This window comes from Burkholderia sp. Ap-955 (assembly GCF_011753045.1).
Taxonomy (GTDB): domain Bacteria; phylum Pseudomonadota; class Gammaproteobacteria; order Burkholderiales; family Burkholderiaceae; genus Burkholderia; species Burkholderia lata_D.
In genome coordinates, this window is record NZ_VWWH01000062.1 from 1 (window position 1) to 45555 (window position 45555).

The window sequence follows — 45555 nt, forward strand, 5'->3', positions numbered from 1 at the left end:
CCATAGCGAGTCGGTCCCACCCCTTCCCATCCCGAACAGGACCGTGAAACGACTCTACGCCGATGATAGTGCGGATTCCCGTGTGAAAGTAGGTAATCGTCAGGCTCCCTAAGCCAGAAACCCCCGCCCGACAAGGCGGGGGTTTTTGCATTTGGGTGGCGGAAATGCATGGGGGAGCGGAGTGGGCGGCCTGGCCATATCCAGGCGCCGCATGCGTCGATTCAGGCACCTGCCGTTCTCGAGCAACTCGCAGCGCAGCGCTACGGATCAATCCGATCGAGCTGGCCCCGCACTGGTAGCTGGCGCTGGCTGAAACCTATATTCAAACATCCATCCCCCTGCTGCTCACGACGACGGCCGCCAAGTTGAGTAACGACTTCATCTCGCGTACCTGACTACCTCTCGGGGCAGATTTGAGCGTCGCGGGCTTAGGCCCTGTGTGGCATCGCCAACTCCTCGATTGCCGATTATCGGGCGTCGTTCATCGGCGTATCGAGCTCATCCTCGGCCAAAAGTCACTGTTGCAATTTCGTGCCTATCGAGCATGTTTCACGGCCTCCGTCACCACACGAGCCGTCAGCATACCGGGCAACGGGTCGCCTCTATCGGACGTTTGGTGCGTACTCGCTGCGCGCGCTGAGTGACTGTTCCCCGTCGAGCGTGCGAAGTCGAATCGTGCCGTGAATGGCATTGTGTAGCCATCCAGGGCTGTTTGTGACTCAATTCGTTGCATCTTCGCTCAAGTCGACTTGAGCGAAGAAACGACGCGTGTAACCCACCGGATGGGAAGGAGCGCTGCGTAGCGCGAACCTGCGTCCGCGAGTTCGTCGACCCGATAGCATCAGAAATCCGCGCTGCTCCTTTTGACGAGCACGGGCTGCCCGTCTCGCAACACATAGATTTCTTCGATGAGCGAATAGGCCGTGCCGCCAAAGCAGTCTCGCCCTTCGCCGATTAACGCGAAGTGCTTGTCGCTGGCGTCGATGCCGGTCGATCGCACCGTGCATGCGGTACTCGGATCCCGGAGCGCGGAGCCATCGCCCGGCGGAAACCGGCGGGTCGTGTTCCGGCCTTGATCTCGGGTTAGCACGACCAACGCCAGGCAGCGATCGGTCGATGTCGAAGGCTGGATCTCGCACGCCAGCTTTGCGGCGTCGTCGCTTGGATGCGGAGCGGAGAACGCGCCGGCGTCGAATCCTACGCAGGTACTCGCGTTCAGCTGCACGAGGCGGCATCGTTGGGGCATGCGGGATGTCGTGCGTATGCCGAGGATTCGCTGCGGTAGGCGGGCAGTTGACCCGCGATGGTATCGCACCGGTCGTTGAAGTCGGCAAAGGCCGGTACCGCGCCTACGACTTCGCGCCGGCAGCCGTGGCCGGAGGACTCGATGACGTTGCTGGAAAACGCCCGAAAGCCTTGTCGTGTATATCGCCTGCAGGTCCGGCCTGACAACCCGCGAGATTGGAAGCGACATCCCCCAAAATATCGGGGATGGATCAATGAATCCGCCCGGCACGAAATTTGCGGAAATTTTTCGTTTACCCGCTTGGCAGAGTGCGTAAGAGGTCGTATGATGGCGGTCTTTCGTTTTCAGCGTAGATGCAGATCGACGTTGAGGGCGGAGTCTGACGAAGATGTGGCACTGATCAGTAGCACCCATGCTTGCCTTAGCCGGGCAAGGACGGGAGATCGGTGGTCAAGCAAGTGTCGGGGAGAGAGTGAAAATAATCTTCCGGATCCGCTTGACAGAAGTGCGATGCACCCCCATAATCGTCAGTTCTCTACGGAGGGGTGCCCGAGTGGCTAAAGGGGGCAGACTGTAAATCTGTTGGCTTACGCCTACGTTGGTTCGAATCCAACCTCCTCCACCAAGATTATCAGCGCAGTGAGCGGTAAGGAATCGTTTGTGGCCCGTGCGGGTGTAGCTCAATGGTAGAGCAGAAGCCTTCCAAGCTTACGACGAGGGTTCGATTCCCTTCACCCGCTCCAGACCGCGAAGTTGAAGCGTAAAGCGCCCATGTGGCTCAGTGGTAGAGCACTCCCTTGGTAAGGGAGAGGTCGGCAGTTCGATCCTGCCCATGGGCACCAGCAGTAAAAAGTCAGTGTCTTGTTTGCGCGCGGCGCAACCTGTGAAATTCCTTCTGGGAGTCGAAAATGGCCAAGGGTAAATTTGAGCGGACCAAGCCGCACGTGAACGTTGGTACGATTGGTCACGTTGACCACGGCAAGACGACGCTGACGGCAGCGATCACGACGGTTCTGACGAAGAAGTTCGGCGGCGAAGCGAAGGCATACGACCAGATCGACGCGGCACCGGAAGAAAAGGCACGCGGCATCACGATCAACACCGCGCACGTCGAGTACGAAACGGCTAACCGCCACTACGCACACGTCGACTGCCCGGGCCACGCTGACTATGTGAAGAACATGATCACGGGCGCAGCGCAGATGGACGGCGCGATCCTGGTTTGCTCGGCAGCAGACGGCCCGATGCCGCAAACGCGTGAGCACATCCTGCTGGCGCGTCAGGTTGGCGTTCCGTACATCATCGTGTTCCTGAACAAGTGCGACATGGTGGACGACGCTGAACTGCTCGAGCTGGTCGAGATGGAAGTTCGCGAACTCCTGTCGAAGTACGACTTCCCGGGCGACGACACGCCGATCGTGAAGGGTTCGGCGAAGCTGGCGCTGGAAGGCGACACGGGCGAGCTGGGCGAAGTGGCGATCATGAGCCTGGCCGACGCGCTGGACACGTACATCCCGACGCCGGAGCGTGCAGTTGACGGCGCGTTCCTGATGCCGGTGGAAGATGTGTTCTCGATCTCGGGCCGTGGTACGGTTGTGACGGGTCGCGTTGAGCGCGGCATCGTGAAGGTCGGCGAAGAAATCGAAATCGTCGGTATCAAGCCGACGGTGAAGACGACCTGCACGGGCGTTGAAATGTTCCGCAAGCTGCTGGACCAAGGTCAAGCAGGCGACAACGTTGGTATCCTGCTGCGCGGCACGAAGCGTGAAGACGTGGAGCGTGGCCAGGTTCTGGCGAAGCCGGGTTCGATCACGCCGCACACGCACTTCACGGCTGAAGTGTACGTGCTGAGCAAGGACGAAGGCGGCCGTCACACGCCGTTCTTCAACAACTACCGTCCGCAGTTCTACTTCCGTACGACGGACGTGACGGGCTCGATCGAGCTGCCGAAGGACAAGGAAATGGTGATGCCGGGCGACAACGTGTCGATCACGGTGAAGCTGATTGCACCGATCGCGATGGAAGAAGGTCTGCGCTTCGCAATCCGCGAAGGCGGCCGTACGGTCGGCGCCGGCGTCGTCGCCAAGATCATCGAGTAAGCCAGTTATTCGTTGATCGACAGTTTTGGGGCTGGCAACAGCCAGCCCCAACATGGTTTAGGGGTATAGCTCAACTGGCAGAGCGTCGGTCTCCAAAACCGAAGGTTGGGGGTTCGATTCCCTCTGCCCCTGCCAAAAAATAGCCACGTGTCCTACGTGGCATTTGTTTTAAGGTGTTATGGCGAATCCATCCGTCGAAACTGTAAATACCTCCGGCGATAAGCTGATGCTGGCCCTGGGCGTATTGTTGGTCTTGGCCGGATTCGTGGGCTTCTTCTGGCTGGCCAATCAGCAGTGGTATGTCCGCGGTGCCGCGTTGGCGGTAGGTATCATCGCCGGCGTGGCCGTCGGGCTGATGTCCGCACCTGGCAAGAGCCTCATCGCCTTTGCCAAGGATTCGTACAAGGAAGTCCGGAAGGTCGTTTGGCCCACCCGCAAGGAAGCAACGCAAACCACACTCGTCGTGTTCGGTTTCGTGCTCGTGATGGCGATTTTCCTCTGGTTGAGTGACAAATCGATCGAATGGGTGATTTTCTCGGCGATTCTGGGTTGGAAATGATATGAGCGATACTCCGGCATCCCCGAGCGGAAAGCGTTGGTACGTCGTGCACGCCTACTCCGGTATGGAGAAGAGCGTGCAACGCGCGCTTCAAGAGCGCATCGAACGTGCTGGCATGCAGGACAAATTCGGTCAGATCCTGGTTCCGACCGAAGAAGTGGTCGAAGTCAAAGGCGGCCACAAGGCTGTGACCGAGCGTCGTTTCTTCCCCGGCTACGTGCTGGTGGAAATGGAAATGACGGACGAAACGTGGCACCTCGTGAAGAACACCGCGAAGGTCACCGGTTTCGTCGGCGGTGCGCGTAACCGCCCGACCCCGATTTCCCCGAAGGAAGTCGAAAAGATCATGTCGCAGATGCAGGAAGGCGTTGAGAAGCCGCGCCCGAAGACCCTGTTCGAAGTCGGCGAGATGGTGCGTGTCAAGGAAGGCCCGTTCACGGACTTCAATGGCACCGTCGAAGAAGTCAACTACGAAAAATCTCGCGTGCGTGTGTCGGTCACCATTTTTGGCCGATCCACCCCGGTCGAACTCGAATTCGGCCAGGTCGAAAAAGTTTGATCCCGATTCGGTGGGCAGCCTCGGCTGCCCACCTTCGCGCTTACGGCCCGCGTCATGGTCGTTGAGGAGCGTCAGTAGCCAGCGGCGAAAGCGCGTTATTACTCACCGAACGCCTTCTCCGGCGTTCCAATGAGGTTCACAAATGGCAAAGAAGATTATCGGCTTTATCAAGCTGCAGATCCCTGCAGGTAAAGCCAACCCGTCGCCGCCGGTCGGTCCGGCACTGGGCCAGCGCGGCCTGAACATCATGGAGTTCTGCAAGGCGTTCAACGCGCAGACTCAAGGCATGGAGCCGGGTCTGCCGGTGCCGGTGGTCATCACGGCATTCGCTGACAAGAGCTTCACGTTCGTGATGAAGACGCCGCCGGCGACCGTCCTGATCAAGAAGGCGGCGAAGGTGGACAAGGGCTCGAGCAAGCCGCACACCGACAAGGTCGGTTCGATCACGCGCGCTCAAGCTGAAGAAATCGCGAAGACCAAGATGCCGGACCTTACGGCAGCTGATCTGGACGCAGCCGTTCGCACCATCGCTGGTAGCGCACGCTCGATGGGCATCACTGTGGAGGGCGTGTAAATGGCTAAGATCTCCAAGCGCCGTCAGGCATTTGCTGCCAAGGTTGATCGTCAGAAGCTGTACGCGATCGAAGACGCACTGAGCCTCGTGAAGGAATGCGCGAGCGCGAAGTTCGACGAGTCGATCGACGTCGCAGTCCAGCTCGGCATCGATGCGAAGAAGTCGGATCAAGTCGTTCGTGGTTCGGTCGTTCTGCCGGCAGGTACGGGCAAGTCGGTTCGCGTTGCTGTGTTCGCGCAAGGCGAGAAGGCTGAACAAGCACGTGCAGCAGGCGCGGAAATCGTCGGTATGGAAGACCTGGCAGAGCAGATCAAGGCTGGCCAGATGGACTTCGACATCGTGATCGCTTCGCCGGACACGATGCGTATCGTCGGTACGCTCGGTCAGATCCTCGGCCCGCGCGGCCTGATGCCGAACCCGAAGGTCGGTACGGTCACGCCGGACGTCGCAACCGCCGTCAAGAACGCGAAGGCTGGTCAGGTGCAATTCCGTGTCGACAAGGCCGGTATCATCCACGCGACCATCGGCCGTGCATCGTTCGAACCGACCGCACTGCGTTCGAACCTGTCGGCGCTGATCGAAGCGCTGCAGAAGGCAAAGCCGGCAACGAGCAAGGGCGTCTACCTGCGCAAGATCGCACTGTCGAGCACGATGGGCGTCGGCGTGCGTGTCGACCAGGCTACGCTGGCAGCACAGTAAGCAAGTATTCGGGCCGCTTCGTTCGCGAAGCGGCCTACATGGGCTTTGGGCGGTTGTTCGTGCGGTAGGGCGGGCAACCGGTTATCAAAGACCGTTGGTGGGGCGCAGCAGTCAGGTGATCCCTTAATTCAAGCCAACGCAGATGGCGAACCCGAAAAAGTTTTGCAGTGGTGAAGCCGCAGGCCGTGAAGCGATTCCCGGCGTGAGGTGGAAATACTCCTAACGAGGTCGGACGCCGTTGTTGAACGAGGTACGTGAGGTTTCGGCCATGCCGGCCGCGCCGAACGTATCGTTTCTGGAGGCTAACCGTGCCGCTTAATAGAGAAGACAAGCAAGCCGTCGTCGCTGAGGTTTCCGCGCAAGTCGCGAAGGCCCAGACCGTTGTGCTGGCTGAGTATCGTGGAATTGCGGTTGGCGATCTGACCAAGCTGCGCGCGAAAGCGCGTGAGCAACAGGTTTACCTGCGCGTGTTGAAGAACACGCTGGCGCGTCGCGCTGTTGAAGGTACCCCGTTTGCTCCGCTGGCAGAGCAGATGACTGGCCCGTTGATCTACGGCATCTCGGAAGATGCAATTGCTGCTGCTAAGGTCGTCAACGACTTCAGCAAGAGCAATGACAAGTTGGTCATCAAGGCTGGTTCGTTCGATGGCAAGGTGATGGACAAGGCTGGCGTGCAAGCGCTGGCAAGCATCCCGAGCCGCGAAGAACTGCTCTCGAAGCTGCTGTTCGTTATGCAATCGCCTGTTTCGGGCTTCGCGCGCGCTCTGGCCGCGCTGGCCGAGAAGAAGCAAGCGGAAGCTGCGTAATCGAGCGTGCATCAGCGTCATTGATCGCTGGCTGTATCCGAATTCAATTTAGGAGTATTTCAAATGGCAATCGCAAAAGAAGACATCCTGGCAGCAGTCGAAGGGATGACCGTTCTGGAACTGAACGAACTGGTCAAGGCATTCGAAGAGAAGTTTGGCGTGTCGGCAGCTGCAGTGGCAGTCGCTGGCCCGGCAGGCGGCGGCGCAGCTGCTGCAGCAGAAGAGAAGACCGAATTCACGGTCGTTCTGGCTGAAGCAGGCAGCAACAAGGTTGCAGTCATCAAGGCAGTTCGCGAACTGACGGGCCTGGGCCTGAAGGAAGCGAAGGACGTCGTTGACGGCGCACCGAAGGCTGTCAAGGAAGGCGTCGACAAGGCTGCTGCTGAAGAAGCCAAGAAGAAGCTGGAAGAAGCAGGCGCGAAGGTCGAAGTCAAGTAAGTTTCGACGCGCTGTGCGAAGGCTGGCGGTATTTTCACCGCCGGCCTTTTTGTGCTTTGTGGGGACGTTATTCTGGCACTCATTCGGGAGCCCGAATAATCGGCCCCAGAAGCCAAAGAAAACCGCCTGATCGTTGTCATTGATCACGAATGGCGGTTCTCTTTGTCTTCTGAAGCGACTGCAGAAGGCAAGTTTGGTCGGGTAGCGGGCAACACAGGCATCCGCTGCCGTCAGCCAGCGGTTGGTAGCGGCCAACCACCAAGCTTCTCGGCTCGTTCAAGCCGTCGGACGGCCATCGGGTCTCAGTCGGTGAACACTCGGGTTTGAAACGTCCAGGTATTCCGCCTCGATAGCACCCGCCGTGATTCGGAGATCGTATGCAATATTCCTTCACCGAGAAGAAGCGCATTCGCAAGAGTTTCGCGAAGCGCCCCATCGTTCACCAAGTTCCTTTCCTGCTGGCTACCCAGCTTGAATCATTCAGCACGTTTCTGCAAGCCGATGTGCCGGCCACGCAACGCAAGCCTGAAGGTTTGCAGGCCGCGTTCACATCGGTGTTTCCCATTGTTTCGCACAACGGTTTCGCACGTCTCGAGTTCGTGAGCTATGCGTTGTCCGCGCCGGCATTCAACATCAAGGAATGCCAGCAGCGCGGCCTGACGTACTGCTCCGCGCTGCGCGCGAAGGTCCGCCTTGTCATCCTCGACAAGGAATCGCCGAACAAGCCGGTCGTCAAGGAAGTGAAAGAGCAGGAAGTGTACATGGGCGAAATTCCGCTCATGACGCCGACGGGCTCGTTCGTCATCAACGGCACCGAGCGTGTCATCGTCTCGCAGCTGCACCGTTCGCCGGGCGTGTTCTTCGAACACGACAAGGGCAAGACGCACAGCTCGGGCAAGCTGCTGTTCTCGGCACGGATCATTCCGTACCGCGGCTCGTGGCTCGACTTCGAATTCGATCCGAAGGACATCCTGTACTTCCGCGTCGACCGTCGCCGCAAGATGCCGGTCACGATCCTGCTGAAGGCCATCGGCCTCACGCCGGAACAGATCCTCGCGAACTTCTTCGTGTTCGACAACTTCACGCTGATGGGCGAAGGCGCGCAACTCGAGTTCGTGCCCGAGCGCCTGCGTGGCGAAGTCGCGCGTTTCGACATCACGGATCGTGATGGCAAGGTCATCGTCCAGAAGGACAAGCGGATCAACGCGAAGCACATTCGCGACCTCGAAGCCGCGAAGACCAAGTTCATCTCGGTGCCGGAAGACTATCTGCTCGGCCGCGTGCTGGCGAAGAACGTCGTCGACGGCGATACCGGCGAAGTGATCGCGAGCGCGAACGACGAAGTCACGGAAAGCGTGCTCGAGAAGCTGCGCGAAGCGGGCATCAAGGACATCCAGACGCTCTACACGAACGACCTGGACCAGGGTCCGTACATCTCGTCGACGCTGCGTGTCGACGAAACGACGGATCGTACGGCCGCGCGCATCGCGATCTACCGCATGATGCGTCCGGGCGAGCCGCCGACCGAAGAAGCGGTCGAGGCGCTGTTCAACCGTCTGTTCTACAGCGAAGAAGCGTACGACCTGTCGAAGGTCGGCCGTATGAAGTTCAACCGCCGCGTCAGCCGTGACGAGATCACCGGCCCGATGACGCTGCAGGACGACGACATCCTCGCGACGATCAAGATCCTCGTCGAGCTGCGCAACGGCAAGGGCGAAGTGGACGACATCGACCACCTCGGCAACCGTCGTGTGCGTTGCGTCGGCGAACTGGCGGAAAACCAGTTCCGCGCGGGTCTCGTGCGTGTCGAGCGCGCGGTCAAGGAACGCCTCGGCCAGGCCGAAAGCGAAAACCTGATGCCGCACGACCTGATCAACTCGAAGCCGATTTCGTCGGCGATCCGCGAGTTCTTCGGTTCGTCGCAGCTGTCGCAGTTCATGGACCAGACCAACCCGCTGTCGGAAATCACGCACAAGCGCCGTGTTTCCGCACTGGGCCCGGGCGGTCTGACGCGCGAGCGCGCAGGCTTTGAAGTTCGCGACGTGCACCCGACCCACTATGGCCGCGTGTGCCCGATCGAAACGCCGGAAGGTCCGAACATCGGTCTGATCAACTCGCTCGCACTGTATGCGCACCTGAACGAGTACGGCTTCCTCGAGACGCCGTACCGCAAGGTCGTGGACAGCAAGGTGACCGACCAGATCGACTACCTGTCGGCGATCGAAGAAGGCCGCTACATGATCGCCCAGGCAAACGCCGCGATCGACGAGAACGGCCAGCTGATCGACGAACTCGTGTCGTCGCGTGAAGCCGGCGAAACGATGATGGTCACGCCGGACCGTATCCAGTACATGGACGTCGCGCCGTCGCAGATCGTGTCGGTGGCAGCTTCGCTGATTCCGTTCCTTGAGCACGATGACGCGAACCGTGCACTGATGGGTTCGAACATGCAGCGTCAGGCCGTGCCGTGTCTGCGTCCGGAAAAGCCGGTCGTCGGTACGGGCATCGAGCGCACCTGTGCGGTCGACTCGGGTACGACGGTTCAGGCGTTCCGCGGCGGCGTCGTCGACTATGTCGACGCTGGCCGTATCGTGATTCGCGTGAACGACGACGAAGCAGTCGCAGGTGAAGTCGGTGTCGACATCTACAACCTGATCAAGTACACGCGTTCGAACCAGAACACGAACATCAACCAGCGTCCGATCGTGAAGATGGGCGACAAGGTCTCGCGCGGCGACGTGCTGGCCGACGGCGCCTCGACGGACCTGGGTGAGCTCGCGCTCGGCCAGAACATGCTGATCGCGTTCATGCCGTGGAACGGCTACAACTTCGAGGATTCGATCCTGATCTCGGAGAAGGTCGTTGCGGACGATCGCTACACGTCGATCCACATCGAAGAGCTGAACGTCGTCGCACGCGACACGAAGCTCGGGCCGGAAGAAATCACGCGCGACATCTCGAACCTGGCGGAAGTCCAGCTCGGCCGTCTCGACGAATCGGGCATCGTGTACATCGGTGCGGAAGTCGAGGCAGGTGACGTGCTGGTCGGCAAGGTCACGCCGAAGGGCGAGACCCAGCTGACGCCGGAAGAGAAGCTGCTGCGCGCGATCTTCGGCGAGAAGGCTTCGGACGTGAAGGACACGTCGCTGCGCGTGCCGTCGGGCATGAGCGGTACCGTGATCGACGTCCAGGTGTTCACGCGTGAAGGCATCCAGCGCGACAAGCGTGCGCAACAGATCATCGACGACGAACTGAAGCGCTACCGTCTCGACCTGAACGACCAGCTGCGCATCGTGGAAGGCGACGCATTCCAGCGTCTCGCACGCATGCTCGTGGGCAAGGTCGCGAACGGCGGTCCGAAGAAGCTCGCGAAGGGCACGAAGATCGACCAGGCTTACCTGGAAGACCTCGACCATTACCACTGGTTCGACATCCGCCTTGCGGACGACGAAGCAGCGGCGCAGCTCGAAGCGATCAAGAACTCGATCGAAGAAAAGCGTCACCAGTTCGACCTCGCGTTCGAAGAGAAGCGCAAGAAGCTCACGCAAGGCGACGAACTGCCGCCGGGCGTGCTGAAGATGGTCAAGGTGTACCTTGCGGTCAAGCGTCGCCTGCAGCCTGGCGACAAGATGGCAGGCCGTCACGGTAACAAGGGTGTCGTGTCGAAGATCGTCCCGATCGAAGACATGCCGTACATGGCCGATGGCCGTCCGGCAGACGTCGTGCTGAACCCGCTGGGCGTTCCGTCGCGGATGAACGTGGGTCAGGTCTTGGAAGTGCACCTCGGCTGGGCCGCGAAGGGCCTCGGCTGGCGAATCGGCGAAATGCTGCAGCGTCAGGCGAAGATCGAGGAACTGCGCGTGTTCCTGACGAAGATCTACAACGACTCGGGCCGCCAGGAAGACCTGGAAAGCTTCACCGACGAAGAGATCCTCGAACTCGCGAAGAACCTGCGCGAAGGCGTGCCGTTCGCAACGCCGGTGTTCGACGGTGCGACCGAGGAAGAAATGGGCAAGATGCTCGACCTCGCGTTCCCGGACGACATCGCTGAACAGCTCGGCATGAACCCGTCGAAGAACCAGGTCCGTCTGTACGACGGCCGCACGGGTGAAATGTTCGAACGTCGCGTGACGCTCGGCTACATGCACTACCTGAAGCTGCACCACTTGGTCGACGACAAGATGCACGCGCGTTCGACCGGCCCGTACTCGCTCGTCACGCAGCAGCCGCTGGGTGGTAAGGCGCAGTTCGGTGGCCAGCGTTTCGGTGAAATGGAAGTGTGGGCACTCGAAGCGTACGGCGCGTCCTACGTGCTGCAGGAAATGCTGACGGTGAAGTCGGACGACGTGAACGGCCGGACGAAGGTGTACGAAAACCTCGTCAAGGGCGATCACGTGATCGATGCAGGCATGCCGGAATCCTTCAACGTGCTCGTGAAGGAAATCCGCTCGCTCGGTATCGATATCGATCTCGACCGCAATTAATCGGACTACGGAGAGAAAGCAATGAAAGCTCTGCTCGATCTATTCAAGCAAGTCCAACAGGAAGAAGTTTTCGACGCGATCAAGATCGGTCTGGCCTCGCCGGACAAGATCCGTTCGTGGTCGTTCGGCGAAGTGAAGAAGCCGGAGACCATCAACTACCGTACGTTCAAGCCGGAACGCGATGGTCTCTTCTGCGCGAAGATCTTCGGGCCGATCAAGGACTACGAGTGCCTGTGCGGCAAGTACAAGCGTCTGAAGCACCGCGGCGTGATCTGCGAGAAGTGCGGCGTCGAAGTGACGCTGGCGAAGGTGCGTCGCGAACGGATGGGCCACATCGAGCTGGCCTCGCCGGTCGCTCACATCTGGTTCCTGAAGTCGCTGCCGTCGCGTCTGGGCATGGTGCTCGACATGACGCTGCGCGACATCGAACGCGTGCTGTACTTCGAAGCCTATGTGGTGATCGAACCGGGCATGACGCCGCTGAAAGCGCGGCAGATCATGACCGAAGAGGATTACTACAACAAGGTCGAGGAATACGGCGACGAATTCCGTGCCGAAATGGGCGCGGAAGGCGTGCGTGAACTGCTGCGCGCGATCAACATCGACGAGCAGGTCGAGACGCTGCGCACCGAGCTGAAGAACACCGGCTCGGAAGCGAAGATCAAGAAGTACGCGAAGCGCCTGAAGGTCCTCGAGGCATTCCAGCGCTCGGGCATCAAGCCCGAGTGGATGATCCTCGAAGTGCTGCCGGTGCTGCCGCCGGAACTGCGTCCGCTCGTGCCGCTGGATGGCGGCCGTTTCGCGACGTCGGACCTGAACGACCTGTATCGCCGCGTGATCAACCGTAACAACCGGTTGAAGCGTCTGCTCGAGCTGAAGGCACCTGAAATCATCGTCCGCAACGAAAAGCGGATGCTGCAGGAAGCCGTCGACTCGCTGCTCGACAACGGTCGTCGCGGCAAGGCGATGACGGGCGCAAACAAGCGTCCGCTGAAGTCGCTCGCCGACATGATCAAGGGTAAGGGCGGTCGTTTCCGTCAGAACCTGCTGGGCAAGCGCGTCGACTACTCGGGCCGTTCGGTCATCGTGGTCGGCCCGACGCTGAAGCTGCACCAGTGCGGTCTGCCGAAGCTGATGGCACTCGAGCTGTTCAAGCCGTTCATCTTCAACAAGCTGGAAGTGATGGGCGTCGCGACGACCATCAAGGCTGCGAAGAAGGAAGTCGAGAACCAGACGCCGGTGGTGTGGGACATCCTCGAAGAGGTGATCCGCGAGCACCCGGTGATGCTGAACCGTGCGCCGACGCTGCACCGTCTCGGTATCCAGGCGTTCGAGCCGGTGCTGATCGAAGGCAAGGCAATTCAGCTGCACCCGCTCGTTTGCGCGGCGTTCAACGCCGACTTCGACGGTGACCAGATGGCCGTTCACGTGCCGCTGTCGCTCGAAGCGCAGATGGAAGCGCGTACGCTGATGCTGGCGTCGAACAACGTGCTGTTCCCGGCCAACGGCGATCCGTCGATCGTGCCGTCGCAGGATATCGTGCTGGGTCTGTACTACGCGACCCGCGAAGCGGTCAATGCCAAGGGCGAAGGCCTGTCGTTCACGGGCGTGTCGGAAGTGATCCGCGCGTACGAGAACAAGGAAGTCGAGCTGGCATCGCGCGTCAACGTGCGGATCACCGAAATGGTCCACAACGAAGACACGTCGGAAGGCGCACCGCCGTTCGTGCCGAAGATCTCGCTGTACGCGACGACCGTCGGCCGCGCGATCCTGTCGGAGATCCTGCCGCACGGCCTGCCGTTCTCGGTGCTGAACAAGCCGCTGAAGAAGAAGGAAATCTCGCGCCTGATCAACACGGCGTTCCGCAAGTGCGGTCTGCGTGCGACGGTGGTGTTTGCCGACCAGCTGATGCAGTCGGGTTTCCGTCTCGCGACGCGTGCCGGCATCTCGATCTGCGTGGACGACATGCTCGTGCCGCCGCAGAAGGAAACGATCGTCGGCGACGCCGCGAAGAAGGTGAAGGAGTACGACCGCCAGTACATGTCGGGTCTCGTCACCGCGCAGGAACGCTACAACAACGTGGTCGACATCTGGTCGGCAACGTCGGAAGCGGTCGGCAAGGCGATGATGGAGCAGCTGTCGACGGAGCCGGTGACGGACCGCGACGGCAACGAGACGCGCCAGGAGTCGTTCAACTCGATCTACATGATGGCCGACTCGGGCGCCCGGGGTTCGGCGGTTCAGATTCGTCAGCTGGCCGGTATGCGTGGCCTGATGGCGAAGCCGGACGGCTCGATTATCGAGACGCCGATTACCGCGAACTTCCGCGAAGGTCTGAACGTGTTGCAGTACTTCATCTCGACCCACGGTGCACGTAAGGGTCTGGCTGATACGGCACTGAAGACCGCGAACTCGGGTTACCTGACGCGTCGTCTCGTCGACGTCACGCAGGATCTGGTCGTGGTGGAAGACGATTGCGGCACGTCGAACGGCGTGGCGATGAAGGCGCTCGTCGAAGGCGGTGAAGTCGTCGAAGCGCTGCGTGACCGTATCCTCGGCCGCGTTGCGGTTGCGGACGTCGTGAACCCGGAAACGCAGGAAACGGTGTACGAATCGGGCACGCTGCTCGACGAAACGGCGGTCGAGGAAATCGAACGCCTCGGCATCGACGAAGTGCGCGTGCGCACGCCGCTGACCTGCGAAACGCGTTACGGCCTGTGCGCAGCCTGCTACGGCCGTGACCTCGGCCGCGGCTCGCTCGTGAACGTCGGCGAAGCGGTTGGCGTGATCGCCGCACAGTCGATCGGTGAACCGGGCACGCAGCTGACGATGCGTACGTTCCACATCGGTGGTGCGGCATCGCGTGCGGCAGTGGCTTCGTCGGTCGAAGCGAAGAGCAACGGTATCGTGCGCTTTACGGCGACGATGCGCTACGTCACGAACGCGAAGGGCGAGCAGATCGTCATTTCCCGTTCGGGCGAAGCGATGATCACCGACGATTTCGGTCGCGAGCGCGAGCGTCACAAAGTGCCGTACGGCGCGACGCTGCTGCAGCTCGACGGCGCGACGATCAAGGCAGGCACGCAGCTCGCCACGTGGGATCCGCTGACGCGTCCGATCATCACCGAGTACGGTGGTACGGTGAAGTTCGAGAACGTCGAGGAAGGCGTGACCGTCGCGAAGCAGATCGACGACGTGACCGGCCTGTCGACGCTGGTCGTGATCGACGTGAAGCGCCGTGGTTCGCAGGCTTCGAAGAGCGTGCGTCCGCAGGTCAAGCTGCTCGACGCGAACGGCGATGAAGTGAAGATTCCGGGCACGGAGCACGCAGTGCAGATCGGCTTCCAGGTCGGCGCTCTGATCACCGTGAAGGATGGCCAGCAGGTGCAGGTCGGTGAAGTGCTCGCACGTATCCCGACGGAAGCGCAGAAGACGCGTGACATTACCGGCGGTCTGCCGCGGGTGGCGGAACTGTTCGAAGCGCGTTCGCCGAAGGATGCCGGCATTCTCGCGGAAGTCACCGGTACGACGTCGTTCGGTAAGGACACGAAGGGCAAGCAGCGTCTCGTCATCACGGATCTCGAGGGCAACCAGCACGAGTTCCTGATCGCGAAGGAAAAGCAGGTTCTGGTTCACGATGCACAGGTCGTCAACAAGGGCGAAATGATCGTGGACGGTCCGGCGGATCCGCACGACATCCTGCGTCTGCAGGGTATCGAGGCGCTGTCGCGCTACATCGTCGACGAAGTGCAGGACGTGTATCGTCTGCAGGGCGTGAAGATCAACGACAAGCACATCGAGGTGATCGTTCGCCAGATGCTGCGTCGTGTGCAGATCACCGACAACGGTGATACGCGCTTCATCCCGGGCGAACAGGTCGAGCGTTCCGACATGCTGGACGAGAACGATCGCATGATCGCCGAGGACAAGCGTCCGGCTTCGTACGACAACGTGCTGCTCGGTATCACGAAGGCATCGCTGTCGACCGACTCGTTCATCTCCGCGGCATCGTTCCAGGAAACGACCCGCGTGCTGACCGAAGCGGCGATCATGGGCAAGCGCGACGATCTGCGTGGCCTGAAGGAAAACGTGATCGTCGGCCGTCTGATTCCGGCCGGTACGGGTCTCGCGTTCCACAAGGCACGCAAGGCGAAGGAATCGTCGGATCGCGAGCGTTTCGACCAGATCGCAGCCGAAGAGGCATTCGACTTCGGCACGCCGAGCGCGCCGGCGGAAGAGCCGCAGCAACACCCGGCAGCCGAGTAAGTGCGGGCGGCGCGAGCCGCTTTGCCTTACCTCGCTGTCACCGAAACCGCCCGGTTCCGCCGGGCGGTTTTTTTTCGTCCGTCGTTCATCCGAGTGAACGAATCCTGGCCAATCGGCCAAAACCGCACGATTCGCCACGCGTCGCGCGAGCGGGTTGTTAAAATTGCGGTCATCGCTTAGCCGTCCCTGCCCTCATTCATGTCCCGCGCCCTCGAAATCCTCGACGAAGTATTTGGTTATCCCGCATTTCGCGGCCAGCAGGGCGAGATCGTCGAACACGTCGCCGGCGGCGGCGATTGTCTCGTGCTGATGCCGACCGGCGGCGGCAAGTCGTTGTGCTACCAGATCCCGGCGCTGCTGCGCCGCGAGGCCGGGCAGGGCGCCGGCATTGTCGTGTCGCCGTTGATCGCGCTGATGCAGGACCAGGTCGCCGCACTGAGCGAAGTGGGCGTGCGCGCCGCGTACCTGAATTCGACACTGTCGGGTGCCGAGGCTGCGGCGACCGAGCGCGCGCTGCGCGAAGGTGAAATCGACCTGCTGTACGTCGCGCCGGAGCGGCTGATGACGGGGCGCTTCCTCGACCTGCTCGAGCGCGCGAAGATCGGCCTGTTCGCGATCGACGAAGCGCACTGCGTGTCGCAATGGGGGCACGATTTCCGCCCGGAATACATCCAGCTGTCGGTGCTGCATGAGCGGTTCCCGTCGGTGCCGCGCATCGCGCTGACCGCCACCGCCGATGCAATCACGCGCGACGAGATCATCCACCGTCTCGCGCTCGACGACGCGCGCGTGTTCGTGTCGAGCTTCGACCGCCCGAACATTCGCTACCGGATCGTCGAAAAGGACAACGCGCGTTCGCAGCTGCTCGATTTCATTCGCGCCGAACATACGAACGCCGACGGTACGACGGATGCGGGCGTCGTTTATTGCCTGTCGCGCCGCAAGGTCGAGGAAACGGCCGAATGGCTGAAGGCGCAGGGCGTGCGTGCGCTGCCGTATCACGCGGGGATGGAGTTCGAGGTGCGGCAGAAGCACCAGGAGATGTTCCAGCGCGAGGAAGGCATCGTGATGTGCGCAACGATCGCGTTCGGCATGGGCATCGACAAGCCGGACGTGCGCTTCGTCGCGCACCTGGATCTGCCCAAGAGCGTCGAGGGCTACTACCAGGAAACGGGCCGCGCCGGCCGCGACGGGATGCCCGCGAATGCGTGGATGGCGTACGGTCTCGGCGACGTCGTCCAGCAGCGCAAGATGATCGACGAGTCCGATGCGGACGACGCACACAAGCGCGTCCAGACGTCGAAGCTCGACGCGCTGCTCGGGCTGTGCGAGACGATCTCGTGCCGCCGCGTACGGCTGTTGAACTACTTCGGCGAGGAGAGCAAGCCGTGCGGCAACTGCGACACGTGTCTCGAGCCGCCCGATTCATGGGACGCGACGCGGGAGGCGCAGATGGCGCTGTCATGCGTGTTCCGCGCGCAGCGCGCGAGCGGCTTCAATTTCGGCTCGAGCCACCTGATCGAGATCCTGCGCGGCGGGCGCACCGAGAAGGTGTTGCAGCGCGGCCACGACCAACTCAGCACGTTCGGAATCGGCGCGGCGCTGTCCGAGCCCGAGTGGCGTGCGATTTTCCGGCAGCTCGTCGCGTACGGCTACCTGGCCGTCGACCATGGCGGCTTCGGCGCACTGATGCTGACCGAGGCCGCGAAGCCCGTGCTGAAGAACGAGGAGAAGGTCACGCTGCGCCGCTACGTGAAGCCGCAGCGCACGCGCCAGTCGTCGAGCCGCAGCGGTACGCGCGTCGATCCGACGGCCGGCATGGGCACGCGTGAGCGTGCACGGTGGGACGCGCTGCGTGCGTGGCGCGCGGAAACGGCCAAAACGGACGGCGTGCCGGCCTACGTGATCTTCCACGACGCAACGCTCGCCGAGATCGCGCGCAACGCGCCGGAGACGATCGACGACCTGCGCCATATCCCCGGCATGGGCGTGCGCAAGCTCGAACGCTTCGGCGACGAGATCATCGACGTCGTCGAGTCGGCCTGACACAGGCGTTCCGACCCTTCCGGTAAACCACGCGCTCGGCTGGCGAATCACGCAAGCCGTTGACTTAGTTGGTATTTCCGGAATATGATGCTGGGTTCCGGTATTCGGTGGGCCGAGTCGCGTTCCAAGGTTCGCACCCGTTTCGCCGGTTCGGAAGTCAACTGTGCGCCGATTCTCGCTTTGCCCGAAATCGATGCGCAGATTTTGTTCAATTTCAGGAATAAACAATGCCAACCATCAACCAACTGGTTCGCAAAGGCCGTCAGTCGGAAACGACGAAGAGCAAGAGCCCGGCCCTGCAGGACTGCCCCCAGCGTCGCGGCGTGTGCACCCGTGTGTACACGACGACGCCGAAGAAGCCGAACTCGGCACTCCGTAAGGTCGCCAAGGTTCGTCTGACGAACGGCTTCGAAGTGATTTCGTACATCGGCGGTGAAGGCCACAACCTGCAGGAACACTCGGTTGTGCTGATCCGCGGCGGCCGTGTGAAGGACTTGCCGGGTGTGCGTTACCACATGGTTCGCGGCTCGCTGGATACCCAGGGCGTCAAGGACCGTAAGCAAGCGCGCTCGAAGTACGGCGCGAAGCGTGCAAAGGCTGCCAAGTAAGCAGTTTTTGATCAGGGATCGCCGCAGGGCGGTCAAGGCGGGAGTGCCGGATTGCCGGTGCTGTCGAGTAAGTGGTCACCCGGCCAAGCTGGTTAGTCGTGAAGATGTGATCGGGTTTGTTGGTGGCCGCGGAGCTGGAACCAGCTCCAACTGAACAAGTAAAGGAAGAATCATGCCGCGTCGTCGCGAAGTCCCCAAGCGGGAAGTGTTGCCGGATCCGAAGTTCGGTAACGTTGATGTAGCCAAGTTCATGAACATGCTGATGCTGTCCGGCAAGAAGTCGGTCGCAGAGCGCATCGTTTATGGCGCATTCGAACAAATCCAGACCAAGGGTGGCAAGGACCCGCTGGAAGTGTTCACGGTTGCGCTCAACAACGTCAAGCCGGTGGTCGAAGTGAAGAGCCGTCGCGTTGGTGGTGCCAACTATCAAGTTCCGGTCGAAGTGCGCCCGTCGCGTCGTATGGCATTGGCGATGCGCTGGCTGCGTGAGGCTGCGAAGAAGCGTAGCGAGAAGTCGATGGCCCTGCGCCTGGCAGGTGAACTCTCCGAAGCGGCCGAAGGCCGTGGCGGCGCGATGAAGAAGCGCGACGAAGTTCACCGCATGGCAGAAGCCAACCGCGCGTTCTCGCATTTCCGTTTCTAAGCGCCTGGCTGGGCTTTTAGCGGAAATAAATTCCGGGCGGGTGCGCTTTTCAGGCGCCTCGCCCGTTTGTGTTGAAGCATGATGCAGCAGGGCTGCATCGTGTCATCCCAGTAGAGGATCAAAGTGGCTCGCAAGACTCCTATCGAGCGCTACCGCAATATCGGTATTAGCGCTCACATCGACGCCGGCAAAACGACGACGACCGAGCGCATTCTGTTTTACACCGGTGTGAACCACAAGATCGGTGAAGTCCACGACGGCGCAGCCACGATGGACTGGATGGAGCAGGAACAAGAGCGTGGCATCACGATCACGTCCGCTGCTACCACCGCCTTCTGGAAGGGCATGGGCGGCAACTATCCGGAACACCGCATCAACATCATCGACACCCCGGGCCACGTCGACTTCACGATTGAAGTCGAGCGCTCGATGCGCGTGCTCGACGGCGCGTGCATGGTGTACTGCGCAGTGGGCGGCGTGCAGCCGCAGTCGGAAACGGTGTGGCGCCAGGCTAACAAGTACAAGGTGCCGCGTCTCGCGTTCGTCAACAAGATGGACCGTACCGGTGCGAACTTCTTCAAGGTCTACGACCAGCTCCGTCTGCGCCTGAAGGCGAACCCGGTTCCGGTCGTGGTGCCGATCGGCGCGGAAGAAAACTTCAAGGGCGTCGTCGACCTGATCAAGATGAAGGCGATCATTTGGGACGAAGCGTCGCAAGGCACGAAGTTCGACTACGTCGACATCCCGGCCGAGCTCGCAGAGACCTGCAAGGAATGGCGCGAGAAGATGGTCGAAGTGGCTGCTGAAGCCAGCGAAGACCTGATGAACAAGTACCTGGAAGAAGGCGACCTGCCGGAAGCCGACATCGTCAAGGCGCTGCGCGACCGTACGATCGCGTGCGAAATCCAGCCGATGCTGTGCGGTACCGCGTTCAAGAACAAGGGCGTGCAGCGTATGCTCGACGCCGTGATCGACTTCCTGCCGTCGCCGGTCGACATCCCGCCGGTCAAGGGCGAGCTCGAAAACGGTGAAGAAGCAGAGCGCAAGGCGTCGGACGAGGAGAAGTTCTCGTCGCTCGCGTTCAAGATCATGACCGACCCGTTCGTCGGCCAGCTAATCTTCTTCCGTGTGTACTCGGGCGTCGTCAACTCGGGCGACACGCTGCTGAACTCGACCAAGGGCAAGAAGGAGCGCCTCGGCCGTATTCTGCAGATGCACGCGAACCAGCGTGAAGAAATCAAGGAAGTCCGTGCAGGCGACATCGCTGCTGCGGTCGGCCTGAAGGAAGCGACCACCGGCGACACGCTGTGCGATCCGGCAAACCCGATCGTGCTCGAGCGCATGGTGTTCCCGGAGCCGGTGATTTCGCAGGCTGTCGAGCCGAAGACCAAGGCTGACCAGGAAAAGATGGGCCTGGCGCTGAACCGTCTGGCTCAGGAAGATCCGTCGTTCCGCGTGCAGACCGACGAAGAGTCGGGCCAGACCATCATTTCGGGCATGGGCGAGCTCCACCTCGAAATTCTGGTCGACCGGATGAAGCGTGAATTCGGCGTGGAAGCAACCGTCGGCAAGCCGCAGGTTGCATACCGCGAAACGATCCGTTCGACGGCGAAGGACGTCGACGGCAAGTTCGTCAAGCAGTCGGGCGGTCGCGGCCAGTACGGTCACGCAGTCATCACGCTCGAGCCGAACGAACAAGGCAAGGGCTACGAGTTCTTCGACGAGATCAAGGGTGGTGTGATTCCGCGTGAATACATCCCGGCGGTCGACAAGGGTATCCAGGACACGCTGAAGTCGGGCGTGCTGGCTGGCTTCCCGGTCGTCGACGTGAAGGTTCACCTGACGTTCGGTTCGTACCACGACGTTGACTCGAACGAAAACGCGTTCCGCATGGCCGGTTCGATGGCGTTCAAGGAAGCAATGCGCAAGGCGAACCCGGTCGTCCTCGAGCCGATGATGGCTGTCGAAGTCGAGACGCCGGAAGACTACATGGGCAACGTGATGGGCGACCTGTCGGGCCGTCGCGGTATCGTCCAGGGCATGGAAGACATGGTTGGCGGCGGCAAGATCGTGCGCGCCGAAGTGCCGCTGTCGGAAATGTTCGGCTATTCGACGTCGCTGCGCTCGCTGACGCAAGGTCGCGCAACGTACACGATGGAGTTCAAGCACTACGCTGAAGCTCCGCGCAACGTTGCAGACGCGATCATCAGCGCGAAGTCGAAGTAAATCTGTAGCTACCAATCGATTAATTTTTTGAAAGAAGAGAATCATGGCAAAAGGTAAATTCGAGCGGACCAAGCCGCACGTGAACGTTGGTACGATTGGTCACGTTGACCACGGCAAGACGACGCTGACGGCAGCGATCACGACGGTTCTGACGAAGAAGTTCGGCGGCGAAGCGAAGGCATACGACCAGATCGACGCGGCACCGGAAGAAAAGGCACGCGGCATCACGATCAACACCGCGCACGTCGAGTACGAAACGGCTAACCGCCACTACGCACACGTCGACTGCCCGGGCCACGCTGACTATGTGAAGAACATGATCACGGGCGCAGCGCAGATGGACGGCGCGATCCTGGTTTGCTCGGCAGCAGACGGCCCGATGCCGCAAACGCGTGAGCACATCCTGCTGGCGCGTCAGGTTGGCGTTCCGTACATCATCGTGTTCCTGAACAAGTGCGACATGGTGGACGACGCTGAACTGCTCGAGCTGGTCGAGATGGAAGTTCGCGAACTCCTGTCGAAGTACGACTTCCCGGGCGACGACACGCCGATCGTGAAGGGTTCGGCGAAGCTGGCGCTGGAAGGCGACACGGGCGAGCTGGGCGAAGTGGCGATCATGAGCCTGGCCGACGCGCTGGACACGTACATCCCGACGCCGGAGCGTGCAGTTGACGGCGCGTTCCTGATGCCGGTGGAAGATGTGTTCTCGATCTCGGGCCGTGGTACGGTTGTGACGGGTCGCGTTGAGCGCGGCATCGTGAAGGTCGGCGAAGAAATCGAAATCGTCGGTATCAAGCCGACGGTGAAGACGACCTGCACGGGCGTTGAAATGTTCCGCAAGCTGCTGGACCAAGGTCAAGCAGGCGACAACGTTGGTATCCTGCTGCGCGGCACGAAGCGTGAAGACGTGGAGCGTGGCCAGGTTCTGGCGAAGCCGGGTTCGATCACGCCGCACACGCACTTCACGGCTGAAGTGTACGTGCTGAGCAAGGACGAAGGCGGCCGTCACACGCCGTTCTTCAACAACTACCGTCCGCAGTTCTACTTCCGTACGACGGACGTGACGGGCTCGATCGAGCTGCCGAAGGACAAGGAAATGGTGATGCCGGGCGACAACGTGTCGATCACGGTGAAGCTGATTGCACCGATCGCGATGGAAGAAGGTCTGCGCTTCGCAATCCGCGAAGGCGGCCGTACGGTCGGCGCCGGCGTCGTCGCCAAGATCATCGAGTAATATCGACGATCCGCGGATCCCGACGGGGTCCGCGATTCCGCGGTATGCAGTCCGTACCGTCGAAACCGGGTGTCCAGCTTGCGCTGGCACCCGGTTTTGTTTTTCCGTCACGCCGAGGCGCGGGGCGAGAAACTCGCACCATCGCTCCAGAATTTCGTGTAGAATCGCGGGCTTAGCAGTGGAAGTACCGTCCGGAACCTGATGTCTCGCTCCCCGCAGGCGTCATGTTTCACGTTCTTTTAGTGTCCGGCGATGCAACATCGCCTCGCTCTTTCCAAGGAATCGTCATGCAGCAACAGAAAATCCGCATTCGCCTGAAGGCTTTCGACTATCGTCTGATCGATCAATCGGCTGCCGAAATCGTCGATACCGCGAAGCGGACTGGCGCAATCGTCCGTGGCCCGGTGCCGCTGCCGACGCGCATTCAGCGTTTTGACATCCTGCGTTCGCCGCACGTCAACAAGACGTCGCGCGATCAGCTCGAAATCCGTACCCACCAGCGCCTGATGGACATCGTCGATCCGACCGACAAGACGGTTGACGCGCTGATGAAGCTCGACCTGCCGGCTGGCGTCGACGTGGAAATCAAGCTGCAGTAAGGCTTCCAGCGCCGATCGGCATGCCGGGCGGCGCTAAGTCTTTGTATTGCTTGCGGAAATCGAGAAGTCGGGCTATACTGCTTGGCTTTTCGCGTATTCGTGTAAAAAAGTTGGGCCTTGCGTGCCCGGCATTTTGTAAATCAGCCCCGACCAATCGCAGTCGGGAATGGAGAAAATGATGAGCCTTGGACTCGTAGGTCGCAAGGTTGGCATGACCCGTATCTTCACGGCGGAAGGGGATTCGATTCCCGTCACCGTGCTGGACGTGTCGGACAACCGCGTGACGCAGATCAAGACTGTTGAAACCGACGGCTACACGGCCGTGCAGGTTGCATTCGGCTCCCGTCGTGCCTCGCGCGTGACGAAGCCGCTGGCAGGTCATCTCGCCAAAGCCGGTGTCGAAGCCGGTGAAATCCTCAAGGAATTCCGCATTGACGCGGCCAAGGCAGCTGAGCTGTCGAATGGCGCCGTGGTCGGTGCCGATCTTTTCGAAGTGGGCCAGAAGGTCGACGTGCAAGGCGTGTCGATCGGTAAGGGCTACGCCGGTACGATCAAGCGTTACAACTTCTCCTCCGGCCGTGCTACGCACGGTAACTCGCGCTCGCACAACGTGCCGGGCTCGATCGGTATGGCGCAGGATCCGGGTCGTGTTTTCCCGGGTAAACGCATGACGGGTCACATGGGTGACGTGACGGTGACGGTGCAGAACCTCGAAATCGCTCGTATCGATGCAGAGCGCAAGCTGCTGCTCGTGAAGGGTGCGATTCCGGGCGCGAAGGGCGGCAAGGTCTTCGTGACGCCGGCCGTCAAGACCAAGGGGGCGAAATAATGGAACTCAAGCTCCTGAACGAAAATGGTCAGGAAGGTGCAGTGGTCAACGCATCGGACGTCGTGTTCGGTCGTGACTACAACGAAGCGCTGATCCACCAGGTCGTCGTCGCTTACCAGGCGAATGCTCGCCAAGGTAACCGCGCACAGAAGGACCGTGAGCAAGTCAAGCACACGACGAAGAAGCCGTGGCGCCAGAAGGGTACGGGCCGCGCTCGTGCCGGTATGTCGTCGAGCCCGTTGTGGCGTGGCGGTGGTCGTATCTTCCCGAATTCGCCGGAAGAAAACTTCTCGCACAAGGTCAACAAGAAGATGCATCGCGCAGGTCTCTGCTCGATCTTCTCGCAGCTGGCCCGTGAAGGCCGTCTGTCGGTCGTCGAGGACATCATCCTCGAAGCGCCGAAGACCAAGCTGCTGGCCGAAAAATTCAAGACCATGGGTCTCGACTCCGTGCTGATCATCACCGACACGGTTGACGAAAACCTGTACCTGGCATCGCGCAACCTGCCGCACGTGGCAATTGTCGAGCCGCGCTACGCTGACCCGCTCTCGCTGATCTACTTCAAGAAAGTGCTGGTCACGAAGGCTGCGGTCGCCCAGATCGAGGAGTTGCTGTCATGAGCGAGATTCGCAAGAACGATCATCGTTTGATGCAGGTCCTGCTCGCACCGGTGATCTCGGAAAAGGCGACGCTGGTTGCCGACAAGAACGAGCAAGTCGTGTTCGAAGTCGCACCGGATGCCACGAAGCAGGAAGTGAAGGCGGCTGTCGAGCTGCTGTTCAAGGTTGAAGTTGATTCCGTCAACGTGCTGGTTCAGAAGGGCAAGCAAAAGCGCTTTGGCCGTTCGATGGGCCGCCGCAAGGACGTGAAGAAGGCGTACGTTTGCCTGAAGCCCGGCCAGGAAATCAACTTTGAAGCGGAGGCCAAGTAATCATGGCAATCGTTAAAGTTAAGCCGACATCGCCGGGTCGCCGCGCGATGGTCAAGGTGGTCAACAAGAACCTGCACCAGGGCAAGCCGTTCGCGGCACTGCTCGACTCGCAGAGCTCGACCGCCGGCCGTAACAACAACGGTCGTATCACCACGCGTCACAAGGGTGGTGGTCACAAGCAGCACTACCGTATCGTCGATTTCCGTCGCACGAAGGATGGCATTCCGGCAAAGGTCGAGCGTCTCGAGTACGACCCGAACCGTAGCGCGAACATCGCGCTGGTGCTCTACGCAGACGGCGAACGTCGCTACATCATCGCCCCGAAGGGCCTGACCGTCGGCCAACAGCTGATGTCGGGTTCGGAAGCGCCGATCCGTGCAGGCAACACGCTGCCGATCCGCAACATTCCGGTCGGTACGACGATCCACTGCATCGAGATGCTGCCGGGCAAGGGCGCGCAAATGGCGCGTTCGGCTGGCACGTCGGCCATGCTGCTGGCACGTGAAGGCGTCTACGCGCAGGTTCGTCTGCGTTCGGGCGAAATCCGCCGCGTGCACATCGAGTGCCGTGCAACGATCGGTGAAGTCGGCAACGAAGAGCATAGCCTGCGCCAGATCGGCAAGGCTGGCGCGAACCGCTGGCGCGGTATCCGCCCGACGGTGCGTGGCGTTGCGATGAACCCGGTTGATCACCCGCACGGTGGTGGTGAGGGCAAGACGGCTGCAGGTCGCGACCCGGTGAGCCCGTGGGGTACGCCGGCTAAGGGTTACCGCACCCGCAGCAACAAGCGCACGACGACGATGATCGTCCAGCGCCGTCACAAGCGTTAAGGAGTAGGCAATGGCACGTTCTGTTAAAAAAGGTCCGTTCTGCGACGCCCATTTGCTGAAGAAAGTTGAGGCGGCTGCAGCTTCGCGCGACAAAAAGCCGATCAAGACCTGGTCGCGTCGCTCGACGATTCTGCCGGATTTCATCGGCCTGACGATCGCTGTTCACAACGGCCGTCAACACGTTCCGGTGTACATCTCGGAAAACATGGTCGGCCACAAGCTTGGCGAGTTCGCACTGACCCGTACGTTCAAGGGTCACGCAGCCGACAAGAAGGCCAAGAAATAAGGGGCAATCAAGATGGAAGTGAAAGCAATTCATCGCGGTGCCCGCATCTCGGCGCAGAAAACGCGCCTTGTGGCTGACCAGATCCGCGGTTTGCCGGTCGACAAGGCGCTGAACGTTCTGACGTTCTCGCCGAAGAAGGCGGCTGGCATCGTGAAGAAGGTTGTGCTGTCGGCAATCGCGAATGCGGAGCACAACGAAGGCGCTGATATCGACGAGCTCAAGATCAAGAGCATCTACGTCGACAAGGCTGCATCGCTCAAGCGTTTCACCGCGCGCGCCAAGGGCCGCGGTAACCGCATCGAGAAGCAATCCTGTCACATCACTGTGACGGTCGGGAATTAAGGAGCCATACGATGGGACAGAAAATTCATCCGACTGGCTTCCGCCTGGCTGTCAGCCGCAATTGGGCTTCGCGTTGGTACGCGAACAACAACAATTTCGCGGCGATGCTGCAGGAAGACATCGGTGTTCGTGAATACCTGAAGAAGAAGCTGAAGAACGCTTCGGTCGGTCGGGTCGTCATCGAGCGTCCGGCGAAGAACGCGCGCATCACGATTTACAGCTCGCGTCCGGGCGTGGTCATCGGCAAGAAGGGCGAGGATATCGAACAGCTGAAGACGGAACTGCAACGCCGCATGGGCGTGCCGGTTCACGTCAACATCGAAGAAATCCGCAAGCCGGAAACCGATGCTCAGCTGATCGCTGACTCGATCACGCAACAGCTCGAGCGCCGGATCATGTTCCGTCGCGCGATGAAGCGTGCGATGCAGAACGCGATGCGTCTGGGTGCCCAAGGCATCAAGATCATGAGCGCGGGCCGTCTGAACGGTATCGAAATCGCTCGTACGGAGTGGTATCGCGAAGGTCGCGTGCCCCTTCACACGCTGCGTGCTGATATCGACTACGCGACTTCGGAAGCGAAGACGACTTACGGGATCATCGGTGTCAAGGTGTGGGTCTACAAGGGCGATACGCTCGGCCGCAACGACGCACCGGTGGTGGAAGAAGTAGCCGAAGACAAGCGTCCGCGTCGCAATGCGCGTCCGGGCGACCGTCGTCCGCGCCGTGACGGCGAAGGCGGCGCTCCGGGTGCTCGTCGTGGCGCACCGCGCCGCGGCGCCGGCAAGCCCGAAGACGGCAAGACTGGAGAATAACGATGCTGCAACCGAAACGCAGAAAGTATCGTAAAGAGCAGAAAGGTCGTAACACCGGCAAGGCGACGCGCGGCAACGCAGTGTCGTTCGGTGAATTCGGTCTGAAGGCTATCGGTCGCGGTCGTTTGACCGCACGCCAGATTGAAGCGGCGCGTCGTGCAATGACGCGTCACATCAAGCGTGGCGGCCGCATCTGGATCCGGATCTTCCCGGACAAGCCGATTTCGCAGAAGCCGGCCGAAGTGCGTATGGGTAACGGTAAGGGTAACCCTGAGTACTACGTCGCCGAGATTCAGCCGGGCAAGATGCTCTATGAAATGGACGGCGTAACCGAAGAACTGGCACGCGAAGCGTTCCGTCTGGCTGCAGCCAAGCTGCCGCTGAAGACGGCGTTCATCGTGCGCCAGCTCGGCGCCTAAGGAGAAAATATGAAGGCTTCCGAACTTCTCCAGAAAGACCAGGCCGCGCTCAACAAGGAGCTGGCGGACCTGCTGAAGGCGCAATTCGGCCTGCGCATGCAACTCGCGACCCAGCAGCTCACGAACACGAGCCAGCTGAAGAAGGTTCGTCGCGACATCGCACGTGTGCGGACCGTCATGACTCAGAAGGCGAACCAGAAATGAACGATAGCGTGAAAACCTCGCTGAAGCGGACGCTGGTCGGTCGGGTCGTCAGCAACAAGATGGACAAGACCGTCACCGTGCTGATCGAGCACCGCGTCAAGCACCCGATCTACGGCAAGTATGTCGTGCGTTCGAAGAAGTACCACGCGCACGATGAAGCGAACACCTACAACGAAGGCGATCTCGTCGAAATCCAGGAAACTCGTCCTGTTTCGAAGACGAAGGCCTGGACGGTGTCGCGCCTCGTCGAAGCAGCTCGCGTCATCTAAGCGGGCAGCGCAGTAGGCAGTAACGGGCACTTCTCCGCGAAGTGCTTGAAATCGCAAAGTATTTGCTTGCGTGACCAGGATTATTTGTTATAATCCTGGTCTTCCCTCTTTATGGGAGCCCCGTCGCGGGCGAAGTTGGTGGGGGAAGCGGACTGGCGCCTGCCTGTCCGAAAGATTCACCGAATTGCGATGGCGGGTTTCGTTTGCCGTCGCTGCTGTTCCAACCCAAGCAGCCGATTGGCTGACGGGACCAAGACTGACCGAATGCATCATGGTGGTGCATCCGGATTAAGTTGGGAAAGACAAACCATGATCCAGACCGAATCTCGGCTCGAAGTAGCCGACAACACGGGTGCACGTGAAGTCCTGTGCATCAAGGTGCTCGGCGGCTCGAAGCGTCGTTATGCCGGCATTGGCGACATCATCAAGGTGAGCGTCAAAGAGGCAACGCCGCGCGGGCGCGTGAAGAAAGGCGAAATTTACAACGCCGTGGTGGTCCGCACCGCCAAGGGCGTGCGCCGTCAAGACGGCTCGCTGATCAAGTTCGACGGCAACGCCGCTGTGCTTTTGAATAACAAGCTCGAGCCGATCGGCACCCGTATCTTCGGGCCGGTCACGCGTGAGCTGCGTAGCGAACGATTCATGAAGATCGTTTCGCTGGCGCCGGAAGTGCTGTAAGGAGTCGCGATGAACAAGATTCGCAAAGGTGACGAAGTCATCGTCGTCACTGGCAAGGACAAGGGCAAGCGCGGCGTCGTGCTGGCTGTCGGTGCAGAGCATGTGACGGTTGAAGGTATCAACCTCGTCAAGAAGCATGTGAAGCCGAACCCGATGAAGGGTACGACTGGCGGCGTGGAAGCGAAGACGATGCCCCTGCATATTTCGAACGTCGCACTGGTCGACGCGAATGGCAAGGCGTCGCGTGTTGGCATCAAGGTCGAGGAAGGCAAGAAGGTTCGCTTCCTGAAGACGACCGGTGCTGTACTGAGCGCCTGACGCAGCGGAGTAAAAAATGGCTCGTTTTCAAGAGTTTTACAAAGAAAAGGTTGTGCCCGGCCTGATCGAGAAGTTCGGTTACAAGTCGGTCATGGAAGTGCCGCGCATCACCAAGATCACGCTGAACATGGGTCTTGGCGAAGCGATCGCTGACAAGAAGATCATCGAGAACGCCGTTGGCGACCTCACGAAGATCGCTGGTCAGAAGCCGGTCGTGACGAAGGCACGCAAGGCAATCGCAGGCTTCAAGATCCGCCAGGGCTACCCGATCGGCGCGATGGTGACGCTGCGTGGCCAAGCAATGTACGAATTCCTCGACCGTTTCGTGACGGTTGCCCTGCCCCGCGTGCGTGACTTCCGCGGCGTGTCGGGTCGTGCTTTCGATGGCCGTGGCAACTACAACATCGGTGTGAAAGAGCAGATCATTTTCCCCGAAATCGACTACGACAAGATCGACGCACTGCGTGGGCTGAACATCAGCATCACGACGACTGCGAAGACCGACGACGAAGCAAAGGCTCTGCTCGCCAGCTTCAAGTTCCCGTTCAGAAACTGAGGTTACCGTGGCTAAACTGGCACTGATCGAACGTGAAAAGAAGCGCGCCCGCCTGGTCGCGAAGTTCGCAGCAAAGCGCGATGCGCTGAAGGCGATCGTCGAAGACCAAAGCAAGTCGGAAGAAGAGCGCTACGAAGCACGCCTTGAGCTGCAGCAACTGCCCCGCAACGCAAACCCGACCCGCCAGCGTAACCGCTGCGCGATCACGGGCCGTCCGCGTGGCACGTTCCGTAAATTCGGCCTCGCGCGTAACAAGATTCGTGAAATCGCATTCCGTGGCGAGATTCCTGGCCTGACCAAGGCGAGCTGGTAATAGGAGAAACGTAAATGAGCATGAGTGATCCTATCGCCGATATGCTGACTCGCATCCGCAATGGGCAGATGGTCGAGAAGGTATCGGTGTCGATGCCCTCGTCGAAAGTCAAGGTTGCAATCGCGCAAGTCCTGAAAGACGAAGGCTATATCGACGATTTCGCCGTGAAGGCGGAAGGTGCGAAGTCCGAACTGAATATCGCGCTGAAGTACTACGCCGGCCGTCCGGTCATCGAACGCATCGAACGCGTGTCGAAGCCTGGCCTGCGCGTGTACCGTGGCCGTAACGACATTCCGCAGGTCATGAATGGCCTCGGTGTGGCAATCGTGTCGACGCCGAAGGGCGTGATGACCGACCGCAAGGCGCGCGCTACCGGCGTCGGCGGCGAAGTCATCTGCTACGTCGCTTAAAGCCGAGGAGAGAGAAACATGTCTCGAGTAGGTAAGAGCCCGATCGCGCTGCAAGGCGCGGAAGTCAAGCTGGCCGACGGTGCGATCACCGTCAAGGGCCCGCTGGGCACCATCACGCAAGCGATCAATCCGCTCGTGAACGTGGCGAACAACGACGGCACGCTGAACCTGTCGCCGGTGGACGAAAGCCGCGAAGCAAATGCACTGTCGGGCACGATGCGCGCGATTATCGCGAATGCCGTGCACGGCGTGACCAAGGGTTTCGAGCGCAAGCTGACGCTGGTTGGCGTCGGTTATCGTGCACAAGCGCAAGGCGACAAGCTGAACCTGTCGCTGGGTTTCTCGCACCCGGTGGTGCACCAGATGCCGGAAGGCGTCAAGGCAGAAACCCCGACGCAAACCGAAATCGTGATCAAGGGGATCAACAAGCAACAAGTCGGTCAAGTAGCTGCGGAAGTCCGCGGTTACCGTCCGCCGGAGCCGTACAAGGGCAAGGGCGTGCGCTATTCCGACGAGGTTGTGATCCTCAAAGAAACGAAGAAGAAGTAAGGGTGCGCAATCATGGATAAGACTCAATCTCGCCTGCGCCGCGCTCGCCAGACGCGTATCAAGATCGCTGAGCTGCAGGTCGCGCGTCTCGCCGTGCATCGCACGAATACGCACATCTACGCTCAAGTGTTCTCGCCGTGCGGCACCAAGGTGCTCGCCAGCGCGTCGACGCTCGAAGCAGAAGTGCGCGCAGAACTGGCCGACAAGTCGGGCAAGGGCGGCAACGTCAATGCTGCGACGCTGATCGGCAAGCGTATTGCCGAAAAGGCAAAGGCTGCCGGCATCGAATCCGTCGCCTTCGACCGCTCGGGCTTCCGCTACCACGGCCGCGTCAAGGCGCTGGCTGAGGCAGCTCGCGAAGCTGGGCTCAAGTTCTAAGGAAGGAATTCGTCATGGCAAAGATGCAAGCGAAAGTTCAGGCTGACGAGCGCGACGACGGCCTTCGTGAAAAGATGATTTCGGTCAATCGCGTGACCAAGGTCGTGAAGGGTGGCCGTATTCTCGGCTTCGCCGCACTGACCGTGGTTGGCGACGGTGATGGCCGCATCGGTATGGGCAAGGGCAAGGCGAAGGAAGTGCCGGTCGCTGTCCAGAAGGCAATGGAACAAGCTCGTCGCAACATGTTCAAGGTGCCGCTCAAGAACGGCACGCTGCAACACGAAGTGCACGGCAAGCATGGCGCATCCGCTGTCCTCCTCGCTCCGGCGAAGGCAGGTACGGGCGTGATCGCCGGCGGCCCGATGCGCGCAGTGTTCGACGTGATGGGCGTTCAGAACGTTGTGGCGAAGAGCCACGGTTCGACGAACCCGTACAACCTCGTTCGCGCCACGCTGGACGGTCTGCGCAAGCAGTCCACCCCGGCAGACATCGCGGCGAAGCGCGGCAAGTCCGTCGAAGAAATTTTGGGCTAAGCCCGGGTGGTCACCATGTCTGAAAAAACTGTCAAGGTTCAGCTCGTTAAGAGCCTGATCGGGACCCGCGAATCGCACCGCGCGACCGTGCGTGGCCTGGGCCTGCGCCGACTCAACTCGGTCAGCGAGCTTCAGGACACGCCGGCGGTCCGCGGCATGATCAACAAGGTCTCGTACCTCGTTAAGGTCATCGCGTAAGCGGCCCTACGGATCAAGGAGTTGATATGGAATTGAATAACCTGAAGCCGGCAGCTGGCGCCAAGCACGCCAAGCGTCGCGTCGGCCGTGGCATCGGTTCGGGCCTCGGCAAGACGGCTGGCCGTGGTCACAAGGGTCAGAAATCGCGTTCGGGCGGCTTCCACAAAGTCGGTTTCGAAGGCGGTCAGATGCCGCTGCAACGTCGTCTGCCGAAGCGCGGCTTCACGTCGCTGACGAAGGAATTCGTCGGTGAAGTGCGCCTGGGCGACCTCGAGAAGCTGCCGGTCGACGAGATCGATCTGCTCGCACTGAAGCAAGCCGGCCTGGTCGGTGAGCTGACGAAGAGCGCAAAGATCATCGCGACGGGCGAACTGAAGCGCAAGATCGTCGTGAAGGGTCTCGGTGCCACCAAGGGTGCGCGCGCTGCGATCGAAGCGGCTGGCGGTTCGTTCGCCGAGTGACACGCGTAGCGCGTCGTCACTTGCATTCATCGGAGAAGGTACTTGGCTAACAGCCCGAGTCTTGCAAAACCCGGTCGAAGCACGGCGAAATTCGGCGATCTGCGCCGGCGAGCAATGTTCTTGCTCCTGGCGCTGATCGTCTATCGCATCGGCGCGCACATTCCCGTGCCGGGCATCGATCCGGATCAACTGGCGAAGCTGTTCCAAAGCCAGGCGGGCGGCATCCTGGGCATGTTCAACATGTTCTCGGGTGGCGCGCTTTCCCGCTTCACGATCTTTGCGCTGGGGATCATGCCGTACATCTCGGCGTCGATCATCATGCAGTTGCTGGCGATTGTCTCGCCGCAGCTCGAGGCGCTGAAGAAGGAAGGGCAGGCAGGGCAACGGAAGATCACGCAGTACACGCGGTATTTCACCGTGGTGCTCGCGACCTTCCAGGCGTTCGGTATCGCGGCTGCGCTGGAAAACCAGCCGGGCCTCGTCACCGACCCCGGCATGCTGTTCCGTCTGACGACGGTCGTGACGCTGGTGACGGGCACGATGTTCCTGATGTGGCTCGGCGAGCAGATTACCGAGCGTGGTCTGGGCAACGGGATCTCGATCATCATCTTCGGCGGGATCGCAGCAGGGTTCCCGAATGCCGTCGGTGGGTTGTTCGAGCTGGTGCGTACGGGTTCGATGAGCATCATTTCGGCGATCATCATCGTCGTTCTGATTGCCGCGGTGACTTACCTGGTCGTGTTCATCGAACGCGGTCAGCGCAAGATCCTCGTGAACTACGCGAAGCGCCAGGTCGGCAACAAGATCTACGGTGGGCAGTCGTCGCATCTGCCGCTGAAGCTGAACATGTCGGGTGTGATTCCGCCGATCTTCGCATCGTCGATCATTCTGTTCCCGGCAACGATTCTCGGCTGGTTCAGTACCGGTCAGCCGACGGGAAGCTGGATTTCCAATACGTTGCATAACGTGGCGGAAGCGCTGAAGCCGGGCCAGCCGGTCTATGTGTTGCTGTACACGCTGGCGATCGTGTTTTTCTGCTTCTTCTACACCGCACTGGTGTTCAACAGCAGGGAAACCGCAGACAACCTGAAGAAGAGCGGCGCGTTTGTTCCGGGCATTCGTCCGGGCGATCAGACCGCACGATATATCGACCGCATCCTCACGCGTCTGACGCTGGCCGGTGCGATCTACATCGTCTTCGTGTGTCTGCTGCCGGAGTTCCTGGTGCTGCGCTGGAACGTGCCGTTTTATTTTGGTGGAACGTCGCTGCTGATCATTGTCGTCGTCACGATGGACTTTATGGCGCAGGTGCAGTCGTACGTTATGTCGCAACAGTATGAGTCACTGCTCAAGAAGGCGAACTTCAAGGGCGGCAACATCCCGATGCGTTGAAAGGACTATGGCCAAAGACGATGTAATCCAGATGCAGGGTGAGGTGATTGAAAACCTCCCGAATGCGACCTTCCGTGTGAAGCTGGAAAACGGCCATGTCGTATTGGGGCATATTTCCGGGAAGATGCGGATGCACTACATCCGCATCCTGCCTGGCGACAAGGTGACGGTTGAATTGACGCCTTACGATCTGTCTCGTGCGCGGATCGTGTTCCGGGCGAAGTGATTTGAAAAAAGGGTATTATCATGAAAGTGATGGCATCGGTTAAGCGCATTTGCCGCAATTGCAAGATCATCAAGCGCAAAGGCGTCGTTCGCGTGATCTGCAGCTCGGATCCGCGCCACAAGCAGCGCCAAGGCTGACCGCGCGTTTGTTTGCGCTTTTTGTTTGAGGAAAAACAATGGCTCGTATCGCAGGGGTTAACATCCCGAATCACCAGCACACCGAGATCGGCCTGACGGCAATCTTTGGTGTCGGCCGCACCCGTTCGCGCAGCATCTGCGTGGCAGCTGGCGTCGATTTTTCGAAGAAGGTCAAGGACTTGACCGACGCAGACTTGGAAAAGCTGCGTGAAGAAGTGGGCAAGTTTGTCGTCGAAGGCGATCTGCGCCGTGAAGTGACGATGAACATCAAGCGCCTGATGGACCTCGGTTGCTACCGTGGTGTTCGTCATCGCAAGGGCCTGCCGATGCGCGGTCAGCGTACGCGTACGAACGCACGTACTCGCAAGGGTCCGCGTCGTGCAGCGCAAGCGCTGAAGAAGTAAGCGGAACTGACAGTTACAGGAAAACGTAATGGCTAAGGCTTCGAACACCGCGGCGCAACGCGTTCGCAAGAAGGTTAAGAAGAACGTCGCTGAAGGCGTGGTTCACGTTCACGCGTCGTTCAACAACACGATCATCACGATCACCGATCGCCAAGGCAACGCACTGGCATGGGCGACGTCGGGCGGTCAGGGCTTCAAGGGCTCGCGCAAATCGACGCCGTTCGCTGCTCAGGTTGCAGCCGAGTCGGCTGGCCGCGTCGCGATGGAATACGGCGTGAAGAATCTGGAAGTGCGGATCAAGGGCCCGGGCCCGGGTCGTGAGTCGGCAGTGCGCGCACTGCACGGCCTCGGCATCAAGATCACCGCGATTTCGGACGTCACCCCGATTCCGCACAACGGCTGCCGTCCGCCGAAGCGTCGTCGTATCTAAAGGTGTGCTGGCACGTTCGTGCTAGCACATTGCCTGTCGCCGCTCAGCGTCGACGGGCGTTGCTTTTTTGATTGACTAAGCCCACCGTTCGCCCCAAAGGGCGCGAACTAGCGCGGATTCAGATCTGCGTGACTGATTGATAGAGGAATGCAAAGTGGCACGTTATATCGGCCCGAAGGCCAAGCTGTCCCGCCGTGAAGGCACCGACCTGTTCCTGAAGAGCGCACGCCGCTCGCTCGCCGACAAGTGCAAGCTCGACAGCAAGCCGGGTCAGCACGGCCGTACCTCGGGCGCACGTACGTCCGACTACGGTACGCAGCTGCGCGAAAAGCAGAAGGTCAAGCGTATCTACGGCGTGCTGGAGCGTCAGTTCCGCCGCTACTTCGCTGAAGCCGACCGCCGCAAGGGCAACACGGGTGAAAACCTGCTGCAACTGCTCGAATCGCGTCTCGACAACGTCGTGTATCGCATGGGCTTCGGCTCGACCCGCGCTGAAGCGCGTCAGCTGGTGAGCCACAAGTCGATCACCGTGAACGGCGTCGTCGCGAACGTCCCGTCGCAGCAAGTGAAGGCAGGCGACATCGTTGCGATCCGCGAAAAGGCGAAGAAGCAAGCGCGTATCGTTGAAGCGCTGTCGCTGGCCGAGCAAGGCGGCATGCCGAGCTGGGTTGCAGTCGATGCGAAGAAGTTCGAAGGCACGTTCAAGCAAATGCCGGAACGCGCTGAAATCGCAGGCGACATCAACGAAAGCCTGATCGTCGAATTGTATTCGCGTTAATCCGATTGACGGCCGAGGTACCCCGATTGCGTTGCGCAAGGAGGGGCCTCGGCTGTTTATTTTCTGGTTGTTACCGGTCAGCCTTATCGGTGTAACGAGCCGAGGGTATTGAAAAGGAAAGCCCATGCAAACCAGTTTGCTGAAACCCAAGATCATCGCCGTGGAATCGCTGGGCGAGAACCACGCGAGGGTGGTCATGGAACCGTTCGAACGCGGTTACGGCCATACCTTGGGCAATGCGCTTCGCCGCGTGCTGCTGTCGTCGATGGTTGGCTACGCGCCGACCGAAGTGACGATCGCAGGCGTGGTGCACGAGTACTCGACGCTGGATGGCGTGCAGGAAGACGTCGTCAACCTGCTGCTGAACCTGAAGGGCGTGGTGTTCAAGCTGCATAACCGTGACGAAGTGACGGTTACGCTGCGCAAGGAAGGTGAAGGCGTTGTCACGGCCGGCGATATCGAGCTGGCTCACGACTGCGAAGTCATCAATCCGAATCACGTGATTGCGCACCTGTCGAAGGGCGGCAAGCTCGACGTTCAGATCAAGATCGAAAAGGGTCGCGGCTATGTGCCCGGCAACGTTCGTCGCTACGGCGAAGACACGGCCAAGATCATCGGCCGCATCGTCCTCGACGCATCGTTCTCGCCGGTTCGCCGCGTGAGCTACGCTGTCGAAAGCGCACGTGTCGAGCAGCGTACCGATCTCGACAAGCTCGTGATGAACATCGAGACGAGCGGTGTGATCACGCCGGAAGAAGCGATCCGTCAATCGGCCCGCATCCTGGTCGACCAGCTGTCCGTGTTCGCGGCGCTGGAAGGCACGGAAACGGCAGCCGAAGCGCCGTCGCGTGCACCGCAGATCGATCCGATCCTGCTGCGTCCGGTGGACGATCTCGAGCTGACGGTTCGTTCGGCGAACTGCCTGAAGGCCGAGAACATCTACTACATCGGCGACCTGATCCAGCGCACGGAAAACGAGCTGCTGAAGACGCCGAACCTCGGTCGCAAGTCGCTCAACGAGATCAAGGAAGTGCTCGCTTCGCGCGGTCTCACGCTGGGCATGAAGCTCGAAAACTGGCCGCCGGCTGGTCTCGACAAGTAAGCCCGGTTGTTACTGTAGTTGGCAAAGATGCGGATTTTCCTTTAAAATCCGCATCTTGCTTTTTTTCGTTACCGGCCCGTGCACCCATCGAGGTGCGATAGAAGAGCTGGATCAAAACTTTGAATCAAGGAAACTGAAATGCGCCATCGTCATGGTCTGCGGAAACTGAACCGCACGAGCAGCCACCGTCTGGCTATGCTCCGTAACATGTCCAACTCGCTGATCGAGCACGAAGTCATCAAGACGACGCTGCCGAAGGCGAAGGAACTCCGTAAAGTCGTCGAGCCGCTGATCACGCTCGGCAAGAAGCCGTCGCTGGCAAACCGTCGCCTGGCGTTCAACCGCCTGCGCGATCGTGACTCGGTGGCGAAGCTGTTCGACGTGCTCGGTCCGCGTTTCGCGAACCGTCCGGGCGGCTACCTGCGCGTGCTGAAGTTCGGCTTCCGCGTGGGCGACAACGCACCGATGGCACTGGTCGAGCTGCTCGATCGTCCGGAAGTCGACGAAACGGAAAACGTGCAAGAAGCTGAGTAAGCTTCCGGTACGCAGCAGTATCTGAAAGGGGCCGAGCAATTGCTTGGCCCTTTTTGTTTTTCCGGCGCCGGCTGCGATCGATTGTCGCAGGGCGGCGCCGGCAGCGTTGCGCGGGCTGCGCTACGATACGGGGCAGCCGGCGCGCGCCCCAGGTGGGCAATTCGCGTCGGCGGGAGCCGATAGACCAGCCAGGAGGGCGCGGATGATAGTGGTGCTGATGCTGACGACGGTGCCCGATGCCGAGATCGCCAAGACGCTTTCAGACGGTGCGCTCGATGCGCGGCTTGCCGCGTGCGTGTCGGAGCTCGGCGCGATCAGGTCGCGCTACCACTGGCAGGGCAAGGTCGAAACGGCCGACGAGATCCAGTTGCTGTTCAAGACGAGCCCCGTGCGGGCGCTCGAACTGGAGCGATTTATTCTCGCGCATCATCCTTACGAGACACCCGAAATCGTCTCGTGGCAGACGACGGCATCGGCCGCGTACGGCCAGTGGGTGACCAGCGAAACTCAACGTCTATTTCATGTTTAACGGTATGGCGCTTCCCGTGCGCGTGCGCGCGCTGCGATTTCTCGCAGTCCTGTTGTCGTTCATGCTCGTGCTGGGCGGCCTGTCGGTCGCGCGCGCGGCCGACGATTTCCTCGATCCGTCGGTTGCATTCAAGTTCAGTGCAAGCGAATCGCCGGGACAGGTGGATGTCCGCTTCAAGGTCGCCACCGGGTATTACCTGTACCGTGAGCGGTTCGCGTTCGCGGTGAAGGGCGGGCAGGCGACGCTCGGCGATCCGCAATTCCCGGCCGGCCACGTGAAGTTCGACCAGACGTTCCAGAAGAACGTCGAGACCTACCGTGACGAAGTCGTCGTGCACGTGCCCGTCAAGCAGGCGTCGGGACCGTTCGAGCTCGCGGTGACGTCGCAGGGGTGCGCGGACGAGGGCATCTGCTATCCGCCGGCCGAGCACGTCGTGAAGGTCGATGGCGCCGCGCTGGGCGCCGCTTCGTCGTCGTCGCCGTCGTCCGGCGATGCGGCTGCCGCGGACAGCTGGTTCGACAAGGTCACGAGCGCCGATTTCGCGCAGTCGCTGCTCGAAGGGCATGGCTTCTTCACGATCGTCGCGCTGTATTTCGTCGCGGGCGTCGTGCTGAGCCTCCTGCCGTGTTCGTATCCGATGATTCCGATCGTGTCGGCGATCATCATCGGCCAGGGCACGCGCGCGACGCATGCGCGCGGTTTCGCGCTGTCGATGACCTATGTGGTCGGCATGGCGCTGGTCTACACGGTGCTCGGCATTGCCGCGGCGCTGGTCGGCCAGAGCCTCGGCGCGTGGCTGCAGAACCCGTGGGTGCTCGGCGCGTTCGGCGTGCTGTTGACCGCGTTTGCCGTCTCGCTGATCTCGGGCAAGGACATTGCGCTGCCCGCGCGCTGGCAGAACGGCGCTGCGGAGGTATCGAGCGCGCGCCAGGGCGGCCATTTCGTTGCGGTCGCGGCGATGGGCGCGCTGTCCGCGCTGGTCGTCGGCGCATGCATGACAGCGCCGCTGTTCGCGGTGCTCGCCTTCATCGCGCACACGGGCAATGCGCTGCTCGGCGGCGCTGCACTGTTCGCGATGGGGCTGGGGCTGGGCGTGCCGCTGCTGGTCGTCGGCGTCGGCGCCGGGACGGTACTGCCGCGCGCCGGCGCATGGATGGACGGCGTGAAGGTGTTCTTCGGCATCGTGCTGCTCGCAGCCGCGCTGTGGATCGTATGGCCGGTGCTGGCCGGTGGCCTGAAGATGGTGCTCGCTGCGTTGTGGCTGCTGATCGCGGCCGCGGCACTCGGGCTGTTCACGCCGAATGCCGGCACCACGTCCATCTGGCGTCGCCTCGGCCGTGGCGTGGGCGCTGCGCTCGCGATCTGGGCGGCCACGCTGCTCGTCGGCCTGGCCGCGGGATCGACCGATCCGGTCAAGCCGTTGGCGGTGCTGGCGGCACGCACGGCTGCGTCGGGCGGCACGACGGCGGCAGGCGCAGCCGCCGCCGCGCAGGATGGGCCCGCGTTCGCATCGGTGCGCTCGAGTGGCGAACTCGACACGCTGCTGAAGACGTCGGGCCAGCCCGTAATGCTCGATTTCTACGCCGACTGGTGCGTGAGCTGCAAGGAAATGGAGCATCTGACGTTTACCGACGCGCGCGTGCAGGCGCGGCTCGCGCAGCTTCATCTCGTGCGCGCGGATGTCACCGCGAACAACCCGGACGACCAGGCGCTGCTGAAGCGTTTCAACCTGTTCGGACCGCCGGGCATCATCTTCTTCGATAGAAGCGGCAACGAGATCGGGCGCGTAGTCGGCTATCAGGCGGCCGAGACGTTCCTGCGCAGTCTCGACCGGGCTGCGGTCCCGACGGTATGACCATGCGGGTCGCGAGCGTGCGGGTGGCGAACCGGCGCGCTTGCGTGGCATGAGCTGACGATCGACAAGGCATACGGCTGCGATCGACAGCAAAAAAAAACGGCGGGACACCGAAGTGTCCCGCCGTTTTTCTTTCCGCCTGCCGGCAGGCGCTTAGCGTTGCGCTTTCAGCAGACGCGCGGCGTCGAGTGCGAAGTACGTGAGCACGCCGTCGGCGCCCGCACGCTTGAACGCGAGCAGCGATTCGAGCACGACCTTGTCGTGGTCGAGCCAGCCGTTCATCGCGGCGGCCTTGAGCATCGCGTATTCACCGCTCACCTGGTACACGTAGGTCGGGAAGCGGAACTCGTCCTTCACGCGGCGCACGATGTCGAGGTACGGCATGCCGGGCTTGACCATCACCATGTCGGCGCCTTCGTCGATGTCCAGGCGCACTTCGCGCAGCGCTTCGTCGCTGTTCGCCGGATCCATCTGGTAGGTCATCTTGTTGCCCTTGCCCAGATTGGATGCCGAGCCGACCGCGTCGCGGAACGGGCCGTAGAACGCCGACGCGAACTTGGCTGAATAGGCCATGATTCGCGTGTGGATATGGCCGTCGCTTTCCAGCATTTCGCGGATCGCGCCGATGCGGCCGTCCATCATGTCCGACGGGGCGACGATGTCGACGCCGGCTTCCGCCTGCGCGCGCGCCTGGTCGATCAGGATCTCGATCGTGTCGTCGTTGATCACGTAGCCGTTTTCGTCGAGCACGCCGTCTTGGCCATGGCTCGTGTACGGGTCGAGTGCGACGTCGGTCAGCACGCCGAGTTCGGGGAAGCGCTTCTTCAGCTCGCGCACCGCGCGCGGGATCAGGCCTTCCGGATTGGCCGCCTCGCGGCCGTCAGGCGTTTTCACCGATGGCTCGATGGCCGGGAACAGCGACAGCACGGGCACGCCCAGTTCGACGCACTGCTCGGCGGCGTGCATCAACAGATCGACCGACACGCGTTCGACGCCGGGCATCGACGGCACCGGCTGCCGTTCGTTGGTGCCTTCGACGACGAAGACCGGATAGATCAGATCGTCGGTGGTCAGGCGGTTTTCGCGCATCAGGCGCCGGGAGAAGTCGTCGCGGCGCATCCGGCGCGGACGATGAAGCGGATGGAAGCTCATGGCGATTGGGTAGAAATCAGGGCAGTAAGACCTTACGGAACCCTTAGGTCATTTTCGGGAGCGTTGGTATATGATAGCGATCGAGCGGCACGCGTCGCGTGCAGCTCCCCGCTTCTCCTCCCTGAGCGGGTGCCTGTCGTTTTTCGATTAGGCTGTTTGACCCGCCGTTCAACGGCGGGTTTTTTTATGAGCCGGCCGAAACCGCAGGCGCCGTCAGGTGCGCGCCGCCGATCCCGGCCGCGCGTTGCCCGATCATTGTGCTACAGGCTCGCTTTTTTCGTCGGCGACGGACGGCCGCACCCAGCTTTCGATCAATTCGTGCGCCTCGTCGAGCCCAATGCGCTTCATCGCCGAGAACAGCTGAACCGTCAGCTTGCCCTGAACACCCTGGTCACGATACGCATCGAGCCCCTTTTGCGTGGTCCGCAGCGCGTTGATGCTTTCCTGCCGCGTCAATTTGTCGCACTTCGTCAGCAGCGTGTGGATCGGCTTGCCGGTCGGCACGAACCACTCGATCATGCGGCGGTCGAGATCGGTCAGCGGACGGCGTGAATCCATCATCAGGATCAGGCCGCAGAGCTGCGAGCGGGTCGCGAGATAGGACGACAGCAGCATTTCCCAGTGCGCCTTGGCGGCGCCGGGCACTTCCGCGTAGCCGTAGCCGGGCAGGTCGACGAGATTCGCGACGGGCTCGGCGGCCGGGCCGACGGAGAAGTAGTTGATATGCTGCGTGCGGCCGGGCGTCTTCGACGCGAAGGCGAGCCGCTTCTGGTTGCACAGCACGTTGATCGCCGTCGACTTGCCGGCATTCGAGCGGCCCGCGAACGCGATTTCCGGCTGGACCGTCGGCGGCAGGTCGCGCAGATGGTTGACGGTCGTGTAGAAGCGGGCTTGATGGAGCAGAAAGGCCATGGGAACCGGAAGGACGGGCGGCGCGAGCCGCTTGGTGGAGGCGGGGTAGCCCCGATAGGCGCGGGAGCTTTCAACACGATATTGTACAATACGGCGGTTTTACCGAAGGCTACCGGGCGCCTGCCTCGCGCTTTTATGTAGCTTCTGCGGTAGACTGAACGCCGTCGTTTTTTGCAGAACCTCAAATTCCCACAAGACGAAACAGGGTGTGCGAATGAATCGACTGTGCAAGTCTCTGATGGTGCTTCAGGTTGCAGCAGGGTTCGTAGGTTTCGTAGCGGAGGCAAACGCGGCGGATGCGGCAAAGCCGGATCTCGACCGTGGCAAGGCAATTGCCGGGCAGGTCTGTGCGTCGTGTCACGGCGCCGACGGCAATAGCGCATCGGGCGGTTTCCCGAAGCTTGCCGGCCAGCATCCCGAATATCTGGTCAAGCAGTTGAACGACTTCAAGACGCAGCCGGGCGCGAAGGGGCCGGTGCGGAACAACGCGGTGATGGTCGGATTCGCGAGCGCGCTGAGCGCGGACGACATGCGCAACGTCGCCGCGTACTACGGGTCGCAGACGACGAAGCTCGGCACCGCACGCGATGCGGCAACCGTGCCGATCGGCCAGAAGATCTATCGCGGCGGCATCGCGGAGAAGGGCGTACCCGCCTGCGCGAGCTGCCACGGGCCGACAGGGCAAGGGATCCCGGTCCAGTACCCGCGTCTGTCGGGGCAATGGGCCGATTACACGGTCGCGCAGTTGACCGCGTTCCAGCAGGGTGCCGGCGCGCGCAACAACAACGAGGCGATGCATCAGATCGCAACGCGGCTGTCGGACAACGAGATCAAGGCCGTCGCGGATTACATCGCGGGCCTGCGTTGAGCGGTCAGTCGCGAACGGAATGACCGGGCGCCCGAAGGGCGGCCGGAGTCAGAACAAGAAAAGGGTGGGGCGCCGCATCGTTGCGGTTGCCTCGCCCTTCTTTTTTGTCAGCGCGCGCCGGCCGTCCCGAGCGTGCTGACCGCCCCTTCGGGGCAATAATCAAAGTGAGCGTTGGGGGCTGTTTCCCCTGAGTCGGAGTTTGAATGAGCGTTACCACGTCGGGGTTGCAGTCGAAGTCGGGTCAGGGCGCACCGAAGCGCGCGGTCGAGTTGTTGAGCTCGATGCGCTTCGCGATTGCGCTGCTGGTGGTGCTGTCGATTGCAAGCATCATCGGCACGGTCCTGACCCAGGACGATCCGTATCCGAACTACGTGAACCAGTTCGGGCCGTTCTGGGCGGACATCTTCCGCTCGCTCGGCCTGTACAACGTGTACAGCGCGTGGTGGTTCATGCTGATCCTGATCTTCCTCGTCGTGTCGATCTCGCTGTGCGTGATCCGCAACGCGCCGAAGATGCTCGCCGATGCGAAGAGCTGGAAGGACAAGGTTCGCGAAGGCAGCCTGCGGGCGTTCCACCACAAGGCCGAATACACGACGTCCGGCACGCGCGCGACCGTCACGGCGACGCTCGCCACGTTCGTCACCAAGGCCGGCTACAAGCACATCGTGCGTGAAAACGACGGCGCGACGCTGATCTCCGCGAAGCGCGGCGCGATGACCAAGTGGGGCTACATCTCCGCGCACCTCGCGATCGTCGTGATCTGTATCGGCGGCCTGCTCGACAGCAACCTGCCGATCAAATTCCAGATGTGGATGTTCGGCAAGAGCCCGGTCAACACGAGCGCGACGATCAGCGAGATCTCACCCGACCATCGCCTGTCCGCGTCGAACCCGACGTTCCGCGGCTACGCGTGGGTGCCCGAGGGGCAGTTCGTGTCGACCGCGATCCTGAACCAGCCGAGCGGCTCGCTGATCCAGGACCTGCCGTTCTCGATCCAGCTCAACAAGTTCATCGTCGACTACTACACGACGGGCATGCCGAAGCTGTTCGCGAGCGACATCGTCGTGATCGATCGCGAGACCGGCCAGAAGATCCCGGCGCGCGTCGAGGTCAACAAGCCGTTCACGTACAAGGGCGTGTCGATCTACCAGTCGAGCTTCCAGGACGGCGGCTCGCAGATGCAGATGACGGCCTACCCGATGACGGGCGGCAACGCGAAGACCTTCCCCGTGAAGGGGACGATCGGCAGTTCGGCGCCGCTGCAGATGCCGGGCAACGACGGCGACACGATCGAGTTCTCCGATTTCCGTGCGATCAACGTCGAGAACATGGCCGACGCGAACGGCAAGCCGGACGTGCGCGGTGTCGCGACGACGAGCTCGCTGAAGGAAGCGTTCGACGAACGCCTCGGCTCCGGCGCGAAGACGTCGAAGCCGACGCAGCTCCACAACATCGGCCCGTCCGTGCAGTACAAGATCCGCGGCAAGGACGGCCAGGCGCGCGAATTCAACAACTACATGCTGCCCGTCGACATGAAGGGCGAGCGCGTGTTCCTCGCCGGCGTGCGTGCGAGCCCGAACGACCCGTTCCGCTACATGCGGATTCCGGCCGACAGCCAGGATTCGATCGGCGAATGGATGCACCTGCGTGCCGCGCTCGAGGATCCGTCCGCGCGCGCCGAGGCCGCTGCACGCTTCGCGCAGCGTTCGCTGCCGGGCACCGACGCATCGCTGCGCAGCCGCCTGCAGGACAGCGCGTTGAAGGTGCTGACCCTTTTTGCGGCGGGCGACGACAGCGTCGGCCGTGGCGCCGACGGCCAGCCGATCGGTGGCTTCCAGGCCGTGGCGACGTTCATCGACCGCTCGGTGCCGAAGGCCGAGCAGGAGAAGGCCGCGAGCCTGCTGCTGCGCATGCTCGAGGGCTCGATGTGGGAGGTCTGGCAGATCGCGCGCGAGCGTGCGGGCGAGCCGGCGGCGCAGCAGGGCACCGACACGATCCGCTTCGTGCAGAACGCGATCAATGCGCTATCCGACAGCTTTTTGTATGGATCACCGGTCTATTTGCAGCTTGACTCATTCAAGCAGGTGCAAGCTTCGGTATTTCAGTTGACGCGCGCACCCGGCAAGAATCTGGTGTATCTTGGCAGCCTGCTGCTGGTCGCCGGCATCTTCTCGATGTTCTACGTGCGCGAGCGGCGCCTCTGGTTCTGGTTGAAGGACGCTGGTTCGGGCGTCGATGTGGTGATGGCAATGTCCACGGCCCGCAAGACCTTCGATTTCGAGAAAGAGTTCGTGCAGACGCGCGACGCGGCCGGTGCCGCCTTGCACGCCGCACCTCGCGACGCCGCGCCGGCCGGTGCGGCATCGACGGCCCGTCCGCCTGCCGGCGGCGGTTCCGATTCCGAGAATTCCACCCGGTAACATCATGGATCTCACGCAAGTTTCCTCTTCCCATCGGGCGTCGGCCCAGGCTCCGGTTACGGCGCCGCTGTTCGACGACCGTCCGTTCCTCGCGCGCCTGTCGCTGCTCGACTGGCTGTTCGCACTGGCGCTCGTGGTGGGCGCGGGCTATGCGCTCGTGCACTACAACGCGCACATGGATTACTACGATAAGGCGGTGATGATCGGCACCGTGCCGGCGCTCATCGCGCTCGGCTGGCGCTGGAAGCCCGCGCGGCTGATGATGGCGTCGATCGCCGTGCTGGCGCTGCTGTCGATCCAGATCTACCAGGGCGATCTCGCGCGCGCCGATTCGGCGTTCTTCCTCAAGTACTTCCTGTCGAGCCAGTCGGCCATCCTGTGGATGAGCGCGCTGTTCGTGCTCGCGACGATCTT

The 45555-nt window shown here is 61.2% G+C and carries 50 protein-coding genes, 4 tRNA genes, 1 rRNA gene and 1 pseudogene; 53 read left to right on the forward strand and 3 right to left on the reverse strand.

Annotation, left to right across the window (positions count from 1 at the left end; all coding sequences use genetic code 11):
• Nucleotides 1-105 (forward strand): 5S ribosomal RNA (gene rrf / locus F3J15_RS26175); the annotation flags it as partial.
• A gap of 736 nt (nucleotides 106-841) precedes the next feature.
• Here rrf and F3J15_RS26180 read toward each other — a convergent pair.
• Nucleotides 842-1225 carry a hypothetical protein gene (locus F3J15_RS26180; protein ID WP_089444800.1) on the reverse strand — a complete coding sequence of 128 codons (384 nt, stop codon included), beginning with the start codon at nucleotides 1223-1225 and terminating at the stop codon, nucleotides 842-844.
• A gap of 560 nt (nucleotides 1226-1785) precedes the next feature.
• Between F3J15_RS26180 and F3J15_RS26185 the strand changes: the two genes are divergently transcribed.
• The 49 genes from F3J15_RS26185 to dsbD all read left to right on the forward strand — a co-directional run bounded on the left by F3J15_RS26185 (nucleotide 1786) and on the right by dsbD (nucleotide 39789).
• A tRNA-Tyr gene (locus F3J15_RS26185) sits at nucleotides 1786-1871 on the forward strand.
• A 44-nt stretch (nucleotides 1872-1915) separates the two neighbouring features.
• Nucleotides 1916-1989 (forward strand) — tRNA-Gly (locus tag F3J15_RS26190).
• A gap of 24 nt (nucleotides 1990-2013) precedes the next feature.
• A tRNA-Thr gene (locus tag F3J15_RS26195) sits at nucleotides 2014-2088 on the forward strand.
• Between the two features lie 66 nt (nucleotides 2089-2154).
• Nucleotides 2155-3345, forward strand: coding sequence for an elongation factor Tu (gene tuf / locus F3J15_RS26200; RefSeq protein WP_011350666.1), 1191 nt, complete (start codon nucleotides 2155-2157; stop codon nucleotides 3343-3345).
• A 59-nt stretch (nucleotides 3346-3404) separates the two neighbouring features.
• A tRNA-Trp gene (locus F3J15_RS26205) sits at nucleotides 3405-3480 on the forward strand.
• Nucleotides 3481-3523: 43 nt separating this feature from the next.
• Complete coding sequence (secE, locus tag F3J15_RS26210) at nucleotides 3524-3904, forward strand: preprotein translocase subunit SecE (protein WP_006482892.1); 381 nt, start codon at nucleotides 3524-3526, stop codon at nucleotides 3902-3904.
• 1 nt (nucleotide 3905) lies between these two features.
• Complete coding sequence (gene nusG / locus F3J15_RS26215) at nucleotides 3906-4463, forward strand: transcription termination/antitermination protein NusG (RefSeq protein WP_006400672.1); 558 nt, start codon at nucleotides 3906-3908, stop codon at nucleotides 4461-4463.
• A gap of 142 nt (nucleotides 4464-4605) precedes the next feature.
• Complete coding sequence (rplK, locus tag F3J15_RS26220; protein ID WP_006477201.1) at nucleotides 4606-5037, forward strand: 50S ribosomal protein L11; 432 nt, start codon at nucleotides 4606-4608, stop codon at nucleotides 5035-5037.
• Nucleotides 5038-5736: a 50S ribosomal protein L1 gene (gene rplA / locus F3J15_RS26225; protein ID WP_006482906.1), complete on the forward strand. Its 699-nt coding sequence runs from the start codon at nucleotides 5038-5040 to the stop codon at nucleotides 5734-5736. It begins immediately after the preceding gene.
• A gap of 308 nt (nucleotides 5737-6044) precedes the next feature.
• Nucleotides 6045-6542 carry a 50S ribosomal protein L10 gene (rplJ, locus tag F3J15_RS26230; protein WP_021161756.1) on the forward strand — a complete coding sequence of 166 codons (498 nt, stop codon included), beginning with the start codon at nucleotides 6045-6047 and terminating at the stop codon, nucleotides 6540-6542.
• A 63-nt stretch (nucleotides 6543-6605) separates the two neighbouring features.
• Complete coding sequence (gene rplL / locus F3J15_RS26235) at nucleotides 6606-6980, forward strand: 50S ribosomal protein L7/L12 (RefSeq protein ID WP_021161757.1); 375 nt, start codon at nucleotides 6606-6608, stop codon at nucleotides 6978-6980.
• 377 nt (nucleotides 6981-7357) lie between these two features.
• Complete coding sequence (gene rpoB, locus F3J15_RS26240; protein WP_069246923.1) at nucleotides 7358-11464, forward strand: DNA-directed RNA polymerase subunit beta; 4107 nt, start codon at nucleotides 7358-7360, stop codon at nucleotides 11462-11464.
• Nucleotides 11465-11485: 21 nt separating this feature from the next.
• Nucleotides 11486-15730: a DNA-directed RNA polymerase subunit beta' gene (gene rpoC, locus F3J15_RS26245; RefSeq protein ID WP_069246924.1), complete on the forward strand. Its 4245-nt coding sequence runs from the start codon at nucleotides 11486-11488 to the stop codon at nucleotides 15728-15730.
• A 198-nt stretch (nucleotides 15731-15928) separates the two neighbouring features.
• Entirely contained in the window at nucleotides 15929-17776 is a 1848-nt protein-coding gene (gene recQ, locus F3J15_RS26250; RefSeq protein ID WP_069246925.1) for a DNA helicase RecQ, read from the forward strand.
• A 227-nt stretch (nucleotides 17777-18003) separates the two neighbouring features.
• Nucleotides 18004-18384 (forward strand): 30S ribosomal protein S12, encoded by a 381-nt coding sequence (rpsL, locus tag F3J15_RS26255; RefSeq protein ID WP_006400662.1) that lies wholly within the window; start codon nucleotides 18004-18006, stop codon nucleotides 18382-18384.
• A 172-nt stretch (nucleotides 18385-18556) separates the two neighbouring features.
• On the forward strand, nucleotides 18557-19027 hold the full coding sequence (gene rpsG, locus F3J15_RS26260; protein WP_006477195.1) for a 30S ribosomal protein S7: 471 nt from the start codon (nucleotides 18557-18559) through the stop codon (nucleotides 19025-19027).
• Between the two features lie 123 nt (nucleotides 19028-19150).
• The gene (gene fusA, locus F3J15_RS26265) at nucleotides 19151-21253 is read left to right on the forward strand and encodes an elongation factor G (protein ID WP_039339232.1); all 2103 of its coding nucleotides are present in this window, start codon (nucleotides 19151-19153) and stop codon (nucleotides 21251-21253) included.
• A gap of 43 nt (nucleotides 21254-21296) precedes the next feature.
• Complete coding sequence (gene tuf, locus F3J15_RS26270) at nucleotides 21297-22487, forward strand: elongation factor Tu (protein WP_011350666.1); 1191 nt, start codon at nucleotides 21297-21299, stop codon at nucleotides 22485-22487.
• Between the two features lie 287 nt (nucleotides 22488-22774).
• Nucleotides 22775-23086 carry a 30S ribosomal protein S10 gene (gene rpsJ / locus F3J15_RS26275; RefSeq protein WP_004199280.1) on the forward strand — a complete coding sequence of 104 codons (312 nt, stop codon included), beginning with the start codon at nucleotides 22775-22777 and terminating at the stop codon, nucleotides 23084-23086.
• A 178-nt stretch (nucleotides 23087-23264) separates the two neighbouring features.
• Nucleotides 23265-23915, forward strand: a complete 651-nt coding sequence (gene rplC / locus F3J15_RS26280) for a 50S ribosomal protein L3 (RefSeq protein WP_006482922.1) — start codon at nucleotides 23265-23267, stop codon at nucleotides 23913-23915.
• The gene (gene rplD, locus F3J15_RS26285) at nucleotides 23915-24535 is read left to right on the forward strand and encodes a 50S ribosomal protein L4 (RefSeq protein WP_011350675.1); all 621 of its coding nucleotides are present in this window, start codon (nucleotides 23915-23917) and stop codon (nucleotides 24533-24535) included. The genes rplC and rplD overlap by 1 nt, the downstream gene beginning before the upstream one ends.
• Nucleotides 24532-24846, forward strand: a complete 315-nt coding sequence (gene rplW / locus F3J15_RS26290) for a 50S ribosomal protein L23 (RefSeq protein WP_004199275.1) — start codon at nucleotides 24532-24534, stop codon at nucleotides 24844-24846. Before rplD ends, rplW begins: the two co-directional genes overlap by 4 nt.
• Before the next feature lie 2 nt (nucleotides 24847-24848).
• Nucleotides 24849-25676: a 50S ribosomal protein L2 gene (gene rplB, locus F3J15_RS26295; RefSeq protein ID WP_006482900.1), complete on the forward strand. Its 828-nt coding sequence runs from the start codon at nucleotides 24849-24851 to the stop codon at nucleotides 25674-25676.
• Nucleotides 25677-25686: 10 nt separating this feature from the next.
• Nucleotides 25687-25962, forward strand: a complete 276-nt coding sequence (rpsS, locus tag F3J15_RS26300; RefSeq protein WP_004199273.1) for a 30S ribosomal protein S19 — start codon at nucleotides 25687-25689, stop codon at nucleotides 25960-25962.
• Nucleotides 25963-25974: 12 nt separating this feature from the next.
• Entirely contained in the window at nucleotides 25975-26304 is a 330-nt protein-coding gene (gene rplV, locus F3J15_RS26305; RefSeq protein ID WP_004199272.1) for a 50S ribosomal protein L22, read from the forward strand.
• Nucleotides 26305-26315: 11 nt separating this feature from the next.
• Entirely contained in the window at nucleotides 26316-27116 is an 801-nt protein-coding gene (rpsC, locus tag F3J15_RS26310) for a 30S ribosomal protein S3 (RefSeq protein WP_006482899.1), read from the forward strand.
• Between the two features lie 2 nt (nucleotides 27117-27118).
• Nucleotides 27119-27535 carry a 50S ribosomal protein L16 gene (gene rplP, locus F3J15_RS26315; protein WP_006482873.1) on the forward strand — a complete coding sequence of 139 codons (417 nt, stop codon included), beginning with the start codon at nucleotides 27119-27121 and terminating at the stop codon, nucleotides 27533-27535.
• A gap of 9 nt (nucleotides 27536-27544) precedes the next feature.
• A complete protein-coding gene (rpmC, locus tag F3J15_RS26320; protein ID WP_006400652.1) occupies nucleotides 27545-27739 on the forward strand; it encodes a 50S ribosomal protein L29 in 195 nt (64 codons plus the stop codon).
• Entirely contained in the window at nucleotides 27736-28008 is a 273-nt protein-coding gene (gene rpsQ / locus F3J15_RS26325; protein ID WP_006477189.1) for a 30S ribosomal protein S17, read from the forward strand. The genes rpmC and rpsQ overlap by 4 nt, the downstream gene beginning before the upstream one ends.
• Nucleotides 28009-28317: 309 nt before the next feature.
• Nucleotides 28318-28686, forward strand: a complete 369-nt coding sequence (gene rplN, locus F3J15_RS26330; protein ID WP_006482918.1) for a 50S ribosomal protein L14 — start codon at nucleotides 28318-28320, stop codon at nucleotides 28684-28686.
• Between the two features lie 9 nt (nucleotides 28687-28695).
• Complete coding sequence (gene rplX / locus F3J15_RS26335; protein WP_006477187.1) at nucleotides 28696-29004, forward strand: 50S ribosomal protein L24; 309 nt, start codon at nucleotides 28696-28698, stop codon at nucleotides 29002-29004.
• A gap of 16 nt (nucleotides 29005-29020) precedes the next feature.
• Nucleotides 29021-29560: a 50S ribosomal protein L5 gene (gene rplE, locus F3J15_RS26340; protein WP_006477186.1), complete on the forward strand. Its 540-nt coding sequence runs from the start codon at nucleotides 29021-29023 to the stop codon at nucleotides 29558-29560.
• Nucleotides 29561-29567: 7 nt separating this feature from the next.
• A complete protein-coding gene (gene rpsN, locus F3J15_RS26345; protein ID WP_011350676.1) occupies nucleotides 29568-29873 on the forward strand; it encodes a 30S ribosomal protein S14 in 306 nt (101 codons plus the stop codon).
• 14 nt (nucleotides 29874-29887) lie between these two features.
• Complete coding sequence (gene rpsH, locus F3J15_RS26350; RefSeq protein ID WP_011350677.1) at nucleotides 29888-30283, forward strand: 30S ribosomal protein S8; 396 nt, start codon at nucleotides 29888-29890, stop codon at nucleotides 30281-30283.
• Nucleotides 30284-30301: 18 nt separating this feature from the next.
• Nucleotides 30302-30832 (forward strand): 50S ribosomal protein L6, encoded by a 531-nt coding sequence (gene rplF, locus F3J15_RS26355; RefSeq protein ID WP_006758786.1) that lies wholly within the window; start codon nucleotides 30302-30304, stop codon nucleotides 30830-30832.
• Nucleotides 30833-30844: 12 nt separating this feature from the next.
• Nucleotides 30845-31210 carry a 50S ribosomal protein L18 gene (gene rplR, locus F3J15_RS26360; protein WP_006477183.1) on the forward strand — a complete coding sequence of 122 codons (366 nt, stop codon included), beginning with the start codon at nucleotides 30845-30847 and terminating at the stop codon, nucleotides 31208-31210.
• Between the two features lie 14 nt (nucleotides 31211-31224).
• Nucleotides 31225-31743: a 30S ribosomal protein S5 gene (gene rpsE, locus F3J15_RS26365; protein ID WP_006482895.1), complete on the forward strand. Its 519-nt coding sequence runs from the start codon at nucleotides 31225-31227 to the stop codon at nucleotides 31741-31743.
• A 15-nt stretch (nucleotides 31744-31758) separates the two neighbouring features.
• The gene (gene rpmD / locus F3J15_RS26370; RefSeq protein WP_006400644.1) at nucleotides 31759-31941 is read left to right on the forward strand and encodes a 50S ribosomal protein L30; all 183 of its coding nucleotides are present in this window, start codon (nucleotides 31759-31761) and stop codon (nucleotides 31939-31941) included.
• 26 nt (nucleotides 31942-31967) lie between these two features.
• Nucleotides 31968-32402, forward strand: a complete 435-nt coding sequence (gene rplO, locus F3J15_RS26375; RefSeq protein ID WP_006482880.1) for a 50S ribosomal protein L15 — start codon at nucleotides 31968-31970, stop codon at nucleotides 32400-32402.
• Between the two features lie 42 nt (nucleotides 32403-32444).
• Nucleotides 32445-33794, forward strand: a complete 1350-nt coding sequence (gene secY / locus F3J15_RS26380) for a preprotein translocase subunit SecY (protein WP_006482915.1) — start codon at nucleotides 32445-32447, stop codon at nucleotides 33792-33794.
• Nucleotides 33795-33801: 7 nt separating this feature from the next.
• A complete protein-coding gene (gene infA, locus F3J15_RS26385; protein ID WP_004521905.1) occupies nucleotides 33802-34020 on the forward strand; it encodes a translation initiation factor IF-1 in 219 nt (72 codons plus the stop codon).
• A gap of 20 nt (nucleotides 34021-34040) precedes the next feature.
• On the forward strand, nucleotides 34041-34157 hold the full coding sequence (gene rpmJ, locus F3J15_RS26390) for a 50S ribosomal protein L36 (protein ID WP_004199844.1): 117 nt from the start codon (nucleotides 34041-34043) through the stop codon (nucleotides 34155-34157).
• A gap of 38 nt (nucleotides 34158-34195) precedes the next feature.
• Nucleotides 34196-34561, forward strand: a complete 366-nt coding sequence (gene rpsM, locus F3J15_RS26395) for a 30S ribosomal protein S13 (RefSeq protein ID WP_006477178.1) — start codon at nucleotides 34196-34198, stop codon at nucleotides 34559-34561.
• 28 nt (nucleotides 34562-34589) lie between these two features.
• A complete protein-coding gene (gene rpsK, locus F3J15_RS26400; protein WP_004197937.1) occupies nucleotides 34590-34991 on the forward strand; it encodes a 30S ribosomal protein S11 in 402 nt (133 codons plus the stop codon).
• Between the two features lie 154 nt (nucleotides 34992-35145).
• Nucleotides 35146-35769 (forward strand): 30S ribosomal protein S4, encoded by a 624-nt coding sequence (rpsD, locus tag F3J15_RS26405; protein WP_021161733.1) that lies wholly within the window; start codon nucleotides 35146-35148, stop codon nucleotides 35767-35769.
• Between the two features lie 124 nt (nucleotides 35770-35893).
• Complete coding sequence (rpoA, locus tag F3J15_RS26410; protein ID WP_006477176.1) at nucleotides 35894-36871, forward strand: DNA-directed RNA polymerase subunit alpha; 978 nt, start codon at nucleotides 35894-35896, stop codon at nucleotides 36869-36871.
• Between the two features lie 138 nt (nucleotides 36872-37009).
• Nucleotides 37010-37405: a 50S ribosomal protein L17 gene (rplQ, locus tag F3J15_RS26415; RefSeq protein WP_006477175.1), complete on the forward strand. Its 396-nt coding sequence runs from the start codon at nucleotides 37010-37012 to the stop codon at nucleotides 37403-37405.
• Between the two features lie 202 nt (nucleotides 37406-37607).
• Entirely contained in the window at nucleotides 37608-37934 is a 327-nt protein-coding gene (gene cutA / locus F3J15_RS26420) for a divalent-cation tolerance protein CutA (protein ID WP_166894937.1), read from the forward strand.
• Entirely contained in the window at nucleotides 37927-39789 is a 1863-nt protein-coding gene (dsbD, locus tag F3J15_RS26425) for a protein-disulfide reductase DsbD (protein ID WP_166894939.1), read from the forward strand. The genes cutA and dsbD overlap by 8 nt, the downstream gene beginning before the upstream one ends.
• Nucleotides 39790-39942: 153 nt before the next feature.
• Here dsbD and hemB read toward each other — a convergent pair whose 3' ends face one another.
• A complete protein-coding gene (gene hemB, locus F3J15_RS26430) occupies nucleotides 39943-40941 on the reverse strand; it encodes a porphobilinogen synthase (RefSeq protein ID WP_166894941.1) in 999 nt (332 codons plus the stop codon).
• Between the two features lie 252 nt (nucleotides 40942-41193).
• Nucleotides 41194-41853, reverse strand: a complete 660-nt coding sequence (gene yihA / locus F3J15_RS26435; RefSeq protein WP_089444802.1) for a ribosome biogenesis GTP-binding protein YihA/YsxC — start codon at nucleotides 41851-41853, stop codon at nucleotides 41194-41196.
• Nucleotides 41854-42067: 214 nt separating this feature from the next.
• On the opposite strand from yihA, the gene F3J15_RS26440 reads away from it, so the two are divergent.
• The 3 genes and pseudogenes from F3J15_RS26440 to F3J15_RS26450 form a co-directional block, all read left to right on the forward strand.
• Nucleotides 42068-42721: a c-type cytochrome gene (locus F3J15_RS26440; protein ID WP_166894943.1), complete on the forward strand. Its 654-nt coding sequence runs from the start codon at nucleotides 42068-42070 to the stop codon at nucleotides 42719-42721.
• Between the two features lie 203 nt (nucleotides 42722-42924).
• Nucleotides 42925-45141, forward strand: coding sequence for a cytochrome c biogenesis protein ResB (locus F3J15_RS26445; protein ID WP_089444804.1), 2217 nt, complete (start codon nucleotides 42925-42927; stop codon nucleotides 45139-45141).
• A gap of 4 nt (nucleotides 45142-45145) precedes the next feature.
• Nucleotides 45146-45555 (forward strand): annotated as a pseudogene (locus F3J15_RS26450) (c-type cytochrome biogenesis protein CcsB); the annotation flags it as partial.

What these genes read in the sequence shown, in the direction of transcription:
- tuf (WP_011350666.1), top strand. Translation starts at nt 2,155, where the DNA reads ATGGCCAAGGGTAAATTTGAGCGGACCAAGCCGCACGTGAACGTTGGT.
- secE (WP_006482892.1), top strand. Translation starts at nt 3,524, where the DNA reads ATGGCGAATCCATCCGTCGAAACTGTAAATACCTCCGGCGATAAGCTG.
- nusG (WP_006400672.1), top strand. Translation starts at nt 3,906, where the DNA reads ATGAGCGATACTCCGGCATCCCCGAGCGGAAAGCGTTGGTACGTCGTG.
- rplK (WP_006477201.1), top strand. Translation starts at nt 4,606, where the DNA reads ATGGCAAAGAAGATTATCGGCTTTATCAAGCTGCAGATCCCTGCAGGT.
- rplA (WP_006482906.1), top strand. Translation starts at nt 5,038, where the DNA reads ATGGCTAAGATCTCCAAGCGCCGTCAGGCATTTGCTGCCAAGGTTGAT.
- rplL (WP_021161757.1), top strand. Translation starts at nt 6,606, where the DNA reads ATGGCAATCGCAAAAGAAGACATCCTGGCAGCAGTCGAAGGGATGACC.
- rpoB (WP_069246923.1), top strand. Translation starts at nt 7,358, where the DNA reads ATGCAATATTCCTTCACCGAGAAGAAGCGCATTCGCAAGAGTTTCGCG.
- rpoC (WP_069246924.1), top strand. Translation starts at nt 11,486, where the DNA reads ATGAAAGCTCTGCTCGATCTATTCAAGCAAGTCCAACAGGAAGAAGTT.
- recQ (WP_069246925.1), top strand. Translation starts at nt 15,929, where the DNA reads ATGTCCCGCGCCCTCGAAATCCTCGACGAAGTATTTGGTTATCCCGCA.
- rpsL (WP_006400662.1), top strand. Translation starts at nt 18,004, where the DNA reads ATGCCAACCATCAACCAACTGGTTCGCAAAGGCCGTCAGTCGGAAACG.
- rpsG (WP_006477195.1), top strand. Translation starts at nt 18,557, where the DNA reads ATGCCGCGTCGTCGCGAAGTCCCCAAGCGGGAAGTGTTGCCGGATCCG.
- tuf (WP_011350666.1), top strand. Translation starts at nt 21,297, where the DNA reads ATGGCAAAAGGTAAATTCGAGCGGACCAAGCCGCACGTGAACGTTGGT.
- rpsJ (WP_004199280.1), top strand. Translation starts at nt 22,775, where the DNA reads ATGCAGCAACAGAAAATCCGCATTCGCCTGAAGGCTTTCGACTATCGT.
- rplC (WP_006482922.1), top strand. Translation starts at nt 23,265, where the DNA reads ATGAGCCTTGGACTCGTAGGTCGCAAGGTTGGCATGACCCGTATCTTC.
- rplD (WP_011350675.1), top strand. Translation starts at nt 23,915, where the DNA reads ATGGAACTCAAGCTCCTGAACGAAAATGGTCAGGAAGGTGCAGTGGTC.
- rplW (WP_004199275.1), top strand. Translation starts at nt 24,532, where the DNA reads ATGAGCGAGATTCGCAAGAACGATCATCGTTTGATGCAGGTCCTGCTC.
- rplB (WP_006482900.1), top strand. Translation starts at nt 24,849, where the DNA reads ATGGCAATCGTTAAAGTTAAGCCGACATCGCCGGGTCGCCGCGCGATG.
- rpsS (WP_004199273.1), top strand. Translation starts at nt 25,687, where the DNA reads ATGGCACGTTCTGTTAAAAAAGGTCCGTTCTGCGACGCCCATTTGCTG.
- rplV (WP_004199272.1), top strand. Translation starts at nt 25,975, where the DNA reads ATGGAAGTGAAAGCAATTCATCGCGGTGCCCGCATCTCGGCGCAGAAA.
- rpsC (WP_006482899.1), top strand. Translation starts at nt 26,316, where the DNA reads ATGGGACAGAAAATTCATCCGACTGGCTTCCGCCTGGCTGTCAGCCGC.
- rplP (WP_006482873.1), top strand. Translation starts at nt 27,119, where the DNA reads ATGCTGCAACCGAAACGCAGAAAGTATCGTAAAGAGCAGAAAGGTCGT.
- rpmC (WP_006400652.1), top strand. Translation starts at nt 27,545, where the DNA reads ATGAAGGCTTCCGAACTTCTCCAGAAAGACCAGGCCGCGCTCAACAAG.
- rpsQ (WP_006477189.1), top strand. Translation starts at nt 27,736, where the DNA reads ATGAACGATAGCGTGAAAACCTCGCTGAAGCGGACGCTGGTCGGTCGG.
- rplN (WP_006482918.1), top strand. Translation starts at nt 28,318, where the DNA reads ATGATCCAGACCGAATCTCGGCTCGAAGTAGCCGACAACACGGGTGCA.
- rplX (WP_006477187.1), top strand. Translation starts at nt 28,696, where the DNA reads ATGAACAAGATTCGCAAAGGTGACGAAGTCATCGTCGTCACTGGCAAG.
- rplE (WP_006477186.1), top strand. Translation starts at nt 29,021, where the DNA reads ATGGCTCGTTTTCAAGAGTTTTACAAAGAAAAGGTTGTGCCCGGCCTG.
- rpsH (WP_011350677.1), top strand. Translation starts at nt 29,888, where the DNA reads ATGAGCATGAGTGATCCTATCGCCGATATGCTGACTCGCATCCGCAAT.
- rplF (WP_006758786.1), top strand. Translation starts at nt 30,302, where the DNA reads ATGTCTCGAGTAGGTAAGAGCCCGATCGCGCTGCAAGGCGCGGAAGTC.
- rplR (WP_006477183.1), top strand. Translation starts at nt 30,845, where the DNA reads ATGGATAAGACTCAATCTCGCCTGCGCCGCGCTCGCCAGACGCGTATC.
- rpsE (WP_006482895.1), top strand. Translation starts at nt 31,225, where the DNA reads ATGGCAAAGATGCAAGCGAAAGTTCAGGCTGACGAGCGCGACGACGGC.
- rpmD (WP_006400644.1), top strand. Translation starts at nt 31,759, where the DNA reads ATGTCTGAAAAAACTGTCAAGGTTCAGCTCGTTAAGAGCCTGATCGGG.
- rplO (WP_006482880.1), top strand. Translation starts at nt 31,968, where the DNA reads ATGGAATTGAATAACCTGAAGCCGGCAGCTGGCGCCAAGCACGCCAAG.
- infA (WP_004521905.1), top strand. Translation starts at nt 33,802, where the DNA reads ATGGCCAAAGACGATGTAATCCAGATGCAGGGTGAGGTGATTGAAAAC.
- rpmJ (WP_004199844.1), top strand. Translation starts at nt 34,041, where the DNA reads ATGAAAGTGATGGCATCGGTTAAGCGCATTTGCCGCAATTGCAAGATC.
- rpsM (WP_006477178.1), top strand. Translation starts at nt 34,196, where the DNA reads ATGGCTCGTATCGCAGGGGTTAACATCCCGAATCACCAGCACACCGAG.
- rpsK (WP_004197937.1), top strand. Translation starts at nt 34,590, where the DNA reads ATGGCTAAGGCTTCGAACACCGCGGCGCAACGCGTTCGCAAGAAGGTT.
- rpoA (WP_006477176.1), top strand. Translation starts at nt 35,894, where the DNA reads ATGCAAACCAGTTTGCTGAAACCCAAGATCATCGCCGTGGAATCGCTG.
- rplQ (WP_006477175.1), top strand. Translation starts at nt 37,010, where the DNA reads ATGCGCCATCGTCATGGTCTGCGGAAACTGAACCGCACGAGCAGCCAC.
- cutA (WP_166894937.1), top strand. Translation starts at nt 37,608, where the DNA reads ATGATAGTGGTGCTGATGCTGACGACGGTGCCCGATGCCGAGATCGCC.
- dsbD (WP_166894939.1), top strand. Translation starts at nt 37,927, where the DNA reads ATGTTTAACGGTATGGCGCTTCCCGTGCGCGTGCGCGCGCTGCGATTT.
- hemB (WP_166894941.1), bottom strand. Translation starts at nt 40,941, where the DNA reads ATGAGCTTCCATCCGCTTCATCGTCCGCGCCGGATGCGCCGCGACGAC.
- yihA (WP_089444802.1), bottom strand. Translation starts at nt 41,853, where the DNA reads ATGGCCTTTCTGCTCCATCAAGCCCGCTTCTACACGACCGTCAACCAT.
- F3J15_RS26440 (WP_166894943.1), top strand. Translation starts at nt 42,068, where the DNA reads ATGAATCGACTGTGCAAGTCTCTGATGGTGCTTCAGGTTGCAGCAGGG.
- F3J15_RS26445 (WP_089444804.1), top strand. Translation starts at nt 42,925, where the DNA reads ATGAGCGTTACCACGTCGGGGTTGCAGTCGAAGTCGGGTCAGGGCGCA.